47 protein-coding genes (2 of these 47 only partly in view) are annotated in these 57671 nt (G+C 68.4%); 21 read left to right on the top strand and 26 right to left on the bottom strand.

All coding sequences use genetic code 11. From position 1 onward, the window contains the following. From ACOZ4I_RS07990 to ACOZ4I_RS08000, 3 genes are all read right to left on the bottom strand, one after another. Positions 1–319, bottom strand: partial view of an ArnT family glycosyltransferase gene (locus ACOZ4I_RS07990; protein ID WP_424004643.1) — the 5' end (the start) only. It extends 1475 nt beyond the left edge of the window; only the first 319 of its 1794 coding nucleotides appear in the window; its start codon is at positions 317–319; its stop codon lies off the left edge, out of view. 63 nt (positions 320–382) lie between these two features. After that, positions 383–1069, bottom strand: coding sequence for a glycosyltransferase (locus tag ACOZ4I_RS07995; protein ID WP_424004644.1), 687 nt, complete (start codon positions 1067–1069; stop codon positions 383–385). Positions 1070–1141: 72 nt separating this feature from the next. Continuing rightward, positions 1142–1480 (bottom strand): DUF7344 domain-containing protein, encoded by a 339-nt coding sequence (locus ACOZ4I_RS08000; protein WP_424004645.1) that lies wholly within the window; start codon positions 1478–1480, stop codon positions 1142–1144. A gap of 102 nt (positions 1481–1582) precedes the next feature. Between ACOZ4I_RS08000 and ACOZ4I_RS08005 the strand changes: the two genes are divergently transcribed. After that, positions 1583–2224: a helix-turn-helix domain-containing protein gene (locus ACOZ4I_RS08005; protein WP_424004646.1), complete on the top strand. Its 642-nt coding sequence runs from the start codon at positions 1583–1585 to the stop codon at positions 2222–2224. 80 nt (positions 2225–2304) lie between these two features. On the opposite strand, the gene ACOZ4I_RS08010 is transcribed toward ACOZ4I_RS08005, so the two are convergent. The 3 genes from ACOZ4I_RS08010 to ACOZ4I_RS08020 all read right to left on the bottom strand — a co-directional run bounded on the left by ACOZ4I_RS08010 (position 2305) and on the right by ACOZ4I_RS08020 (position 5669). Continuing rightward, on the bottom strand, positions 2305–3915 hold the full coding sequence (locus tag ACOZ4I_RS08010) for a methyl-accepting chemotaxis protein (protein WP_424004647.1): 1611 nt from the start codon (positions 3913–3915) through the stop codon (positions 2305–2307). Beyond that, the gene (locus tag ACOZ4I_RS08015) at positions 3912–4265 is read right to left on the bottom strand and encodes a hypothetical protein (RefSeq protein ID WP_424004648.1); all 354 of its coding nucleotides are present in this window, start codon (positions 4263–4265) and stop codon (positions 3912–3914) included. The genes ACOZ4I_RS08010 and ACOZ4I_RS08015 overlap by 4 nt, the downstream gene beginning before the upstream one ends. 102 nt (positions 4266–4367) lie before the next feature. After that, positions 4368–5669 carry an MFS transporter gene (locus tag ACOZ4I_RS08020; RefSeq protein WP_424004649.1) on the bottom strand — a complete coding sequence of 434 codons (1302 nt, stop codon included), beginning with the start codon at positions 5667–5669 and terminating at the stop codon, positions 4368–4370. 122 nt (positions 5670–5791) lie between these two features. Between ACOZ4I_RS08020 and ACOZ4I_RS08025 the strand changes: the two genes are divergently transcribed. Beyond that, positions 5792–6022 (top strand): ribbon-helix-helix domain-containing protein, encoded by a 231-nt coding sequence (locus ACOZ4I_RS08025; RefSeq protein ID WP_424004650.1) that lies wholly within the window; start codon positions 5792–5794, stop codon positions 6020–6022. On the opposite strand, the gene ACOZ4I_RS08030 is transcribed toward ACOZ4I_RS08025, so the two are convergent. Together ACOZ4I_RS08030 and ACOZ4I_RS08035 are read right to left on the bottom strand one after the other, a co-directional pair. After that, positions 6019–6351 (bottom strand): hypothetical protein, encoded by a 333-nt coding sequence (locus tag ACOZ4I_RS08030; RefSeq protein WP_424004651.1) that lies wholly within the window; start codon positions 6349–6351, stop codon positions 6019–6021. The two genes, ACOZ4I_RS08025 and ACOZ4I_RS08030, sit on opposite strands and share 4 nt — an antisense overlap. Positions 6352–6388: 37 nt before the next feature. Beyond that, entirely contained in the window at positions 6389–6934 is a 546-nt protein-coding gene (locus tag ACOZ4I_RS08035) for a hypothetical protein (protein WP_424004652.1), read from the bottom strand. Between the two features lie 243 nt (positions 6935–7177). On the opposite strand from ACOZ4I_RS08035, the gene ACOZ4I_RS08040 reads away from it, so the two are divergent. From ACOZ4I_RS08040 to ACOZ4I_RS08070, 7 genes are all read left to right on the top strand, one after another. Beyond that, positions 7178–9283 (top strand): DUF4129 domain-containing protein, encoded by a 2106-nt coding sequence (locus ACOZ4I_RS08040; protein WP_424004653.1) that lies wholly within the window; start codon positions 7178–7180, stop codon positions 9281–9283. After that, positions 9280–10155, top strand: coding sequence for a DUF7269 family protein (locus ACOZ4I_RS08045; protein WP_424004654.1), 876 nt, complete (start codon positions 9280–9282; stop codon positions 10153–10155). Before ACOZ4I_RS08040 ends, ACOZ4I_RS08045 begins: the two co-directional genes overlap by 4 nt. After that, on the top strand, positions 10155–11492 hold the full coding sequence (locus ACOZ4I_RS08050; RefSeq protein ID WP_424004655.1) for a DUF58 domain-containing protein: 1338 nt from the start codon (positions 10155–10157) through the stop codon (positions 11490–11492). Before ACOZ4I_RS08045 ends, ACOZ4I_RS08050 begins: the two co-directional genes overlap by 1 nt. Continuing rightward, the gene (locus ACOZ4I_RS08055; protein WP_424004656.1) at positions 11493–12920 is read left to right on the top strand and encodes a DUF7519 family protein; all 1428 of its coding nucleotides are present in this window, start codon (positions 11493–11495) and stop codon (positions 12918–12920) included. Positions 12921–13365: 445 nt separating this feature from the next. Beyond that, positions 13366–14403, top strand: a complete 1038-nt coding sequence (locus ACOZ4I_RS08060; RefSeq protein ID WP_424004657.1) for an AAA family ATPase — start codon at positions 13366–13368, stop codon at positions 14401–14403. Positions 14404–14470: 67 nt separating this feature from the next. After that, positions 14471–14881: a DUF2237 family protein gene (locus tag ACOZ4I_RS08065; RefSeq protein ID WP_424004658.1), complete on the top strand. Its 411-nt coding sequence runs from the start codon at positions 14471–14473 to the stop codon at positions 14879–14881. Positions 14882–14950: 69 nt separating this feature from the next. Next, positions 14951–17695 carry an AAA domain-containing protein gene (locus ACOZ4I_RS08070; protein ID WP_424004659.1) on the top strand — a complete coding sequence of 915 codons (2745 nt, stop codon included), beginning with the start codon at positions 14951–14953 and terminating at the stop codon, positions 17693–17695. Here the strand turns inward: ACOZ4I_RS08070 and ACOZ4I_RS08075 are convergent, their stop codons facing one another. From ACOZ4I_RS08075 to ACOZ4I_RS08090, 4 genes are all read right to left on the bottom strand, one after another. Continuing rightward, entirely contained in the window at positions 17696–19447 is a 1752-nt protein-coding gene (locus tag ACOZ4I_RS08075; RefSeq protein WP_424004660.1) for a PH domain-containing protein, read from the bottom strand. Next, a complete protein-coding gene (locus ACOZ4I_RS08080; RefSeq protein WP_424004661.1) occupies positions 19444–19905 on the bottom strand; it encodes a PH domain-containing protein in 462 nt (153 codons plus the stop codon). Before ACOZ4I_RS08080 ends, ACOZ4I_RS08075 begins: the two co-directional genes overlap by 4 nt. A 93-nt stretch (positions 19906–19998) precedes the next feature. Further along, positions 19999–20637, bottom strand: a complete 639-nt coding sequence (locus tag ACOZ4I_RS08085) for a beta-class carbonic anhydrase (RefSeq protein ID WP_424004662.1) — start codon at positions 20635–20637, stop codon at positions 19999–20001. A gap of 65 nt (positions 20638–20702) precedes the next feature. Beyond that, positions 20703–23444, bottom strand: a complete 2742-nt coding sequence (locus ACOZ4I_RS08090) for an ATP-dependent helicase (RefSeq protein ID WP_424004663.1) — start codon at positions 23442–23444, stop codon at positions 20703–20705. Between the two features lie 151 nt (positions 23445–23595). Here ACOZ4I_RS08090 and ACOZ4I_RS08095 point away from each other — a divergent pair, with 151 nt between their 5' ends. Then, positions 23596–24414 carry an ArsR/SmtB family transcription factor gene (locus ACOZ4I_RS08095; protein WP_424004664.1) on the top strand — a complete coding sequence of 273 codons (819 nt, stop codon included), beginning with the start codon at positions 23596–23598 and terminating at the stop codon, positions 24412–24414. Positions 24415–24421: 7 nt separating this feature from the next. Here ACOZ4I_RS08095 and ACOZ4I_RS08100 read toward each other — a convergent pair whose 3' ends face one another. Beyond that, the gene (locus ACOZ4I_RS08100; RefSeq protein ID WP_424004665.1) at positions 24422–25030 is read right to left on the bottom strand and encodes a class I SAM-dependent methyltransferase; all 609 of its coding nucleotides are present in this window, start codon (positions 25028–25030) and stop codon (positions 24422–24424) included. A gap of 304 nt (positions 25031–25334) precedes the next feature. Between ACOZ4I_RS08100 and ACOZ4I_RS08105 the strand changes: the two genes are divergently transcribed. Further along, entirely contained in the window at positions 25335–26093 is a 759-nt protein-coding gene (locus tag ACOZ4I_RS08105; RefSeq protein ID WP_424004666.1) for an MBL fold metallo-hydrolase, read from the top strand. 24 nt (positions 26094–26117) lie between these two features. On the opposite strand, the gene ACOZ4I_RS08110 is transcribed toward ACOZ4I_RS08105, so the two are convergent. Then, complete coding sequence (locus tag ACOZ4I_RS08110) at positions 26118–27275, bottom strand: ATP-binding protein (protein ID WP_424004667.1); 1158 nt, start codon at positions 27273–27275, stop codon at positions 26118–26120. Positions 27276–27395: 120 nt separating this feature from the next. Next, a complete protein-coding gene (locus ACOZ4I_RS08115; protein ID WP_424004668.1) occupies positions 27396–28463 on the bottom strand; it encodes an mRNA surveillance protein pelota in 1068 nt (355 codons plus the stop codon). Between the two features lie 340 nt (positions 28464–28803). Here ACOZ4I_RS08115 and ACOZ4I_RS08120 point away from each other — a divergent pair, with 340 nt between their 5' ends. Continuing rightward, positions 28804–28941, top strand: coding sequence for a hypothetical protein (locus ACOZ4I_RS08120; RefSeq protein WP_162413981.1), 138 nt, complete (start codon positions 28804–28806; stop codon positions 28939–28941). An 86-nt stretch (positions 28942–29027) separates the two neighbouring features. Here ACOZ4I_RS08120 and ACOZ4I_RS08125 read toward each other — a convergent pair whose 3' ends face one another. From ACOZ4I_RS08125 to ACOZ4I_RS08135, 3 genes are all read right to left on the bottom strand, one after another. Further along, positions 29028–29390, bottom strand: a complete 363-nt coding sequence (locus ACOZ4I_RS08125; RefSeq protein WP_424004669.1) for a VOC family protein — start codon at positions 29388–29390, stop codon at positions 29028–29030. A gap of 131 nt (positions 29391–29521) precedes the next feature. Next, positions 29522–30244, bottom strand: a complete 723-nt coding sequence (locus ACOZ4I_RS08130; RefSeq protein WP_424004670.1) for a DUF4013 domain-containing protein — start codon at positions 30242–30244, stop codon at positions 29522–29524. Between the two features lie 45 nt (positions 30245–30289). Next, a complete protein-coding gene (locus tag ACOZ4I_RS08135) occupies positions 30290–30991 on the bottom strand; it encodes a DUF4013 domain-containing protein (RefSeq protein ID WP_424004671.1) in 702 nt (233 codons plus the stop codon). Between the two features lie 398 nt (positions 30992–31389). On the opposite strand from ACOZ4I_RS08135, the gene ACOZ4I_RS08140 reads away from it, so the two are divergent. Then, positions 31390–33549: a dipeptide ABC transporter ATP-binding protein gene (locus ACOZ4I_RS08140; RefSeq protein ID WP_424004672.1), complete on the top strand. Its 2160-nt coding sequence runs from the start codon at positions 31390–31392 to the stop codon at positions 33547–33549. Between the two features lie 45 nt (positions 33550–33594). Here ACOZ4I_RS08140 and ACOZ4I_RS08145 read toward each other — a convergent pair whose 3' ends face one another. Then, positions 33595–34365, bottom strand: coding sequence for a methyltransferase domain-containing protein (locus tag ACOZ4I_RS08145; RefSeq protein WP_424004673.1), 771 nt, complete (start codon positions 34363–34365; stop codon positions 33595–33597). 108 nt (positions 34366–34473) lie between these two features. Between ACOZ4I_RS08145 and ACOZ4I_RS08150 the strand changes: the two genes are divergently transcribed. The 8 genes from ACOZ4I_RS08150 to ACOZ4I_RS08185 all read left to right on the top strand — a co-directional run bounded on the left by ACOZ4I_RS08150 (position 34474) and on the right by ACOZ4I_RS08185 (position 46036). Next, positions 34474–35328: an HpcH/HpaI aldolase/citrate lyase family protein gene (locus ACOZ4I_RS08150; protein ID WP_424004674.1), complete on the top strand. Its 855-nt coding sequence runs from the start codon at positions 34474–34476 to the stop codon at positions 35326–35328. 108 nt (positions 35329–35436) lie between these two features. After that, complete coding sequence (locus ACOZ4I_RS08155) at positions 35437–37590, top strand: acetate--CoA ligase family protein (RefSeq protein WP_424004675.1); 2154 nt, start codon at positions 35437–35439, stop codon at positions 37588–37590. A gap of 339 nt (positions 37591–37929) precedes the next feature. Beyond that, entirely contained in the window at positions 37930–38478 is a 549-nt protein-coding gene (locus ACOZ4I_RS08160; RefSeq protein ID WP_424004676.1) for a helix-turn-helix domain-containing protein, read from the top strand. 200 nt (positions 38479–38678) lie between these two features. After that, complete coding sequence (locus tag ACOZ4I_RS08165; RefSeq protein WP_424004677.1) at positions 38679–40613, top strand: ABC transporter substrate-binding protein; 1935 nt, start codon at positions 38679–38681, stop codon at positions 40611–40613. 4 nt (positions 40614–40617) lie between these two features. Continuing rightward, positions 40618–41601 carry an ABC transporter permease gene (locus tag ACOZ4I_RS08170; protein ID WP_424004678.1) on the top strand — a complete coding sequence of 328 codons (984 nt, stop codon included), beginning with the start codon at positions 40618–40620 and terminating at the stop codon, positions 41599–41601. After that, complete coding sequence (locus ACOZ4I_RS08175; RefSeq protein ID WP_424004679.1) at positions 41601–42521, top strand: ABC transporter permease; 921 nt, start codon at positions 41601–41603, stop codon at positions 42519–42521. Before ACOZ4I_RS08170 ends, ACOZ4I_RS08175 begins: the two co-directional genes overlap by 1 nt. Next, entirely contained in the window at positions 42518–44638 is a 2121-nt protein-coding gene (locus tag ACOZ4I_RS08180; RefSeq protein ID WP_424004680.1) for a dipeptide ABC transporter ATP-binding protein, read from the top strand. Before ACOZ4I_RS08175 ends, ACOZ4I_RS08180 begins: the two co-directional genes overlap by 4 nt. After that, positions 44639–46036 carry a hemolysin family protein gene (locus ACOZ4I_RS08185; RefSeq protein WP_424004681.1) on the top strand — a complete coding sequence of 466 codons (1398 nt, stop codon included), beginning with the start codon at positions 44639–44641 and terminating at the stop codon, positions 46034–46036. It abuts the gene before it with no gap. A gap of 25 nt (positions 46037–46061) precedes the next feature. On the opposite strand, the gene ACOZ4I_RS08190 is transcribed toward ACOZ4I_RS08185, so the two are convergent. The 7 genes from ACOZ4I_RS08190 to ACOZ4I_RS08220 all read right to left on the bottom strand — a co-directional run. Next, the gene (locus ACOZ4I_RS08190; RefSeq protein ID WP_424004682.1) at positions 46062–47522 is read right to left on the bottom strand and encodes an SLC13 family permease; all 1461 of its coding nucleotides are present in this window, start codon (positions 47520–47522) and stop codon (positions 46062–46064) included. A 100-nt stretch (positions 47523–47622) separates the two neighbouring features. Beyond that, positions 47623–48657 carry an AIR synthase family protein gene (locus ACOZ4I_RS08195; protein WP_424004683.1) on the bottom strand — a complete coding sequence of 345 codons (1035 nt, stop codon included), beginning with the start codon at positions 48655–48657 and terminating at the stop codon, positions 47623–47625. A gap of 34 nt (positions 48658–48691) precedes the next feature. Beyond that, positions 48692–50824: a ribosome rescue protein RqcH gene (gene rqcH / locus ACOZ4I_RS08200; RefSeq protein ID WP_424004684.1), complete on the bottom strand. Its 2133-nt coding sequence runs from the start codon at positions 50822–50824 to the stop codon at positions 48692–48694. A gap of 36 nt (positions 50825–50860) precedes the next feature. After that, the gene (locus ACOZ4I_RS08205; protein ID WP_424004685.1) at positions 50861–51895 is read right to left on the bottom strand and encodes an NAD(P)/FAD-dependent oxidoreductase; all 1035 of its coding nucleotides are present in this window, start codon (positions 51893–51895) and stop codon (positions 50861–50863) included. A 60-nt stretch (positions 51896–51955) separates the two neighbouring features. Continuing rightward, positions 51956–53032, bottom strand: a complete 1077-nt coding sequence (locus tag ACOZ4I_RS08210; RefSeq protein ID WP_424004686.1) for a hypothetical protein — start codon at positions 53030–53032, stop codon at positions 51956–51958. A gap of 77 nt (positions 53033–53109) precedes the next feature. Next, a complete protein-coding gene (locus ACOZ4I_RS08215) occupies positions 53110–56688 on the bottom strand; it encodes a CARDB domain-containing protein (RefSeq protein WP_424004687.1) in 3579 nt (1192 codons plus the stop codon). A 304-nt stretch (positions 56689–56992) separates the two neighbouring features. Beyond that, positions 56993–57671 carry the end of a tRNA uridine(34) 5-carboxymethylaminomethyl modification radical SAM/GNAT enzyme Elp3 gene (locus ACOZ4I_RS08220; RefSeq protein ID WP_424004688.1) on the bottom strand. It continues 983 nt past the right edge of the window, so 679 of the gene's 1662 nt are visible here — the last part of the coding sequence; its start codon lies beyond the right edge, outside the window — the gene reads right to left on this strand; the stop codon is at positions 56993–56995.

Consider the following 57671-nt stretch of genomic DNA (forward strand, 5'->3'; position numbering starts at 1 on the left):
TGACGGCGGCGACGAGCACCACCGGCAGGATGGCCAGCGCGTAGAGGTAGAACGTCGCGCCGAAGGGGACGCGGCTCCACTCGACGCCCGCCTTCAGGCCCTCGTAGCTCGGGTTTTCGAGGACCGAGCCGTACGCGACCATCACGTCCAGCAGGCGACTGTGCTCGTCGCGCGTCGCGAAGTTCGGGATGCGGTGCCAGAACCAGAAGCCGACCATGACGACCGACAGCAAGAGGATGTAGCGGAGGTACGGGTCCGCGCGGAGGTCCGCCTTCAGCTGGTCGACGGCGTCGGTTGGCAGTGTCCGCCAGCGGCTCATCGTGTCACTGCTCCGGGGAGTGCGTTCAAAAGTCTGCCTTTCTCGTGCGGAGTGCCGTCCGTCTCAAAAGTACTCGGCGTCGAACTCCCGCCGGAAGACGTAGTGGTTCGCGTACCCGCGGACGTACTTCGCGAACAGTGAGAGGTAGCCCTCGTCCGCCTCGCGGCGGGCCGAGGTCGCCACGCGGGAGTCGGCGTCGTAGACGATGCGTCCGCGGTCTTTCATTCGCAGCGAGAGCTCCGTGTCCTCCATGAAGGGGATCTCCTCGTCGAAGCCGCCCGCCGCCTCGAACGCATCGGCCCGGAAGCTACAGTTGAAGCCCGGTTGCTGGACGAAGCCGACCGGCCAGGAGACGCGGTACCAGTAGTCAGACAGCAGTTTGAACAGGAGTCGGTGTTTGAGGTCGTCTTCGAGCGGGCGGGCCGGACCGCCGACGCCGACCACGTCCGGATCCGCGTAGTGGCGGCAGTGGAGTCGGACCCAGTCGTCGGGCACGACCGTGTCGGCGTCGGTAAAGCACAGCACCGAGTTCGTCGCCGCCTCGGCCCCGCGGTTTCGGGCGGCCCCGGCTCCTCCCTCGTCGGACCGGACGACCGCGTCGACGACCGGGGACTCCCGGGCGACGCGCTCGGTTCCGTCGTCGCCGCCGGCCACGACGACGACCTCCGCCGACTGGGATTCGAAGGGAGCCAGACAGCGCGACAGTGTCTCCGCCTCGTTGTGGGCCGGGATGATGACTGAGGCGTCCATCTGGCGCTCTCGTACACCGTACAGACACAAATACCATCCGATGCGCCGAAACGCGGTCCGCTGTCCGGCCCCTCACTCGGTGCCGAGTCCGTCGTCGACGGTTTCGGCGAGGACCGCTTCCACGGACGGCTGCTCGTGGTACCGGACGGCGTTGCTCCGCGGGTCGTACTCGACGAATCCCGCCTCCGAGAGGTGTGGCAGGACCGCGTGGTGGAACCGCACCCGGAGGCGGTCGCGTGCCACGTTGACGCCCTCGCGTTTCGCGAACGCGACGAGGTCCGCCACCGTCGCGCTGTCGGCCCCGGTCCGCAGGAAGTACCGGAAGACGACGCGCCGCTCCTCGTCGGCGAGCGCTCGATACAGGTCGTCCGCTCTGTCTGGAGCCAGCTCGCCGAGAGCGCTGCAAGTCATATGATAGCATTTATTGTGTTCAACTATTTAGCACACTGCCGTAGTTTTCCTGCAGTTTATATCGTTCCACGGCATAACGTGTCTCCTTCAACCCACTCAGCCATGATTATCGCGGAATTCACCATCGACCACCCGGTCCTCCGGGAACCACTCTCCAGCGTACCCGGGACCAAAGCGGAGTGGGAACAGACGTACGAGCGGGCCGGCGAGCCACCACAGATGACCGTCTGGATCACGACCGGCGACTTCGAGGCGTTCGAGGCCGCTCTGTCGAACGATACGGGCGTCACGAATCCGACGGTACTCGCGGATGTCGGGGACCGGCGACTCTACCGCGTCGAACTCACCGACCTCGGCCGGGCGACGAACCTGGTGCCGGAAATACTCGACGCCGGTGGCGTGTTCGAGCGAGCGATCGGATCGAGCGAGGGGTGGCGCTGTCGGGTCCAGCTACCCGACAGAGGCGGCCTCGCAGACATCGCCGAGTTCTGTCGCGACAACGGCCTCGATTTCACGTTCGAGCGCCTGTACTCGCGGGCCGACAGCGAGGTGCAGTCGGACGTCACACTGACTGCCGAGCAGCGAGAGACGCTGCTGGCGGCGGTCGAGACCGGCTATTTAGAAATCCCACGGGAGTCTTCGCTCGCCGAACTCGGCGACCGCCTCGGCGTCTCCGAGACGGCCACCTCCGAACGCTTTCGGCGCGCGGTGAAGAATCTCACCGAGCAAACGTTGATGCAGTGAGCGCACGCGAGCGACGATAGAAACAGCGTCATCGAGTCGTCCGCTTCGTCAAGAAACCGCGACAGAGAGAGCCGGCGGAATCAGTCTCCGTCGCTGGCCCCGCTCCCGTCGGTCACGGCCGTCAGATCCGGGTTCCCGTCCGTCGAGAGGCCGGCACCACCGGACGCAGCGAACTCGAAGGCGTCGAGCAGTTCCGAGAGGTCTTCGGCCTGGTCCGAGAGGTGGACCACGTCGTCGGTCACGCCTTCGATGGCGGCCGTCTGCTCCTCCGCGGCAGCGGCGGCGGTCTGGGCACCGGAACTCGTCCGTTCGGTCATCGTGTCGAACTCCTCGACCATCGCAACCACTTCCTCCGACGAAGCGGCCTGCTCGTCGGTCGCGTCGTCGACGGACTGGATGCCGGCGTTGACCTCCTCGACGTGATCGAGGATGTTTTCGAGGACGCCGATGGTCTCCTCGACCGTCTCCAGGCCGTTGTCGACGCGCTCGTCCATCTCGTGGATGCCGTCGACGGCGTCGGTCGTGGACGCCTGAATCGTCTCGATGCGGTCGCCGATGCGCTGGGTGGCCTCGCCGGTCTCCTGTGCGAGGCCCTTGATCTCGTCCGCGACGACGGCGAAGCCCTCGCCGGCCTCCCCGGCGCGGGCCGCTTCGATGGAGGCGTTGAGCGCGAGCATGTTGGTCTGCTCGGCGATGTCCTCGATGACGCTGACGATTTCGCCGACCTGCTCCATCTCGTCGTCGAGGGATTCGACGTTGTCGATGGTCGATTCAGCCTGGTGCTCGATGGCCTCCATCTCGGACTTCGCCTCGGTCACGTGTTCGCTCCCGACGGAGCCCAGTTCGGACGCCCGTGCGGACTTCTGTGCGACCTCGTCGGTCGAGGACGCGATTTCCTCGATCGTCGCCGACAGGTCGGTCATCTCGTCAGTGACCTGTCGGACGTTGTCGTGTTGCTGATCGGTGTTCGAGGCGATCTCTTCGACGTTGTCGCTGACCTCTCGGCTCGCGTTGCGGACCTCCTCGGCGCTGGCGCTGAGTTCGTCCGTCGAGTCGTCGACCTGCCCGGCGAAGCCGGTGACGGTCGTGAGCGTCTCCGAGAGCGTCTCCATCATGTCGTTGAACGCCGTCGCGATCTCGCTCATCGCCTCCGCCCGGCTCTCGGGGTCCATCCGCTGGGTGAAGTCCCCGTCGGCGGCCGCGTGCATCGCCGCGCCGAAGGACTCGGCTTTCTCCTGGAGGTGCTCGTTCAGTTCTTCGGACGCCCGTTTCGCCTGTTCGGCGTCCTGTCGGGCCTCCTCTGCCTGTTGCTTGGCCGCTTCCGCCTGCTTTCGTTGCTCATCTGCGGCCTCGCGCTGTTCCTCGGCCTCTGCGCGCCTGCTCGCCGCCTCCTTCGTGGCCGTCTTGAGGTCTTCGACGGTCGCGATCGTGCCGGTCGAGGAGATCGCGACGACGCCGACGAGGACGGCCAGCAGCGACGTGCCGAGCGCGTCCATGATCGCGCCGGCGACGCCAACCCACTCCAGGAAGACGACGCCCGTCCAGAGGAACCCGATCGCCGCGGCGAACGCGAAACTCGCCCAGAATCCCGAATCGAGGTCGGTATCACGGTACGTTTTCACGCTGAGGACGACCGTCGCGGCGAACGCGACGACCGCGACGAAATCGGCGAAGATGATCGGTGCGCTCACGTCTCTGCCCTCCCGCCGTCGGCGGCGACCTCCGGGCCGCTCGTTGCAGCGGCTTCAGGATCCTCCTCGTCGTCGTTCCCAACAACCTGCTTGCGGCGGATGTACGCCGCAAACAGGAACGCTAAGCCCGCCCCCATCAGGCCGAAGTAGTGCTCGATGTAGTTGAGAACCGTTGGGAGAAACAGGTTCTCGACGTTGGTCACGACCGTCGCCACGATCAACAGCATGTAGCCGACGACGAACAGCCGTGAGCTCCGCCGGTATCGAAGTAACACCGGGACGAGCCCTATTAGTGCGATAATGGGTAATACAGCCTTGTGTGGGTCTAACGCGGCTAGTCCTCCTTGCATGGCCTGATATCACAGGGAAGCTAATGATATACGTTACCGCCCCATTACAACTATTGAAAACGACCTAGCTGTTTTCGAACTGTCCGAATCGTCGTTAATTGATTACGAACGTCGTGCGATCGAAATTCCGGCAGTAACGGCAATGAGCGCGATCGACGCGAGTGTGAGAAACAGCGCAGTCACGTTCGCAAATTCGAGAATGCTCCCCGCGAGGACACTCCCGAGCGCGCCCACGCCGAACACGCCCAGATAGGTGAACCCGTAGGAGAGCCCGCGAGCATCGGCGGCCGTGTGCTCGGCGACGGCGGCCTGATACATCGGTTGAACGACGAACAGCGCGACGCCGAGCAGCGCGCCGACCAGCATCAGCGGTCCGAGTCCCGCGGCCGACGCCGGGACGAACAGGACGGCGAGCGCGGCGAGGACCAGAAACGCCCCGGCGATGCCGTAGGCCAGGGGGAGCCGGTCGGTGAGCTTCCCTCCGGCGTACTGCCCGACGACGCCGATCAGCAACAGGCCGGCGTAGAAGTAGTCCTGGGGGTTCAGCGGCCGGCCGGTCCCGGCCTCGACGCCGAGTGCGGAGAGCACGCTCGGCGGGAGCAGCGCGTCGACGGGAATCGGCTCGAAGCCGGGGAGACTCCGCAACAGTTCCGGGAGGAACGTGAGGACGCCCCGGTAGTACAGCCCCGAGCACATCACGACGACGAACACGAGCAGGAAGCTGCCGGCCAGCAACCGCCTGCTCTCTGCGAGGAACTCAGCGAGTGAGTCGACGCCGCTGCTGGCCTTGGACCCGCCGTCGGCCGCGGGCGTCACGGCTGCCGTCTCGTCGAAGCGCGCCCGCGAGGCGTAGACGGCGGCGAACAGCGCGGGGACGCCGAGCACCAGCGCGACCGTGCGCCACTCGGCGACGAGCAGGAGTATCGCGGCCACGAGCGGCCCCAGTCCGATGCCGAGGTTGCCGGCGACGCCGTGGTAGGCCAGCCCTGTCCCGCGCTCGCTGACGCCCTTGCTGATGAGCGAGAGGCCGGCGGGGTGGTAGACGCTGGCCGACAGGCCCCAGCAGACGAGCGCCAGCGCGACTACGACCATGTTCGGCGCGAAGCCCAGCAGGACGTACGACCCGCCCATCCCCAGGAGGCAGGCGGTGATGAGTCGCCGGGACCCGACCCGGTCGACGACGACACCGCCCGGCAGCGCGCCGGCGCCGAACAGCCCGTAGCCGAGCGTCACGATCACGCCGACCGTCGCCGTAGTCACGTCGAACTGGGCGACCCCGAGGTTGATGAGGTCGAATTCGGTGAGCCAGACGACGACGAAGATGGGAATCGTCATCTCGTAGGTGTGGACCAGCCCGTGGGCGAGCATAACCAGGGCGGTGATCGCTCGGTCGTTCCCGTTCACACCACCCTCAGCGTCGCGGCCGATGAAGTGTGTGGCGGTCTCCCCGCGCCGCCCGCACGACTGTGTCGACGCGCCGGGTATCGGAGGTGGGTTTTTATGTCCGAGCAGTATAGGCGGCAGGTGTGAGCAAGATCAAGGTTTCACTCCCGGACCAGGTGGACTCCGACATCCAGCGACTCGTCGAGCAGGGCGAGTTCCTGAACCGCGACCAGGCGGTCGAAGACCTCCTCAAGCGGGGGATCTCGGCCTACCAGACGACGACCGAATCGACCGACGAGACCCTCGACGAGGAGATCTTCGACCAGACGGCCTCGGAGCAGCAGGACCCGGCGATGCAGGACGACTTCCTCTAGTCCCGGTTCCGCGAGACCCGTCCGTCGCCGTCACTCGCGCGCCGCGAGTCGTCGGTTTCCCGACGGCGCTGCTTCGTCCGTGCCCCGGGCTTGGGGCCCCGGTCGACGGACTCGTACGGCGAGTCGGCGATGCTCGAGGGGAAGGTGTACCACGCCAGCACGCCGCCGACGGCCGTCCCGAGGAGCGCCGCGCCGGCCACCACGACGAGCGGGGCGCGACCGTACAGCGTCACCAGCCCCATCGACGCGCCGACGAGCAGCGCGAAGCCCGCCTGTAGCTTGCGGAGGAAGCGCCGGCGGTCGTCCTCGGAGAGCGACGGACCGACCATCAGCGTCCACCCGATCCGGAGCGCGTCCGTGCGACCATCAGTGGAAGCCTCGTGAGACGTCTTCCTCGATCACGTCCTCGAACTCCGCGTCGAGCAGTTCTTCGGCCTCTTCGAAGGTGTCGGTGAGGTCGCCCAGCCGGTCGGGGCGGTCGTGGTGGTCGAACTCCATCGGGCCGTACGCCGGCGAATCGACCGCGTCCATGATGTCCTCCATGAGCGCGCGCGGCGTCGTCGGCGCGTCGGCGTGGGTCTCGAGCACCGTCTCGAGGTTCTTCACCGCCTCCTCGGCCTCGTCCTCGTCTTCTGGCCCCCGCTGGACGCCGAAGATGCCCGAGCCGTCCTCGGGGAACAGCGGGTCGATGTCGTCGTCGATGCGGCGGGCCACCTGCGAGCCGACGCCCTGGACCTCGAAGGGGTTCTTGGCGTAGGTCTTGAGCTGGTAGACGCCGGCGTTCGGGTGGCCGAAGTAGATGTCCTCGCCGATTCCGTTCGCGCGGTCGCCGCCCACGGCGCGCCAGCCGCCGGGGTCGGCGTTGCTCTCCATCACGTCTTCGATGATGTCCTGCCAGTCGCGAACGCGCATTGTCAGGGCGACATTCGGGCCGCGCCTGAATGAAGCCATCGGTCCCGAGCGTCTCCGCCGCCCGGTTGGACGGCAGCCGGGGCCCACGTGCGTTCTCGACGCACCATCCGAGTTCGCTGCCGACTCAGCCACACCCCTGCCGTCGGCGGAAACCATACCGGGGATTGATTAGCTCTCACGCAAATTACGGTGAAAACAACAGCGAGTCCGGTCGGCGTGGGTGCGACCGGAGAGAGGGTACCAGTGAACACGGAATCAGCGACCGATCGAGGGGGAGACGTCGACCGGCGACAGCTGGCGCTGGTCGGGCTGAGTCTCGTCGGACTGGTCGTCGCGGCGTTTCTCGCCCCGCCGGCCGTACCGGGAGGCGCAGGGGCCACTCCGTCCGGCGACGACGTGAGACAGGGCGTTCCAACCGCCACACCTGCCGGCGAGGCCTCAGACCGAGCGACGCGACCCACTGACGGGGACGGCGGTCGGGTGACCGGCGACGGCGAACCGATACCGATTCCCGGTGACGAACCGCCGGCGGCGGAGGGCTGTGGCGTCGTCGTCGAGCGCCGTCCGACCCCGGGCGCGGACCTCACGGTGCAGGTGTATCAGGACCTCCGGCCGGCCGCGTCGACGCGCGTCTGGTTCAACGACCGCTACGTCGGCCGCACCGACGACGACGGGCGGGCGACCGGACGGGTCCCCTACCAGCGGCGACTGAACGTGACCGTCGAGACGCCGGGCGGGACTCCCTGTGAGTTCTTCCGGCGGACGGCCGCGGACGGCGATTCGAACCGGCAGTTCGAACCGCTCTCCACGTCGCTGGATGGGGCGAGCGTGGCCGGTCAGAAAGCGGTCGTCGTCAGCACGCAAGAGCATGCCGGACGGGCGACGGCCGCCGACCAGCAGCCGCCGGCCGACAACTCGACCGGACGGTACGGCGTCTACGGACGGGTCAACGTGTCCGTCGTCGGCGACCCGTATCCCGGGTCGACGGTCACCCTCGTCGCGACAGTCGAGGGCGTGCCGATGCGCCACGCGAACGTCTCCGTCGCCGGCGAGCGCGTGGGTCAGACGGATGGGGAGGGACGCTACCAGCTGGCGGTGCCCGACCGCGACGCCGTCTCTGTCGCGGTCCAGCGCGGGGCGTTCGACGGGAGCAGGCGCGTCGACGTGCTCGACCTCGGCGTGCGCGTCGACCCCGGCGAGGGACTGCCGGTCCCGGGCGAGCCCGCGTCGGTCACCGCGACGAGAGACGGGGAACCGGTCGCCGACGCGACGGTGGCTGTCGACGGGCGCAACCTCGGGGCGACCGGACCGAACGGCTCGCTCGCGTTCGTGCTCCCCGCAGACCCGTCGGCGACGGTGACGGTCGCGACGGAGCGCCAGACCGCCACCACCACGCTGTGGCCCGTCTACGCGGGGACCATCGTGGTGACGGCGGTCCTGCTCGTCCTGGCGGCGGTGACGGTGGCGGCCGCCGCGTTCCTGTACGACCGCGGCGCGGCCCGACGGCTCGGTGTCGCCTGGGCGGCGTTCGACGTGCTCTACCTCGCGTTCGTCCTCTGGGAGCACGACGGACTGGCCATCGCGCTCGGCGCAGTCGGCGTCGCCGTCCTCTACCGATACCGGACCACGGCCGCGTCGGGCGGCGAGTCGGCCGTCACGATGCTCACCCGCGTCACCGACTGGGCCCGGCGAACGGCCCTCCGCGTCGCGACGGGCCTCGAAGCGGCACTCTCGCGGCTGGGTCGCCTCGTGGCCCGCGCCGCGGCGTGGCTCCGCTCGCTTTCACTCTCGCCGTCGGCCCTGGGCGGGCGACTGTGGGGCTGGCTCCGCTCGATGTGTCGCCGAACCGCCTGCCGTCTCAGCGCCGCGCTCACCGTCCGCCGCGTCGTCGCCGTCGGCCTGTCCGGCGCGGGCGTGGCGCTCTCGGTTGTCCGCTGGGGTGTCGGCGGCGGCCTGGTGACGGCGGCGGCGCTGGCAATCGTCAGCAGTCTCGCCCTCCTCTGGCGGCGGCCCCGGGACTCGTCGCCGACCGCTTCCGAGTCCGACACGGGCGAAACCGTCGAGAGAGGCGAATCGTCGACCGAGTCTGACGACGCGCCCGCGTCATTGCGCGCCCTCTGGCGAGCGTTCGCCCGGTGGATCGCACCACGCGGCTGGCGTACCCGGACGCCCGCCGAGGTGTCGCGGGCCGCCATCGAACGCGGGCTGCCGCGCGAACCGGTTGAGGCGCTGACGCGCGCGTTCCGCGAGGTCGAGTACGGCGGCGAACCGTCCGAGAGCCACCGAGACCGCGCCCGGGACGCCTACGACGCGCTCGTCGACGCCCGCCGGCGGGAGGACGAGCGATGAGGCGGCGCGCGGTCGTCGTCGCGGGCACTGTCGGCGTCGGCCTCGTGCTGGTCGCCGGCGGCACGTTCCTGGCCCTCACCGGCGCCCCCAAACCGCCGGCCGACGGCCCGGGGGCCCTCGGCGCGCTCGTCGTCCTCCTCGGTCTCTGCGTCGCCGGCTGGAAGCTCTGGCGACGGCCGGACGGCCCGGCGGTTTCACCCGCCCCGTGGTCTGAAGCGGACGAGTTCGTCTCCGACCCGCCGGAGACGACGCCGGCCGACCAGCGGATCTCCGGGACCGCGATGGTCGAACACGTCGAGGCGGCGGCCGCGCGGGCACGCGGCGGAGCGACGGTCGCGGAGAGCCTCGAATCGGTCCGCGAACCCCTCCGGGCGGCGCTGGTCGATGCGCTGGTCCAGGGCGGTCGCGACCCCGACGACGTGCGGGACGAACTGGCCGCGGGCACGTGGACCGACGACCCGGTCGCGGCGGCGGTGCTGGACGAGACCGTCACGCCCCCGGACCGGCCGCTGCGCGCCCGGGTCCGCGACTGGCTGTTCCCGGAGCAGGCCGTCCGCCGTCGGAGCGCGCGAGCGATGGCCGCCGTCGGCGTCGCGGCCGACGAGGCGCTTCCGGCAGTCGTCGGCCAGCGCGCCCCGCGACCGGTGCCCGTCCTCACACCCACCGTCGACGACCTCCGACGCGCGGCCGACGGGAGCCTCCAGCGATCCGTCGACGGCGCGCTGGCCCGGCGCGAGTTCGCGGCGGCCGAGCACGAAGGAGGCGAAGACCACGCGCACGGCGAGGGGACCGACGAGACGGGACCGACCGACGAGACTGAACCGCCGGGCGACGCCGACTGGCGCGACGTCGGTACGGGGGTATCTGACTGATGGCCCGCAGGCGTCCGCGGTGGCGCGGAGCCGTCGCCGCCGCGGTGGCACTCGCCGGGGCCGGCCTCTGGCAGGGGAGCGGCACGCTCCTCCTGGCCGCGACGCTCCCGCTCGGATACCTCGCCTACGGGGCGGCCTCTACCGCGGCAGTCCCCGACGATCTGGTCGTCACCCGGTCTATCGACCCGTCGACGGCCCCGCCGGGCCGTCCGGTCTCCGTCTCGCTGACTGTCCGAAACGAGTCCGGCCGCCCGCTCTCCGACGTGCGCGTCGTCGACGGCGTTCCGACCGACCTGGCGGTCCTCGACGGGTCGCCCCGGGGCGGCGAGACGTTGGCGGCCGGGGAAGCGTTCACGCTCGACTACACGGTCGTCGCCCGCCGCGGTGAACACGACTTCGACTCGCCGCGGGTCCGCGTTCGCGGGACCGGGGCCGGCGCGGTCGCGACCGCGGCGCGTCCGCCCGTGGGCGACGACAGGCTCGTCTGTCGCCTCGACGCCGACGCACCGCCGCTGTCCGACCGGGGGAGCGACCGCGTCGGCCAACTGGCGACCGACGAACCCGGGGACGGTTCCGCGTTCCACTCGACCCGGGAGTACCGCCGGGGCGACGACGCCGGCCGCATCGACTGGCGGGGCTACGCCAAGCGGGGGACGCTCGCGACGGTGAACTACGAGCGGTGGGTGTCGACCGCGGTCGTGTTCGTCCTCGACGCCCGCGCCCCGTCGCGCGTCGCCGCCGGTCCCGGTCGCCCGTCGGCCGTCGAACTCGGTGGCTACGCGACGACGCGCGCCCTGGCATCGCTGCTGCGTGCCGGCCACCGGGTCGGCGTGGCGGTCGTGGGTGTCGACGGCGACGGGCCGGCGGGCCTCGCGTGGCTCGAACCCGGCGAGGGACGCGACCACCGGGCGCGTGCGCTCTCGCTCCTCGAATCGGCCGTCGACGCGGCCGCGAGCGGGAACGACAGGGAAACCGAGACGGACGAAACGGCCGACGCCGAGCGGCAGTTCCGAAAGGTGCTCGATCTCGCGGGGCCGCGGACTCAGCTCGTCGCGGTGTCACCGCTCCTCGACGACGAGCCGGTTCGCGCCGTCGAGACCTGGGCGGCGGTCGACCGGCCGCTGACAGTCCTCTCGCCGGACGTGACCGCTGCGAACACGGTCAGCGGGCAGTACGAGCAGGTCCGTCGGCGGACACGGCTCGCCCGGTGTCAGACCGGCGGCGCGCGCGCCATCGACTGGCGACGCGGGACGCCGCTGGCGCTGATTCTGGAATCCGCCTTCGCCGTCGAGGCGCGGCGACCGGACGGGCGCGTCCGGCCGGGAGGTGGCGGCTGAATGGTCCTCGGTCCGCGGCTCGACACGCCCTCGGCCGTCGGCGACGAGGGGCGTCCACGGGCGACCAGTCTCACGCTCGCGGCGCTGCTCGTCGTCGCGTTCGCGCTTGCGACGGGCGTCCTGTCCGGTGACCCGCGGCTGTTCGCCGGCCTCGCGCTGTTGACGGGCGTGGCGACAGCTGGCGTCGCGCTCCTCGACCGGGAGGCGCTCGCCCCGACCGTCGCGGGCCACCTCTGTTTCCTCCCGGCGGCGTCGGGCGTCCTCGCCCTGTTCGTCTCCCTGTCCGTCGAGACGCCGCTCCTGCTCGGCGTCACGCTGGCGCTGGTCGGCGTGACGACTGGCTGGGCCGACGTGTTCGACCGCGAGACGCTGGCGTCGGCGACGACGAGCAGCGTCATCTCGTACTTCTTCGGGGTCGTCGCGGTGATACTGCTCGCCTTCGTCGCGGCCCTGGCGTGGCTCTGCTGGACGGCGCTGACGACCGCGGCGGGCGGGGCGTCGCCGGCAGCAAGCCTCGCCGGCCTGTTCGTCCTCGCGCTCGCCGCCACGGCCTGCGTGTACTTCGCGGTCACGCAACTGCCGCTCGTCGAACTGGCGGCGCGGAGCCGCCGGGACGCGACCGCGCGCTCGGTGGCGCAGGGCAAGCGCGCGCTCCGCCTCGTGGCGCTGGTGGCCGGCGCGGCCGCGCTCACGCTCCCGCTTGCGGCCCTGTTCGCTCCGGTCCTGCGAATGCTGTCGACGCCGCCGGGGAGCGTCGTCCTCGGTCTGCTGTCCTCTCGCGTCGCCTTCGCGTCGCTCGCGGGCGTCGCGCTGCTCGCGCTCCTGTCGGGACTGGGCGCGGTCGTCGTTCGGACGCTCACCACGGAGTTCGACGCGGCGTCGACCCGGACCGTCGGCGCTGCCATCGCGGCGGTCGGCTACCTCCTGCTGCTCTCGCCGGTCGGCTTGCGTCTCGGCGTCGGCTCGACCCTCGGTCCGGTCGCAGTGACCTTCGGTGCGCTCCTGCTCCCGCTCGGGGTGTTCGCAGTCGCCGTCCTCGTGCTCGTCGCGCTCCGACTCGGTCTCGTCCCCGAACGCGCGGGACCGCCGGCACTGACAGCCGCCGGCCTCGTCTGTGCGAGCGTGGGCGCGGCGCAGGCCGGCCTCCCATCGACCCTGGTCTTCGGCGGCGTCGCGGCCGGCCTCGTCGCGTGGGACGTCGGGACCTTCGGACTGGGCCTGACGGCCGAACTGGGCCATCGCCCGGAGACGCAACGGCTCGAACTGTACCACGGCGCGTTCGCCGTCGGGGTCGGCCTCCTCGGCGTCGCCGGGGTGTCGGCGCTCGAACTGGCCAGGCAATCCGTCGGGACGGCCGTCGGGTCGCCGGAGACGATGGGCATCGCCGCCGTCGGCGTCCTCCTGTTGCTCGCGACGCTCCGCGGGTAACGCGTGCCGTGGTTCGGTGCGACGAAGGGGTGGTGTTTAGTTTAGCAATCAGCAGTGCAGAGAGCCAGAAAGCCCCGGCTGGCTGAACTCGGGGGGCTCGTTGCGCTCCTCGGCCTCCGGCCTGCGGTGCTTAGGTCGCCCGCCGTCGTTCAGCCAGCCGCCCCTTTCAGTCCCACCCGTAGCCGGTTGGGCAGCCGGCAGGGGCGGGACTGAAAGGGGCCGGTTTCTCAGCGAACCCCGACGACGCAAGCACGCTACGCGAGCGTGGTTCGAGAGACCTACGGTCTCTCGTCATCACGGAAGACCTCCGGTCTTCCGAACGACAGCGAGTCGCGGGAGCTGAGAAACCGGGGGCTTTCTGGCTGTTTGCGGTCGCTTTCTCTTACCTAAACACTGCCGACGAGAGAGTGCATAGATTCATGGTCGAAGGGTGCGAGAAAAACGCATGGCCGAGTCACCGAAGGCACTGAGCGTCGAGGCGGCGTCCGACCGCTGTCTCGACATCGTCGAGCGCGTCGAGGAAGCGGTGGTCGTCGAGCGGCGGGTCCTGTTCGAGACGCTCGCCGCGGTCTTAGCGCGGGGCCACGTCCTCGTCGAGGACGTTCCCGGCACGGGCAAGACGGTCCTCGCGCGGGTCCTCGCGGAGTCGCTCGGACTCGGATTCAATCGCCTCCAGTTCACGCCGGACCTGCTCCCGGCCGACGTGACCGGGTCGAACGTCTACAACGAACACGACCGGAGCTTCGAGTTCGCCGAGGGGCCGGTGTTCGCGAACGTCGTGCTGGCCGACGAGATCAACCGCGCGCCGCCGAAGACCCAGGCCGCCCTCCTCGAAGCGATGGAGGAGGGACAGGTCAGCGTCGATGGGACTACCCGCGACCTGCCGGAGCCCTTCGTCGTCGTGGCCACCCAGAACCCCGTCGAGCAGGAGGGGACCTTCCGACTGCCCGAGGCCCAGCGCGACCGCTTCAGCGTGAAGACGTCGCTCGGCTACCCCGACGTGGACGGCGAGATGGGGCTGCTGGAACAGCGAGCCAACCGGCGGACGATTTCGCCCTCCGTCGAACCCGCAGTCGACCCCGAGACGGTGCGCGCCCTGCGGGACCTCGTGGAAGACGTGCGCGTCGACACGAAGGTCCGGCGCTACATCGTCGACTTGGCTCGGCGGACGCGCGAGGACCGTCGGACCAAAATCGGCGTCTCACCGCGCGGCGTCCAGCGCGTGTTCGAGACGGTCCGCGCCAGCGCGGTCATCGGCGGCCGCACCTACGCCACGCCGGACGACGTGAAGCGACTGGCGACGGCGACGATGGCTCACCGGGTCGTCCTGACGACCGAGGCCACCGTCGAGGGGACCGAACCGGCCGACGTGGTCCAGTCGGCGCTGTCCGCCGTCGACGTCCCGGCGGTCTCGCCGGACGCGCCGCCGGTCGGGGAGGCCGACACAGAGGCTGGCGCGGAAGCGGCGGACGCGGAGGAGTGACGGCCATCGGAGCGGTCGCGTCTCCGACAGTCGAACGCCTTTACCCGCCGGAACGGCGAGGGGTGGCATGGAGAGCGAACGGAACGTCCTCGGCGGGGAACTGAGCCCCTGTTCGACGGACCCGATGACGGGGTTCATGCGCGACGGCTACTGCTACCCCCTGCAGCGCGACCCCGGTCGCCACGAGATCTGCGCGGTGATGACCGCGGAGTTCTTGGAGTACAGCAAGGCCCAGGGAAACGACCTGGTGACGCCGCGCCCGGACCTGAACTTCCCGGGGCTTGAGCCAGGCGACAGCTGGTGCGTCTGCGTCCCTCGCTGGGTCGAGGCCAACGAGGCGGGACGCGCGCCCCCGGTGAACCTGGACGCCACGAGCGAGGACGTACTCGAAGACGTGGCCCTGGAGACGCTCGAAGCAAACGCCGTCGGCCCCGACACCAACCTCGGGCGCGAGTCGGCCGACGATGACGGCGAGTGAGCGCGAGCGCGAACGACTTTTGAGGCTCCGCCGCCTCGGTGCGGCCGTGCAACTGGGGAGGGCCGAGCGATGAGCGAGGAGCGCGTCCGCGGCGTTGTCGTCGACGCGGCGGACCCGAAGACCGTGAACACGCAGTACGGCGAGAGCGAACTCTGTGAACTGACGATTCGGCCGGAGCGCGGGGCCGGCGAGCCGACGACGGTGACGCTCTGGGGCAAGTGGACCGAGACCGCCGAGGTCATCGAACCCGGCATGGAAGTCGCCGTCTACAACCCCGACGAGCGGGAGTACCGGGGCGAACAGCAGTACTCCGTCGGCGGCGACGCCACCCTCGTCGTGGAGCCGGACTTCCTCGTCGACGTGACCGACATCCGGTCGTGGGTGCAGTGCCCACGGATGTACTACCTCAACAAGCTCGACGGCGCTGACCACGCCTACCCGCTGGTGAAGGGGACCGTCGTCCACGAGGTGTTCGGTGACCTCCTGCGGGGCCGGGACATGGACGAGGCCATCGCGGAGCAGGTCGAGGCGGCAGGGCTGTCGATCGGCCTGCTGGGCCGCGAGGCCGACGAGGTGGCCGGCGACGTGCGCGACCACGCCGCGGCCATCCAGGGCTGGCTCCAGCAGGGGACGCTCACGGAAGCGGATAGAGCGGCGACAGCCGCTGACAACTCGGAGCGGGACTTCAGTCCCGCGGAGAGCGAGTGGCGCTCCGAGATGACGCTCATCTCCGAGCGCTTCGGCATGAAGGGGCGGGCCGACGCCGTCCGCCGGGGGATGCCGGTCGAACTCAAGACCGGCAAGAACACGAAGCGCGAACCGCGCTTTCAGGACAAGATCCAGGCGACAGCGTATGCCCTGATGCTCGGCGAGCGCGCGGCGGGAGACGGTGAGAGCGCCGTCGAGGCAGCGCCGAACACGGGGACGCTCCTGTACACGAAGAACGCCGCCGTGGACCGAAACGAAGAGAGCGGCGATCTCTCGCCCGCAAAGGAGTTCTCCATCGGCAGCGGCCTGCTGAACTACGTCGTCCGCGCTCGCAACGAGATCGCGGCGATGGAGTACGACGCGGGCGTGCCGACGGGCTACGAGGCCAACGCCAAGTGCGAGTATTGCTTCGAGCAGGACACCTGCATGGCCGTCTCGGGCCGCCTCGGCCAGGAGTCCAAGGCCGGCCAGGTCGGGCGGGCGATCCCGGACGCGGAGCGCGAGTACTTCGAGCGGTTCTACGAGGCCATCGAGGCAGAGCGCCGCGCCGTCCACCGCGAGTACGCGAAGCTCTGGGAGCAGACGCCCGAGGAACGGGCCGACGACGACCGCGCGCTCGTCGACCTCGAACCCGCCGGTCGCCGCGAACTCGACGGCGGCCGCTGGGAACTCCGCGCGACGGCGACGGGGGCCGTCTCGAAGATCCGCGAGGGGAACCTCGTGCTCGCCAGCGACGGCGACCCGGTGACGGGGAACGCAGAACTGGCGCGGGTCGAACGCCTCGACGACGAGGTGGTCGTCACCGCAGACGAGCCCCTCGACCTTCGACGGCTCGACGTGTACCCCTCGGAGTTGACGACCGACCGCCTCCAGAACGCGCTCCACGACGCGCTGTTGCTCCAGTCGGCCGAGGACAAGGACGTGCTGTTCGGCCGGCGCGATCCCGAGTTCGACGCCGTCGACGAGACGTTCATCGACAACAACGACGCCCAGAACGAGGCGGTCGGGCTGGCCGTCGGGGCCGAGGACTTCGCGCTCGTCCACGGCCCGCCCGGAACGGGCAAAACCTACACGCTGGCCCGGATGGTGCGGGCCTTAGTTGCTCGCGGCGACCGCGTCCTCCTCTCGGCGTTCACGAACCGCGCCGTCGACAACCTCATCGAGGCGCTGGAAGACCAGGGCTTCACCGACATCGTCCGCGTGGGGACCGAGAGCGGCGTCCGCGAGGACATGCAACAGTACCGCCTGGAGACCAGCGGGGACCCGGGGGAGTGCGCAGGCCGCCTCCAGAACGCGCAGGTGGTCGCGGCGACGACCGCCACCTGCGGCGGGACGACGCTCCAGACCCAGGCATTCGACGTGGCCGTCGTCGACGAGGCGGGCCAGCTGACCGAACCGGGGACGCTCGCCGCGACGACGCTGGCCGATCGCTTCGTCCTCGTCGGCGACCACCAGCAACTGCCCCCGGTGGTCCAGTCCGAGGACGAGACGCTGTCGACCTCGCTGTTCGAGCGCCTGATCGACGCCCACCCCGAGGCCGGCGTCATGCTGGACCGCCAGTACCGCATGGCCCAGCACATCCAGGCGTTCGCCTCCCGCGAGTTCTACGACGGGCAGTTGCGGCCCGCGACGGGCGAGGTAGCCGCCCAGCGCATCGACCACCTCGACGGCGTCTCGCTGGACGCGCTGCCGGCCCACCTCCGCGACCGTGTCTCCTTTGTCGACCCCGACGGGAGCCAGCGGGGGAACACGAACCCCGCCGAGGCCGACGCCGTCGCCGAGGTCGTGGCAGCCTACCGCGAGGCCGGCGTGCCCGCGGACGACATCGGCGTCATCGCGCCGTACCGCGCGCAGGTCGCAGAGATTACCAGGCGGCTCCCGGACGTGGCCGTCGACACGGTGGACCGCTTCCAGGGGTCGAGCAAGGAGGTCATCGTCGTCTCCTTCGTCGCGACGGGCGCGCTCGACGGCCCCATCTTCGAGGACTACCGCCGCATCAACGTCGCGCTGACGCGGGCGAAGAAGGCGCTCGTCCTCGTCGGCGACGCCGACGCGCTGGCGACCGACGAGGTGTACGGCCGGATGGTCGAGTGGGCGCGGGGCTGACTACTCGTCGTCGGTCGCCGCTCCGTCGTCGGTCGACATCCTGTCGTCGGTCGACATCCCGTCGTCGTCTGTCGCCCCCTTTTCGCTCGCCACTGATTCGTCCGTATCCAAGCGGTCACCGGCCTCCGCTCCCTCGTCGTCCGCCGCGTCGCCCCGCCGTCGCGCCGCGATGTGCGCGGTGAGGCGGCGCCGGAGTTCTTCTCTGAGTTCGACCGCCACGCTCTCGTCGAGGTCGTACGCTCGTGCGACCCCGCCGAGCAGGCTCGACGAACTGGCCGTGTCGGCCCCGACCGTCGCCAGGTCGCGGCGGCGCTGGAACGGCGACCGGGTGACGAACACCGTCTGGAGCCGGTAGTACGGGACGATGCGGGTGGTCCGCCGCCAGAAGCCGCTTCGCGTCGCCAGCACGTGGTCGTCGAGGTCGAAGCCGCGGTGTCGCCAGCGGAGGTGCGCGGCCGGCAGGACCGGCAGGAAGAGCGCGAGGGCGACCCACCAGTACCCCGTTTCGAAGACCAGCGAATCTGCCGCGTACGCAACGGCGGTCAGCCCGGCGGCGGCCAGTGAGAACCTGGCGGCGTAGCGCCGCCGGGCGCGCTCGGGCGGGCGCTCGAAGTCGAGGTCGCCGAACGGCTCGATGTCGCGGGCCAGTTCGGACACCTCGTCGCGGGCGGCGAGCGGGACCGCGACGCCCTGGGTGGACTGCTGGTCGCCGCCGCTGTAGCCCGCCGTCTCGACGACGAGCGAGGCGTAGCCGAACCGCCGCATCAGGACGTTCTCGCGGACGGTGAGCGTCTGGACCTTCTCCAGTGGGATGTTCCCGCTGTAGCGCCGGAGGAGGCCGCGCTCGTAGCGGAGGTCGCCGTTCGCTCGCGTCAGCCGGAAGCCGTGGTACTCCACGACGGTCAGGACGACGCTGACCACGAGCGCGACCAGGAGGAACTGCGCGACCGTCACGGCAGCGAAGACGAGCAGTTGGGTGCCTTCGGGCGACCCGAACAGCCACGGGAGCACGGACTCGGTCACGCCGACGAGGTCGGCGTTGAACCCCAGTACGACCCGGACGATATCCATTCCGAGCGGCAGGCCGGCGAGCGTCAGCACGGGCGCGGCGGGGCGCACCGAGACGACGGCGTAGGTGAGCAGTTCGCGCCAGCCGAACTCGAACAGGAGTTCGCCGTCCGGTTCCGAGTCGGTGGAAGTGCCGGCAAACGAACCGGTCGGCTCTCCGCGGTCCTCACCTGCGAGTGCGTCGTCCGTCGGCTCGCTTGCGTCCGGCCGGGCCGCCTCCGTCTCGGATCCCGATTCGGCCGCCGTCTCGCGGTCGCGCCGACGGACGTAGTTCCGGAGTCGTTCGACCTCAGACTCCTCGACGGCGTCGAGCGTGGCCTCGGTCGCGCTGCCGCCGGCCGTCTCGAATCGCACGACTGAGAGTCCGAGGAGCCGGTTGACGACGTTCTGCTCCACGTCGACGTTCTGGACGCGGCCGAGCGGAATCTGGCGGGACTGCCGGGCGAACACGCCGGACTCGACGCTGAGCGTGTCGCCGTCGAGTTCGTAGCGAAAGCGGAGATAGCGCGCCAGCGCGTAGCCGCCGCCGAGCAGCGCGCCGAACACCGCGACGAGCGGGACCGAGAGTGCCGGGAGGAACGCCGTGCCCGCGCCGACGGAGCCTGCGAAGAACCCGAAGAACGCGCCCTGGAGCGCGCCGCGGGCGACGCGGACGACGGCGCTGCGGGGATGCAGCCGCGTCATACCGCGTCGGTGGCCTCGCTCTCGATGGCGAGGTCGCGGAGCCGTTCGCGCAGTTCTGTCGCTCGCTCGGGGCGGAGGCCGGGAATGGTGATGTCAGCGCCGCGAGAGCCGGCCGTGTAGACGACGACGCTCGCCAGGCCGACCGAGCGCTCGATGGGGCCGCGCGTGGTGTCTACGTGCTGGACCCGGACGTACGGGACCGACGTGTCGGTCCGGGTCACCACCCCGCGTATCAGAAAGAGCGCGTCGTCCTGTAACTCGAAGCGCCAGATGCGGTGGGCGAGCAGCGCGCGGCCGACGCCCGCGGCGGCGAGAACGAGCCACCCGGCGGCGATGGCCGTCTGCGGGAGCGCGACGAAGAACCGGTCGACGGCCAGCGCGATGGCCGCGAGCACGGTGGTCCGAAGGACGGACGACAGCGCCCACAGGAGTCGCACGCGGGGGTGGAGCCTCTCCATACCCGGTTCGAGGGGGCGGGCGGGGATTAACGGTTGGGCTTCGGCCGCGGGAGCGGGTCGGCGCGACAGGCGGATTTCCCAGATACGGGCGTCTCAGGCGCGCTCATTTACGTTCTCGCTGATCCGCTCGCCGGGCCGTCTGAGGTGGCCGCTCTCGACCTCGTACACGTAGCCGCTGACGGTGACGTTTTCGGGAATCAGGTCGTGGTTCTCTAAGTACTCCACCTGGGCGGCGCAGGCCACGTCGATGTCGTCGGTCATCCGGACCCACTCAGCGATGGACGCGTCGCCGATGTTCAGTTCGGGGAGCGACGGGTCGAGCGTGAGGTCCGAGAGGTCGCCGTTTACCGCGGCCTGGAACCCGTCGACGATGGCCTCGTCGGACGCGCTCATCATCCCGCAGTCGGTGTGGTTGAGGACGATGATCTCCGTCGTGTCGAAGAACTGCGTCGTCAGCGCGGCCGACCGGATCACGTCGTCTGTCACCTTCCCGCCGGCGTTCCGGAATATCTGTGCGTCCCCCAGCGAGAGACCGAGTACGTCTTCGACGGGAATCCGCTCGTCCATGCACGCGACGACGAGCAGTTGCTTGTCGGTCGGGATTCCCTTTCGGCGGCGACACGCCCAGTCGTCCCGGGCGTCGATACCCGATTCGACCGTCTCGTGGACGCGTCCGGCCTCCGGCGCTGTCCGGTCGTGGGCCTCGTCGCTCTCGTGTGTGTGGTGTGCCATTGCGTATCAGGCTTGGTGAGCACGGCCCATTACTATTCCCACGGTAGCTGAACCGCGCGACGGGGTCAGTCGTCCGTGACCACTGCCGCATCCCCGTCGTCGATTTCGTCGAGGACGCGGCGGTGGAATTCCTGGAGGACCGCGGACTCGTCCTCGGCCAGCACCACGTCGCTGGCCATCAGCGTCGCGAGGCCGAAGGCTCGCGGAGATGGGGAGTCGACGCGCGTCTTGACCACGTCCACCTCGCCGTCGCGCACGCTCGAGAGGACCGCCACGACGCCGTCGACGTGGAGCTTGTCTTCCAGAATCTCGCGATAGGTCTCCTCGACGACGGCGAACTCGCCGAGATCCTGTGCGAACCCGAGCAGCATCTCCGAGGAGACCTGCTGCTCGCTGGCGGACTTCTCGTAGCCCTTGTAGCGCTTGAGGATCATCAGCGAGCGCGTGGCGTTGATGCGGAAGTACCGCTGGAGCAGGTCCGTCCCGTCGAGGCTGGCCCGGAGGTCCTCGCGGACCACCGCGGGGTCGATGTCGGTGAGGATGCGCTCGACGTCGACCTTGCGGTTCAGCGGCATCGAGAGGGTGAAGCCGTTGTCGGCGACGGCGACCTGGACGTTCGCGCTGGCCGCCTGCGCGATGCGGTAGGCGAGCAGGCGCGAGAGCCCGTCGTTGAACCGCCGGCCGTAGTTCGAGTGGACGTAGTAGTGGCGCTCGTACTCGTCGTGGTCCAGCGCCTCCTCGATGACCAGTCGGTCCGACGTGGCGACGCTGTCGGCCCCGGCGTAGGCGACCTGCTCGCGGAACATCCGCGCGATGGCCCGCACGCTGTTCTCGTCGACGGGGAAGGTCCTGAGCCAGTTGCGGACCTCGGACATCCCGCCGGCTTCGAGGCGGTCGAGCAGGTCCCGCTGGAAGTCAAGTATCTCGCGGCCGAGGTCGTACGACAGCGGCAGGCGCTCTGAGAACCACGAGGGGACCGTCGGCCGCGCGGCCGTCCGGTCGACGTACACCTTCGACCCGCGCCGGTAGCGGTACTCGAAGTTGTCGCCGCCGAGGACGAACACGTCGCCCGTCTCCAGCGTGTCGAGGTAGGACTCGTCCAGTTGGCCGACCCAGTCGTCGCCGCTGCGGGTGATCACGTCGCAGGTAAAGGAGTCCGGAATCGTGCCGATGTTGGTCATGTAGATGACGCGAGCGAGGCGGCCGCGCTTGCCCAGCAGCGGTTCGCCCACGTCGAACGCCTCGTAGTGGTACTCCCCATCGGGCGGGTCATTCTCGTCGCGCCACACCTTGGCGTAGACGTTCTTGTCCTCCAGCCCCGGGTAGTCCGCCGTCAGGTACCGCATGAGCTGTTCCCACTCGTCGTCCGTGTAGTTCCGATAGGGGTAGGCCCGCCGCAGGACGCCCTTGACCTCTCGCTCGGGCCGGACGCGATTGATGGCCATGCCGTAGACGTGCTGGGTCGCCACGTCCTGTGCGTTCTCGGGGACGAACACCCGGTCGACGAACCCCGACTCGGCCTTCTGGAGCATCACAGCGCACTCCACGAGTTCGTCGCGGTCCAGCGCGACGACGCGGCCCTCGACGGTCTCGCCGAGCTGGTGGCCCGCCCGCCCGATGCGCTGGAGGAGCGCGGCGACCGACTTGGGCGAGCCGACCTGGACGACGAGGTCGATGTGGGGCATGTCGATGCCGAGTTCGAGGCTGGTCGAGGTCGTCACCACGTCGAGCGTGCCGGCCTTCAGCGACTCCTCGACGTCGCGGCGCTTCTCCTTCGAGAGCGAGCCGTGGTGACACCCGGAGTTCGACTCGTCGTAGGCGTCGAACTTCTCCCGGAGGTTGTGGAGCACCCGCTCGGCCCCCGACCGGGTGTTCGTGAACACCAGCGTGTTCGTGTGGGACTGAACGTGCTCGTGGAGTTGCTTGTAGAACCGCTCGGTTACGATGTCCCGCGGCGTGTTGATGAGGTCGTCGGCCGGACACGACAGTTCGACGTCGAAGTCCCGCGCGAAGCGCGTGTCCACGATCTCGTAGTCGCGGGGGTCGCCACCCGGCGTCTCGCGACCGACGAGGAACTCCGCGACGGTGTCGAGCGGCTCGACGGTGGCCGAACAGCCGATGCGCGTGGGCGACTGCTCGACCATCTCCTCTAAGCGCTCCAGCGACACCGAGAGGTGCGTCCCGCGCTTGTTCTCCGCGAGGCTGTGGATCTCGTCGACGATGACGTACTCGACGGTCTCCAGTTTCTCCTTGAACTTGGGGGAGTTGAGGAGGATGGCGAGCGTCTCCGGCGTCGTGTTGAGGATGTGGGGCGTGGTTTCGAGCATCGCCTGACGCTCGCTGTCGCTGGTGTCGCCGTGGCGGATGGCGTGGCGGATGTCCACGTCCTCCCCGCGGTCGTCGAGCTTTGCCGTGATGTCGTCTAGCGGCCGTTCGAGGTTCCGGTGGATATCGTTGGCCAGCGACTTCAGCGGTGAGACGTACAGGCAGTACACCGAGTTCTCCAGGTCGTCCGCACGGGCCTTCGCGAACAGTTCGTTGATGATGCCGGTAAAGGAGGCGAGCGTCTTGCCGCTCCCCGTCGGCGCGCAGATCAAGGCGTTCTCCCCCTCGTGAATCAGCGGGATCGCTTCCTTCTGGGGCGGCGTGAAGAAGCCGCCGTTGCCGGGGACGAACTCGCCGAACTGCTCGACCCACCACTCTCTGACGACGGGCGCGAGCAGGTCTAGCACGTCGCCGTCGTCGATGTCGACCGCGTCCGGGTCGAACTCCGGGTCAATCGCTGCCAGGCGCTCGCGTCCTCCCATCGTCGGCTCTTGTCGGGCAGTAGGGCCGACACGGCAAGTGGGTTCCGCTGTCTCGGGGCCGGCACGCGCCGCTCGCGGCCGGCGGGGCGTGACTCAAACGGCGCTGTGAGGTTCCACGAGATTCATTACGCTGGGCGGCACTGAAACGGATATGTCCTTGCTGCCCTCTCGCGGTCCCGACGCGAGCACCTCTCAGGACGGGGAGCTCCAGGTCGTCGGGGTCGACGAAGACGTCTCCGCCGTTCTGGACGCCCTCTCCTCCGAGACCGCCCGGGAGATCCTCAACGCGGTCTACGACGACCCGGGCACGCCCTCTGAACTGGCCGACCGCCTCGGCATGTCGATCCAGAAGGTGTCCTACCACCTTGAGAAACTGGAAGACGAGGAACTCATCGCCGTCGCCGGGACCCAGTACTCCGAGAAAGGCCAGGAGATGAAGGTGTACGAACCCCCCGACGACCCGCTCGTCCTGTTCGTTGGGACGCGAGAGCGAAAGCGCTCGCTGCGTTCGCTGGTCCAGCGGGTGCTCCCCGTCGTCGGAGTCCTCACGGCGGCCAGCGTGATGATGCAGGTACTCCTCGGTCGCGTGCCGTTCCAGTTCGACTCCAGCGGCGCGGGCGGCGGCGACGCCGGGACGAGCGGTGCGGGATCGGAGAGCGACGTGCAGGCTGGCGGCGGGCCGACGAACGAGACGGTGGCGGCCCAGGGAACGCCAACACCCGACGGCGGCGACGGCGGTGACGGCGGTTTCCAGATTGCCGAGGCGACGGAGACGCCAGCACCCGCGACAGAAGCGCCGGCGACGCCGGCACCGACGCCGGCCGAAGCGATGACCGAGCAGGCGCGGCAGGTGACCACGGAAGCGGCTGGCGGCGGGTTCGGCCTCGAACCCGGCGTCGCGTTCTTCCTCGGCGGCCTGCTGGTGGTCTCGCTGTACGTCGCGTACTGGGCCTACGCGGAGTACCGCTGAGCGCCCGTTAGACCGACCGCTCGGCCACCAGGACGCCCGCCTGCTCGGTGACCATCTCGACGGCCGTCAGCGCGTAGCCCGCGTCGGTGAACGCGTCGGCGAGCAGGCCGAACGTCGCCGGGTCGTCGACCGCCGGGTCGTAGAACGGGGCGTCCGCCTCGTCGTCGCCGAACAGCATCACGTCCCCGAGCACGATTCGACGCGGCTCCAGCGCGGCGAGCGCGTCGATAGCGTCGCGCTTCTCGTCGTCGCCGAGATGGTGCATCGCGAAGTTCGACGTGACGACGTCGACCGGCCCGTCGACGTTCGGGTCGCGGAACCGCCCCTCGGCGAACGAGACGTTGTCGACGCCGCGTTCGGCGGCTTTCTCGCGGGCCTGCTCCAGCATTCCCTCGCTGATGTCGCGGCCGATCACTTCGCCGGCGTCCGGCGCGAGGGCGAACGCGATCGCGCCCGTCCCCGTCCCGACGTCGAGAACCACGTCGTCCTCCGCGGGTGCAGCGTGTTTCACGACGAAGTCGACGCAGGCGCGGTACGCGTCGGAGTCCTGACTCTCGTCGTAGTCGGCGGCGTGTTCGGAGAACCGTTCCGCGTGCTCGTCGAGTGACTTCTTCATAGCCGGCCTTCGTCGCGGTCGTACAAGTGGGCTGGCATCCGACCGTCGAACGCCCGTTTCGGCCGGAGCGGCTATCGCTAAAAATCGATTTTGAGCCACGAGTGGACTTTTGCTATCCCCCGTCGAAGGACGAAGTGCGCCGTCGACGGGTGACTTGCCCCGACCGAGTCCGCCCTGGTGTCGTCCCCGCCGACGGCCATCCCCGCCCTCTCCGCTGACGCACCCTGAATGGGTTCCCCCGTTCGGGTATCCCCTGACGCTCCCTTCCACCAACGCCTTTGTCCTCCGCCCGCAGTCCTCCGGTATGCGCCTCACGTTCCTCGGCACCGGCAGCGCCATGCCGACCGGCACCCGGATGCAGTCCGGCTACCTCCTCCAGAGCGGCGATAACCGCCTGCTCGTCGACTGCGGCAGCGGCGTCTTGCACGCGCTCGCCCGGACTGAAGCCGGGTACGAGGGCGTCGATACCGTCTTGCTGTCCCATCACCACCTCGACCACGTCTCGGACCTCGACGTGCTCATGAAAGCGCGGTGGCTGGCCGGCGAGACTGACCTGACGGTGGCCGGGCCGCCCGGCACGAGCCAGTTGGTCCACGACCTGCTGTCGGTCCACGACTACATGGAGGACCGACTGGATCTGACGCTCAGGGACCTCGACGAGGGTCCGTTCGACCTCGCCGGCTTCGACGGCGCGGCGTTCGAAACGCGCCACTCGATGCAGTGTTTCGCCTATCGCCTCGCCGTCGGCGACGGGCCGACGATCACGCTGGGGGGAGACTCCGAGGCGTTCACCGACCTGGTCGAGTTCGCCGACGGGTCGGCTGTGCTGGTCCACGACTGCTCCTTCCCCGACGACGTGGACGTGTCGAACCACCCGACGCCGATGGCACTCGGCCAAGCGCTGACCGAGGCGGACGCCGAGGTCGGACGGGTGTACCTGACGCACCTGTACCCCCATACCGAGGGCCGACACGAGGAGATGCTCGACTCGCTGGGCGAGCACTACGACGGCGACGTGCGCTTCGCCGATGACGGCGTGACGATCACCGTCGGCGCACGGTAGCCGTTGCAAAACGCCGTCCGAGGCTTAGACTCGTTCGAGCGTGACGCGGAACTCCGCGCCGCCGTACTCGCTGTCGGTGACGCCGACGCTGCCGCCGTAGGACTCGGTGAGCGCCCGGACGAATCCGAGGCCGAACCCGGTCCCCGAACTCTCCCGGCCCTTGACGCCCATCTCGAAGATCTGTTCGCGGAGGGCCGGCGGGACGCCGCTCCCGTCGTCCGCGAACCGGACCGTGACCTCGTCGGGTCCGGTCGCCTCAGGGAGCACCCTAACGTGGACCTCGCCTTCGTTGTGGACGGCGGCGTTGGACATGACGTTGGTGAACACGGAGTCGAGCAGGTCGCCGCCGAACACCTGGTACTCGACGGCCGACTCGTCGAATTCGACGGTCAGCGACTCGTAGTTCTGCTCGACCTCGCGAACGGTCTGACCGAGGACGGCGGCGAGGTCGCGGGGTTCGGGGTTGTCCTGTGCTTCGAGCGTCGAGACGAGGTCGCCGACGCGCTGGATCAGGTCCGCAGCGCTCTCGGCCGCGCGCTGTATCTTGCCGGCGTACTCCGCGGGCTGGCCGTCGACTTCTCCGGCGACTACGTCGGCGAAGCCCGCGATGATCTGGAGGTCGTTGCCCAGGTCGTGGCGCAGGAGGCGGTCGTACATCTCGATCATCTCCTTTCTGGTCTCCAGGTCCCGGTGGGCGCGCTCCAGTCGTTCGCGCGAACGGATGTTACTGATGGCCGTCGCCGCGTGGGAGGCGAGTATCTCCAGCGGCCGGACGACTTCGTCGCCGAACGCTTCGACCGACCGCGAGCGGGTGACGAGTACCGCCGTCACCTCGTCGCCCATCTGTGCCGGCACCGCGAGTGCGCCGATCACCGCCGAGTCCGGGTCGACCCGAGCGAGGTCTCCCTGCTCGGCGACCGTCTCGCTGGCCTCCGTGGCCCGACGGGCGAGCTCGCTCGGCGCGTCGCCAGGGACGAAGTTCGGGTTCGTGCTGTGGACGACGCGGAGGTCGCCGTCACGGACCTCGACGAACGTGGAGTACGAGAACTCGAACAGCAGGGACATCGCCTCCAGCGTGAGTGAGACGACCTCGTCGACAGAGTCACAGCGATTGAGCGCCTGTCCGTACTTGTTGAGGTCGGCGACCTGCCGAGCGAAGTCTTGTTTGTCCTCGAATGACATGGCGAACTCCCGCGAGCGTGTGGGTTATCAGCCAATAGATACCGGTGCAAAAAACGGTTTCGGGGAACTCAACTCAGGTGCCGGTGTCTGCCGACCGAAAACGGCCGCTGGCGTCCCAGTTCAGTCGAGCCGATACCGGAGCAACGCGGCGATACCGCCCAGGTTCGCGAGCTGCTGGCCGGGAGCGAATTCGGCGGAGAAGACGGTCACGTCGCCGCCCTTCTGTTCGGTCGTCTCGATGAGCCGGTCCACGTCGACGTCCCAGTCCCCCTCGCCGGCACGCTCTTTCCTGAGCCGGTCGTCCAGGACCAGTAGCGTCTCGATAGCGCCGTAATCGGCCGCCTTCGCGACTTCTTCGGGACCGTATGCGACCTCCGCGCCCTCGCCGATTCGGGCCATCAGTTCGTCGATGTAGTCCGCCTCCTCGGCGATACGGGTCTGCTGTTGCACGTCCTCGACCGCGCCGCGCTTGAGGACCTCGTGGACGCCGCGGTCCCCCACGCCCGCGGTGTCGACGACCGTGATCTGCGCCGCTATCTCGGGGATCTCATCTTCGAAGTAGTCGAGGGCGTCCTGCTTGGTGAAGCCGGGGCCAGCGAGGATGTAGGCGTCAACGTCCTGGCGCTTCAGCACGTCGGCCAGTTCGGCGAACAGCTCCTTTCGCGGGCGGGCGTACTCACCCTTGCCCGTGGTCGAGGTGATGCTCGCACGCTCCTCGGTCCCGTACTGGGCGACGGTGTGGACGTGGGCCTCGCCCTCCTCGACGGTGGCGATGGCCACGTCGGGGTTCTCCGTGGCCTCGACGGCCTCCTCCAGGCGGTCGGCCTGATCGGGCTTCAGGTGCTTTTCGACGGTGATCTCGGTGTGCTCCTCGACGTTGATGGTGTGGTGAAAGCCCAGCTGATCCTCCCGCGAGCAGTCGACGATCTCGCCGCCAACGCGCAGGCGGTTGGCGAACTTCGCGAACTCGACGTCGGTGACCTCGATCTGGAGCCACATGTGCTCGCGCTCGCCGCCGCTGTCCCGAAGGTTGTCGTCGTTGCGCTGGATCCGCCGGGTGGTGTCGCCCGAGACGAGATCACCCGGTTCGACGACGTGGGAGAGGTGCCAGAGGTCGTCGAGCGTCTCGGGGACCACCTCGATGCGCTCGCGGCCCTCGGCGGTGGTCTCCCGGCTCTTGATCTGCATACCGGACGGTCCGCCGTACGGACACAAGTGCCCTGCTATTCGATTCGGAACGCGGCCGGCCCGCAGGTGTGGGGTACCCCCGCTCGGGCAGCAGTGCTGTCGATCGACCAGCGGCCCCTAACCCCCTCGGTTCGTCTAGAGACCGCCGGACGACCCAGTGATCAGGCAGTGAAAAGTGCCAGTCGAACCGCACCCCAATAGCCTATATGGAGCTATTGAATATGATTACCGCTCGAATCGCTACAATTATTACGGATACCGAACCATGATGTGACGAGTTCTCAGGGAGGGGGACTGGACGATGGAACAGATTTTCAAACTTGAATATCACCCTGTCGGCATGAACCCGCGCCGTATCCGATTTCTCCTCCTGCCGAACGCCGAAACTATCAAGCAAGTAACTGAAGAACGAGTCGAAGGGGACTGGCGGGAGCTCCGCGTCGAAGTGATTGACTACTTCGAATACTCCGACGAATGACGGCGGCGCTCACGGTCGCCCGCCGTATCCGTCGGACTATGACCGTGAACGCGGCAGTGAACCGACACTCGGCTCCAGACCGTTTCTCACTGGTATTCGCTCACGCAGAAGCCGTTGCCTTCGGGGTCTTCCAGAACCGTCCAGGTGGCCGTGTGCGTTTCGTACGTTTCGGTCTTGGTCTCGCGGACCGATGCCCCGAGTGACCGCAGTTCGTCGACCGTCGATTCCCGATCCGTCGTCGACAGATCGAGATGGATCGGCAGGTTCCGCTCTGTCCCTTTCGGTTGCTCTTTGAACAGTAAGTCGGGACCGTCGCCGGGTCGGTCGACGATTTCGGGGTCGAGCGCGGCCGGTAATTCTCGGCGCTCGCCGTCGAGGGCTGCAGCCCAGAAGGCCGCCAGTTCGTCCGCGCTCGCACAGGCGAAGGTAATGAATTCGATCTCGGGCATGCATGAGAAGCATCATTCGTAGCCTGAATATAACTGTGGGTCGTCGGAAAGAACTGCCGTGATCGCGCGGATACGACCGACACATCGACCGACCGGACGCGAATAGCCGCCGGACTGGCAGGCACCGCCTCCTACCGAGTCGATCCGCCAGAAGCGGACTCGCGGGCGCCCGCGAGCGCCGGCAGGTCGCCGGCCGCCGTCCCGATGGCGTAGGCCCCGGCCATGTTTCCGTAGAACGAGATAACGGGGACGAGGAGGACGCCGATCACCGTTGCAGCGGCGACGCCGGCGACCGCCTGTGCCACGACGGCGATGACGACGGCGACCAGCCAGGCGACGGCGTACGTCCGGGAGCCGCCGATTTCGCGGAGCGTTCCGGGGGAGAACGCCGCGCTCGCGCGTCCCGTGACCGCGTAGGCCGCGATGGCCGCGGGAAAGAGGTACGCCGCGGCGACGACGATGGCGACGGTCACGAGTATCACGGCCAGCGCGAGGAGCAAGCCGCCGATAGCGAGGTTCGACGCCGGTGGCTCGCCGCCCGGCGACGACACGACCGTGACTGGGAGGACGAGCGACGCGATCGCGAGGCCGAGCACCACAAGCGGCACCACCCCGTAGACGACTCCGATGAGGAAGCCGACGAGGCCTTCGACGAGGAGATCCGTCCACTCGTCGAACACCGGCAGCGACTCGTCGTCGCCCGCGGCGACCGCTCGGATGACTCTGATGAGGTAGCCGTACACCAGCAACGCGGGGACGATGAAGACGCCGAGCACGCTCAACAGGCCGCCGATGACCAGCGTCTCGACGTTCTTCTCTCCGGCCCAGGGGTATCGAATGGCTTCTTCGAGCATGATAGCTGAAGGGATGTCTGAAAACAGGGTGATTGTTCGGGTCGCTCAGGCGGCCGGTCGGCCGGCGGGCATCTCGTCGCCGTCGTCGACCGACGGCATCTCGTTGACGGCGGTCCCGATGGCGTAGGCCCCGGCGACGTTCGCGTAGAACGTCAGGAAGGGGGCGAGCAGCGCGCCGATGAGGACGGCGTTCAGGACGCCGATGACGACGCCGCTGAGGAGGCTAATCGCGAAGGCGACCAGCCAACCAGTGGCGTAGGTCCGGCTGAAGGCCATCCGGCGGATTTCACCGGGCGAGAACGCCGCGGCGATGCTGTCGGTTCGGACGAACGCGACGACGGCGGCCGGGAGCACGTACGCCATAGCCAGCGAGACGATGGCCACGGCGAGGGCCGCGACGACCACGATGAAGCCGACGGCCAGCCCGCTTCCCGCTCCGTTCCCGCCGAGACCGGCCGTCACGCCGCTCGCGAGCAGCGCGACGACGGCGATGGCCGCCGGGACGAGCGAGTAGACGAACCCGATGACGAACACCTTCAGGCCGTCCATCCCGAGGTCGCCCCAGTCGTCGAACTCCGGCGGTTCGGTCTCGCCGTTCAGTACCCCCCGGAGCGTGCGGACGACGTAGCCGATGACGAAGAACGTCGGGACGACCAGGAAGCTGAAGAACAGCAGGAGACCGCCGATGACGATGGTCTTCACTGCGCTGTCGCTCTCTCGCGGATAGTTGAGTGCGTCTTGGAACATTGTGTGACTCCTCCGTGACACGCGCCTGGCCGGCGTGGCGACTGCCACGTCAGTCACGACGAGCTATCACATCAACATATAATACGACTTACAAGTATATATAAGCGACTGTGAATCGTGCTGGTCGGTACCGTGTGTGAAGATGTCACGCGATCGGCAGTGGGTGGGGGACATCGGTAGACAGCCAGGGTAGCCTGCACCGCCGTCCACCTCCAGACCTGCGGCGAAGTGGGATGCCAGCCCTCCCTCGATTGGGACCCGAGGATTCATAATGATTTGACGTTAGGATATAGTAGCAACATGGTCCGCCACGAGGGCAGCCACGCACGCGCGACGGGTACTCAGCGCCGCTGGTGTGGTGTGGCCGACCCCCATCCGTCCTCACGAGGAGGACGACGATGACGCTCCTCGACGTGGACGACCTGACGGTGCGGTACAACGTGCGGGACGGCCCACTCCACAGCGTCAACGGCGTCTCGTTCACCATCGACGACGGCGTCAACTACGCGCTCTCCGGGGAGTCGGCGTCGGGGAAGTCGACGACCGCGAAGGCGATTCTCGGCCTCCTCCCCGACGAGGCCACGATCGAGTCGGGCACGGTCGAGTTCGAGGGCCGGGACCTGCGGTCGCTGACGCCCGCGGAACGGCAAGACCTCCTCTGGGAGGAAATCGCGTTCATCCCGCAGACGGCCATCGACGCGCTCGACCCGGTGATGACCGTCGGGGCGCAGATACGGCAGGCCGTCCAGACCCACAGGGAGGTCTCCGACCGGAACGCGGGCCGCCGCGCCCGGGAGCTGTTCGAGACCGTCGGTCTCGACCCCGACCGGGTCGAGGACTACCCCCACCAGTTCTCCGACGGAATGCGCCAGCGCGTCGTCATCGCGATGGCGCTCGCGCTCGACCCGAAGCTCATCATCGCCGACGAGCCGACGACCGGGCTGGACGTCATCGTCCAGGACAAGATTATCGACAACATCCTCCAGATACAGGAGGAGACCGACAGTTCGCTGCTGCTCATCACGCACGACCTGAGCGTCATCGCGGAGACCTGCGACGAACTGTCCATCCTCTATGGCGGGTCGGTCATGGAGCAAGGCAGCGTCAAGAGCGTCCTGCTCAATCCCTCGAACCCCTACACGATGGCGCTGAAGAACGCCTACCCGTCCCTCACAGACGGCGACGACGCGCTCGTCTCGATTCCGGGGAAACCGCCGACTCCGGACTCGAATCCGGTCGGCTGCGTCTTCGAACCGCGCTGTCCGTTCGCCACTGAGGCGTGCGAGACGACGACCCCGACGCTCGAACCGCTCCCCTACCGGAATCAGCGAGTCGCCTGTCACCACGCCGAGCGAGCGACGCGGATGCGCGACGAGGCCGACGACGCCTCGACGTGGGGCGGCGCGGTCGGGGGCGAGCGGATGGAAGACGGTGAGACGCTCCTCGAGGTGACGGACCTGAAGAAGTGGTACGAGCGAGAGGAGTCGCTGCTCGGGCGGGTTCCCATCGACGGCGTCTCGCCGACCGTCACCGGGTTCACGAACAGTCTCCGCAACTGGTACGACCGACGCGGCGACGTCCTGCGGGAGGTGCTCGGGAGCGACGACTCGCACGTCAAAGCCGTCGACGGCGTCTCGCTGTCGGTTTCGCGCGGGGAGATACTCGGCGTGGTCGGCGAATCGGGCTGTGGCAAGTCGACGCTCGGGGAGACGCTCGCGCTCCTCGAAGAGCCGACCGCCGGCAAACTCAGGTTCGACGGGCGACCGTACGAACACTACCGGAACGAGGACACACAGGCGTTCCGACAGAACCTCCAGATCATCTTCCAGAACCCCTACGACTCGCTGAACCCACGGATGACGGTCAAACAGCTGGTCAAGGAGCCGCTCACGATCCACGGCTACCGGACCGACGACAAAGAAGCGGCCGTTCGGGACACGCTGGAACGGGTGGGACTGGCCCCGGCCGAGCGGTACTTCGACGCGTACCCGAACGAGCTCTCGGGCGGGCAGCGCCAGCGCGTCGCCATCGCCCGGGCGCTGGTCATCGACCCGGACCTGCTCATCTGCGACGAACCGGCGTCGATGCTCGACGTGTCCCTCCAGGCGGAGGTGCTGAACCTCCTCCGCGAGCTTGCGAACACCGAAGGAATCGGCGTCCTGTACATCTCACACGACCTCGCTAGCCTCACGCAGATCGCAGACCGCCTGGCGATCATGTACCTCGGTCGGTTCGTCGAGCGGGGCCGGACGGACCGGATCATCTCCGAGCCGAAGCACCCGTACACTGAGGCCCTGCTCGCGGCGGTCCCGAAGACCGACCCGCGGGGCAGACGCGACCGGGTTCACCTCAGTGGCGATCCGGCCGACACCACCGGCCCCGACGTCGGCTGCCGGTTCGCCCCGCGATGTCCGCGGGCGAGTGACCGCTGTCGGACCGAGGAGCCGGAACTCGGCGCGTGGACGGACGACCGCCACGATGCGGCGTGTTTCCACCCGGCCGACGACCGGGACAGCGCCGATCTGACGCCGATCGACGAGGCGCTCGAGGCCGAGTGAACGCCCGTCGAGCGACCTATTTTCGGATGTCCCCAGCGGGGTGAATCACCGCGTCGCCCGAAGCAGGACCTTCTGGTTCGCGAACGACTCCATCTCGCCGTTCCTACGGGTCACGTCGAACGCCTCGACCGCACCAGCCGGCGGGTCGGCGAAGGTCGCTTCCAGGCGCTCGCGGCGCTCGGCTGGCGTCTCGACGGTTTCCACCCAGTCGTCGTAGACGAGGGTCTTGTCGATCACTCGGGCGGTTTCGACGGTGAAGCCCGCGGCTTCGAGCCACTTGACCCAGTCGTCGACGCGGTGAGAACGGACGTGCGTCGGGTCCCGCAACCGCTCGACCGTGTTGAGGAAGTCGTCGAGCGCGTCGTCGGCCGGCGCGACGTTGTCCTCGAAGGCGAAGGTCCCGCCGGGTTCGAGGACCCGTGCCACCGCCTCGACGAACGCGACCGGGTCCGGGAAGTGGTGCGCGGCGATGCGGCAGGTCACGGCGTCGAAGGCGTCCGCGCCGAACGGGAGCGTCTCGGCGTCGCAGACGACGCCCTCGACGGCCGGGTACGCGGTCGTCGCGGTCCGAACCATGTCCGACGCGACGTCTGTCGCGACGACCCGGTCGACGCCGGCGTCGACCAGCGCGCCCGCCGTGTGGCCCGCGCCGGTGGCCACGTCGAGGCCGCGCCGCGCCGATTCGCACCACGCCGCCAGCTGGTCGAGGTCGGCACCGGAGCGGTGGACGTCGCTGTCGAGGTACTCGTCGGCGTGGGAGCCGAAATGTGCCGCCGTCGATCGCTTCCGGTCGTTCGCGTCGCTCCCCTGTTCCATACCGCGCCCGTCCGACGGCTGGGTGAAAGTGATTTCGGCGGGTCGGGGGGACTGGTCGATCCGCGTTCGACCCAGGGTTTTTCGACCGCGCCGGACGCGGCGTTGCGTATGGTCCGTCGATCACTGCTGTACACGCCCGGAGACGACCGGGAGATGCTGGAGAAGGCGGTCGCGACGGCCGCCGATGCGGTCATCTTCGACCTCGAAGACGCCGTGGCCCTCGACGAGAAGGCGGCCGCCCGGAGCACGGTCGTTGACGCCCTCGACGCCCTCGACGATCCGAGTCCCGCCGTCAGCGTCCGCATCAACCCGTACGAGTACTCCGGCCGGGACGACGTGGCGGCGGTCGTGGGCGACGCGTCGACATCGCCCGAGTTCCTCGTGCTTCCGATGGCGGAAGGAGCCGACGACGTCGCGACGCTTCGGGACCACCTCGCCGAACTCGGAGCCCAGGGCGTTGGTATCGTCCCGCTCGTCGAGACGGCGGCGGGCGTCCGGGCGGCCGACGAGATCGCGGCGGCGGACGGCGTGACCGCGATCGCTTTCGGCGACCAGGACTTCACCGCGGACATCGGTGCCACCGTGACCGACGACAAGACCGAGTCGCTATACGCGCGCCAGCGGATCGTCGTCGCGGCGGCCGCGGCGGGCGTCGACGCGTTCGACACCGTCTATACCGACATCGCGGACACCGAGGGGCTTCGCGAACAGGTCGAAACGGTCGCCGAGTTCGGCTTCGACGGCAAACTCGCCATCCACCCCGACCAGGTCCCGATCATCAACGAGGCGTTCACACCGGACTCCGAGGAGATCGAGTGGGCCGAGCGCGTGATCGAAGGCGAGCGGGCGGCAGCGGCGACCGGCGACGGCGTGTTCACCGTCGACGGGCAGATGATCGACCCGCCGCTGGTCGAGCGCGCGAGGACGATTCTCGACCGAGCGGCCGCCGCGGGAAAGCGGTAACTGAGGCCAGATTCGCGGCCGCCCACCGTCTTTGCTTATAAAAGATGATTATTACCGGCCACCATCGGAAGTAGGTTCAGGCGGTCGCCACGAGAACTGTCCCGCGTCATGACAGCGAATCGCGACGCGAACGCGGAGACAGACGGACCTGGGACGCCGGAGCTGGAGCGACTGTTCGACCCCGACTCGGTCGCGGTCGTCGGGGCCAGTCCGGACTCCTTTTACTCGGGGAACCTCGTCGAGAACCTCCTCGAATACGGCTTCGACGGTGACCTCTACCCGGTCAATCCGAGTCGGGACGAGGTGTGGGGCCGGCGGTGTTACGACGACGTGGACGACGTGCCGGAGACCGTCGACCTCGTCGTCGTGAGCGTTCCGCGGGAGTACGTCGTCGACGTGGTCCGCGCGGCTGGCGACCGGGGCGTCCCCGTCGCTCTGGTCCTCACCGCTGGGTTCTCGGAGGCCGACGAAGCGGGTGCAGCAGTCGAAGCGGACCTCGCCGCGGCAGCCGACGACGCCGGCATCCGCGTCGTCGGGCCGAACTGCATCGGCGTGATGTCGTCCGCGGGCGCGACGCTCACCTCGACGTGCTCGCGCGAGCCCGAACCCGGCGGTATCGGCCTCGTCAGCCAGTCTGGCGCGCTCGCGTTCACGACGTTCTTCGAGCGGGCGGCCGACCAGGACCTGCACTTCAGTCACATCGTCTCGACGGGCAACGAGACCGATCTGACGCTCACGGACTACGTCGCCTATCTCGCCGAGCAGGACGGCGTCGACGTGATCTGTACCTACGTCGAGGGCGTCGAGGACCCCGAGCGGTTCATGCGCGTCGCCGAGCGCGCCGTCCGAAACGGAACGCCCGTTCTGACGGTCAAGATCGGCCAGTCGGACCAGGCCGAGGCGGCCACCCTCTCGCACACCGGGTCGCTCACCGGCGACGACGACGCCTGGGCGGCCGCCTTCGACCAGTCCGGCGTCCAGCGGGTCCCCGACATTCCCGACCTCCTCGGTCGCGCGAACGCACACACCTCGGGTCGGCCGCCCGACGGCGACCGCGTCTGCATCGCCTCGACCAGCGGCGGCCTCGCGAGCCTGCTCGCCGACATGGCCGCCGAGCGGGGCCTCGCGCTCCCCGATATCGACGGCGAGACTGAGCAGGCGCTCCTCGACCTGGACGACCTCCTGACCTACGGTGAACTGCGAAACCCGGCCGACATCCGGGGCTACGGCGCGGACGTGCTCCCGGAGATCGCCGACGCGCTCCTCGCCGACGACGGGTTCGACGCCTACGTCTTCGCGATCGGCCTGTCTGGGGTCGACGACCGCGCCGTGGACATCGCTGCCGACCTGGAAGCCATCGCGGCACGGGCCGAAGACCCGGTGTACGTCCTCTGGACCGGTCGGAAGGAGCCCGAGAACCCGACCGAGACGGCCCCCTACGCCAGACTCCGCGAGGCCGTGCCGTTCTACGAGGACCCGAGCCGGTGTCTCGACGCCGTCGCGTCGACCGTCGAGTTTGCCGCCGCCCGCGACCGTCTCGCCGACCACGCCCCGCGGAGCGCCCTCGGCGAGGACCGCGAGGCGTCGGCGGACCTCGACCTGCCACCCGGTCGCGTCCTGACCTGGCAGGAGGCCGAGTCGCTGCTCGCTGCGTTCGACGTCCCGACCGTCGAGACGAGCGTGGCGACCAGCGCCGACGAAGCGGCGGACACGGTGGCCTCGATGGAGGGGGCGGCTGTCCTCAAGATCGACTCGCCCGAACTGCCCCACCGGACCGACGCCGGAGCCGTCAGACTCGGCGTCGAGTCTCCTGAGGAGGCGCGAGAGGCCTACAACGACGTGTACGCCGCCGCACGGACTCGCGTGGCCGACGACGAAATCGCGGGGGTCCTAATCCAGCCGATGGTCGACGGCGGCGTCGAGGCGATGCTCGGCGTCGCGCCCGGCGACGTGTTCGGCTCGCTCGTCACCGTCGGGCCCGGCGGGGTGCTCGTGGAGGTGCTCGACGAGAGCGCGACCCTCGTCCCGCCGTTCTCCCGGGCCGACGCGCGTCGGGCCGTCGAGGAGACGGCTCTCGCCGACGTACTGAAGGACCGGCGAGACGGAGAACCGCTGCCCGTCGACCCCGTCGTCGATCTCCTGGTCCGCGTGGGCGACCTCGCCGCCTCGGTCGAGGCCGTGGCCGAACTCGATCTGAATCCCGTCGTGATCACCGCCGACGGCCCCGTCGCCGTCGACGCGCTCGTTCGAACGAGCGAATAAACGGCGCGCGCATCGATTCCAGTTTCCCGCGGGCCGGTAGGAACGAACTACTGCCTGAAATCGACGGCTTGACGGGCCATCGGCTGTGTTCTCGCACACCATCCATGGCTAACAAAGGTTAAATGTGGGTCCGAGTAACTGGATGTATACGGATACCCAGGGTGATCTGAAATTCTCCGTGTCGACTTTCAGACAGTTCCATCGGGAGTCGTTAGCGACTTCCAGACGCAGTTCTCGGACATCTACTGCATCGAGTTCGAGAACGCGTTCTACGCCGACGAGGGCGACTGGATCGAGTCGCTGCTGGTCACCGCAGAGACCGAACTCGATCCCGAGGCGATGGTCGACGCCATCGACCGCGCCGAACTGTTCTACCACGAGCGCGTCTCGGTTGACGCCTCGGAGAAGCCCACTTACCGGCTGACCATCGTCGCGCACGAACCGTACCCGTTCCTCCTGGGCGTGCTCCTTCGAGGGAGAGCGATCCCGAACCGGCTGAAGCTCTACGACGGCCGTTTCGACGGCGTCATCACGGTCAAAGAGTGGGACGACTTCAGGACGCTCGCCGACCAGATCGACGAGCGCTTCGGGAAGTTCGAACTCCAGAGCGTGAATCAGGTCGAGACGACCGGTGAACCGCTCGGGAGCGGCCAACTCGGCCGCGTGTTGCGCAACGAGCTCTCACAGGAGCAGCTGTCGGTTCTCCGAACGGCTCACTCGATGGGGTACTTCGACGTTCCACGCGGGGCAACGGCGGACGACCTCGCGACCGAACTCGACATCGCCCAGTCGACCCTCAGCGAACGCCTCCGACTGGCCGAGAAACAACTCTTCGAACTCGTCTTCTCCGGGGGGCCGTCGCCGAGCGCCGAAGCCGACGCCGAGTGACCGGCGGGCCGTCGACGGCGAACGTATCGGCTGCGAGAGAGGTTATCATACGTATTTTGATAGGATCGGGCGCGGTCGGTCTCGGGGGCAGAATTCGGGGTCGATCCCTCCTTCGAAGGGAGCCGCACATAAAGGACGATGATGATTGAGGGGTATCGGGAACATCTCCAAGTCGGTATGGTGGAAACGCTGGAGGTGTAATGTCCCGTGATAAACCATTAGAAATCGAGACAGGTACCACGTCGCGGCGTCGGTTCATCAAGATCGCAAGCGCGGCCGGACTGGCCGGCATGGCCGGCTGTTCGGGCGGCGACGGCGGTGACGGCGGTGACGGTGGCACAGATGGGTCTGGCGGCGACGGTCGATCAATCGAGACGAAGTTCTGGGAAGAGTGGCCCGTGGAGACGAAGGGGTCCTCGGTCAACGACGAAGCCGTCCAGTTCGAGTACACCGCGGTCGAGGGCCAGTCGCTGTCCGCGCTCGACGTGCACTTCGCCCAGTCGGAGACGCCGTGGATGCGCGAACACGCGCTGATGATCCAGGAGTCGTTCAGTTCCATCGGCGTCCCCACCAATCTCGTCAACGTCCAGCCGAGCACCCGGTACGGTGAGTTCTGGCGCGCGGACATCGGTCACCCGGTTCCCGTGGTGATGAACCTCCACGGTCCCGACCCCCAGCGCGGCCTCGATCCGAACCCGTTCCTGATGCGTGCGCACCCGGAGACCGGCGGGAACTACTACAACTACAAGAACGACGAGATCACCGAACTGCTCGACGAGCAGGCCCAGACCATCGGCGACCAGCAAAAGCGCGCCGAGATCTGCCAGGAGATCCAGACGAAGCTCAGCGAGGACGCCTACGTCATCGCTTCGAACTTCCCCAACGTCATCACGGTCGCGAACACGGCCGACTGGGAAGGGTACGTGCCCACGCCGGGCAACGGCACGACCCGCGACTCGTTCATCTGGACGCAGGTGAACCTCCAGCCCACGGGCGACTCGACCACGTGGGTGAAAGGCGTCACCGCCGGGATGCAGGGGACGAACCTCCCCTGGTCGACCGGCGGCCTCGAAGAGAAGCGGCTGTTGAACGTCTACGACGGCCTCTACGACGCCTCGCCGCAGCTCGAAATCGTCCCCGGCCTGGCGACCGGTCACGAGGTCATCGACGACACCACCGTCGAGATGGACCTCCGCGAGGGCGTCACCTGGCACGACGGCGAGTCGTTCACGCCCGAGGACGTGAAGTTCAGCGTCGAGATGTACAAGCAACACACCGCGCCCCAGCAGGGCCCGTTCTACCGGACCATCGACAGCGTCGAAGTGGTCTCGAACCAGGGCGGCGGCCGCGTTCGGTTCAACCTCACCGAACCCGACGCCGCGTTCCTCACCCAGCGCGCGGTCCGGAGCGCGATCATCCCCAAGCACCGCTGGCAGGACGTCGACAGCCCCGGACAGTACAACCCGGACAACCCGGTCGGGACCGGGCCCTTTAGCTTCGTCAACTGGGAGCAGGGGTCCGAACTCCGCCTGGAGAAGTACGAGGACCACTGGCTGTGGGACGACGACACCCGCCGGGAGATCATGGGCGAGCAGTACTTCGTCCCCGGCGACGGTATCGACGAGATGGTCGAGTCCAACGTCGGAAACGTCTCGACGCTCATCGGCGCGATGCAGTCCGGCGACATCGACGCCATCGGTGCGACGGTCTCGAACCAGCAGGCGGAGCGCGCCGCGAACGCCAGCGGCGTCGAGAAACAGACCGCGCGCAACTACGTCCCGACGGACGTTCACCTCAACCACATCGTCCCGCTGTTCCGCGACAAGACGGTCCGCGTCGCGCTCAGCCACGCCGTGGACAAGCAGGGCTTCGTCGACGGCGTCCTCGGCGGTCGTGGCGAGGCCATCGACGGCCAGAACCTCATCACGCCGCTGCTGACGCCGTTCTACGGCGAGACCGAGGCCTACGAGTACAACGTCGACAAAGCGCGGTCGATGCTCCAGCAGGCCGGGTACACCTTCGACGGCGACGACATGCTCGTCTGGCCGACGGGTGACGCCTGGGACGCCTTCGCCGAACGGGTCGAGAATGGTCACGCGACGCGGTCCGAACTCGACCAGCAGGACTTCTCCTGACACAATGAGCTTCCAGCGATTCCTCATCAAACGGACCGCCATCGCGGCGATGCTGACGCTCATCTCGGTCAGCGTCATCTTCGCCTCGCTGCGACTCCTCCCGAGTGACCCGTTCAGCGGGCTGGTCGCGTCGGGAGCGCTGACCGCCGAGCAGGTCACCCAGCTCCGCGAGATGTACGGCCTCGACGAGCCGATCTACGTGCAGTACCTGAAGTACGTCAGGAACCTGTTCACGCTGCAGTTCGGCATCTCGCTGACCCAGCAGCGGCCGGTCGGAGAGATCATCATCCCCGCGCTGATGAACACGCTCGTCCTGCTCCTGCCGGCGCTGGTCGTGACCGCGGTCGTCAGTTCCATCGCCGGGATGTACGCCGGCTGGAATCGCGGGTCGAAGTTCGAGCAGGCTGGTATCGTGGTCACCACGTTCTTCCGCGCGTCCCCGATCTTCGTGACGGGGATCCTCCTGCTCATCATCTTCTCGTACGGGCTGAACTGGCTGCCCGCGTTCGGGATGCGAAGTCCGATGGCGAACCCGCAGGGGTACGCACAGACGTACCTCTCGGTGGACTTCCTCAAGCACTACATCCTCCCCTTTACCGCGACGGTGCTGTTCTACAGCGGCGACTTCCTGATGCTCGCGCGGAACTCCGTCGTCGAGCGCAAGGGCTCCGAGTTCCTGATGCTCCACCGTGCGAAGGGGCTCTCGGAGATGAAACAGCTCGCCCGTGCGGGGCGGAACTCGCTGCTCCCGCTGGTGACGTACTTCGCGCTCCGAACGGGGATGCTGTTCCAGGGCGTCATCACGCTGGAAGTGGTCTTCGCGTGGCCGGGAATCGGCCGCGCGCTCGTCCAGGCCATCCTCAATCAGGACTACCCGACGGTTCAGGCCGCCGTGTTCATCATGGCGCTCGCGGTCATCGTGATGAACCTCACTGCCGACATAGCGTACGCGAAACTCGACCCGACGATCAAGGCAGGTGACGTCTGATGTCCGGGTACACACTCGACGCAGAGACCGCACGCGATCGGCTCAGCTCGGAGTTCGGTCGCGCGAAGGAGACCATGGCCGTCGTCTGGCAGGACACCGGGGCGAAGTTCGGCCTCGTCATCCTCGCCAGCTTCGTGTTCATCGGGCTCTTCGGTCCGTACATCGCGCCGTACCACCCCATCGAGGACACGCTCCGCCGGCAGGGCGCGATGATGCGACTGACCGCGCCCAGCGGGAAGGCGCTGCTCGGAACGACCTCCTTCGGGAAGGACGTGCTAAGCCAGTTCCTCGCCGGCGCGCGGCCGACGCTCATCATCGGGCTGTTCGGCGGCATCGGCACCGGCATCCTGGGCTTCCTCGTGGGTCTCACGAGCGGATACTTCGGCGGTCGCATCGACGAATTCCTGATGCGGTTGACCGACCTCACGTTCGCGCTCCCGCTCCTGCCGATGGCGCTGCTCATCCTGTCGTTCGTGTCGCCGAACGTCTGGCTCATCACCGTCGTGCTGGTGATCTTCCTCTGGAAGATGCCGGCACGGGTCATCCGCTCGGAGGTCATGACTGTCAAGGAGCGAACGTTCGTGAAGTCCGCCCGCGCGAGGGGCGCGGGCCACCTGCGGACGATGTTCCTCCACGTCGCGCCGAACGTGCTGGGCATCGGCTTCCTCTACACCGCATACGCCGTGGGCTGGTCGATCGTCGCGGGGGCGTCGCTCGCGTTCCTCGGGTTCGGTGACCCGACGACGACCTCCTGGGGCCGGATGCTCCAGCAGGTGTTCCGCTCGGGCGCGATCCGAGTCGCCTGGTGGTGGGTGCTCCCGCCCGCGCTCGGTATCGCCGCCGTGACGACCTCGGTCTTCCTCGTCGGCCGCGCCTTCGAGGAGATCGTCAACCCCGAACTGCAGACGGAGGAACAATGAGCCTGCTCGAAGTCGACGACGTGAAGATCACGTATCGAACGCCCGACAAGGACGTCCACGCGGTCAACAACGTCTCGTTCTCCATCGAGGAGGGGGACAACTACGGACTGGTCGGCGAGTCCGGGTCCGGGAAGTCGACCCTCGCCAAGTCCGTGCTCGGACTGCTCGACGACAACGGCGAGATCCGCTCCGGGAGCATCACATTCAACGGCCGCGAACTGACGAACCTCTCCGAGCGGGAGTGGCGCGACGTCCGCTGGGAGGAGATCGCCTACATCCCACAGAGCGCGATGGACTCGCTCGACCCGGTAATGACCGTCGGCGAGCAGATCCGGGAGGCGATCCACACGCACAAGGACGTCTCGGACGCCGCCGCCAACGAGCGGGTCGAAGAGGTCTTCGACATCGTCGGGCTCGACCCGGGACGGACCGAGGACTACCCCCACGAGTTCTCGGGCGGGATGCGCCAGCGCGTCACCATCGCGATGGCGCTGGTCCTGGACCCCGACCTCATCATCGCCGACGAGCCGACGACCGGCCTGGACGTCATCGTCCAGGACAAGATCGTCCAGAAGCTCATGGAGATCCAGGAGGAGATCGACAGCTCGCTGTTGCTCATCACCCACGAGGTCGGCGTCGTCGCGGAGACCTGCGACGAGGTGTCGGTGCTCTACGGCGGGAAGGTGATGGAGCAGGGCAAGACCTTCGACGTGTTCAACGATCCGCACAACCCCTACACGATGGGGCTGAAAAACGCCTTCCCGGAGGTCGACGAGTTCGACGAGAACGCCATCTCCATCCCGGGATCCTTACCTGACCTCGTCGAGGAGCCGACCGGTTGCGTCTTCCGGAACCGGTGTCCGTTCGCGACGGAAGAGTGCGAGAGCGACCACCCGCCGCTGGTCGGCGACGAGCGGCAGGCCTCGGCCTGTTACTACAACGACCGGGCCGACGAGATGCAGAAACAGGCTGCCGATCCCGAGACGTGGGGCATCGACGTGCCTGAGGACGACGACGGCCGCGACGCGGGCGAGGTCATCGTCGAGACTGACGGACTGGAGAAGTGGTTCCAGCAGTCCCAGTCGATCGTCGCCGATCTGCTCGGCAACGAGCCCAACTACGTCAAGGCCGTCAACGGCGTCGACCTCGACATCCGTGAGGGGGAGATCCTCGGCATCGCCGGCGAGTCCGGCTGTGGGAAGTCCACGCTCGCGGAGGTCGTCTCCGCGCTGCAATCACAGACCGGCGGCGACATCCTCTTCGAGGGCCGGCCGGTCGACGACCTGCTCGCCGAGGACACCAAGCAGTTCCGTTCGAAGGTGCAGTTCATCTTCCAGGACCCCTTCGACTCGCTCAACCCGCGCCAGCGCGTGCGGGCCGCGGTCGCCGAACCGCTGAAAGTCCAGGGCGTCGAGCCCGAGGAGATCGAGCGGCGGGTCCGCCAGACGGTGTCCGACGTGGGCCTCAATCCGCCCGAGAAGTACCTCGATAAGCACCCCGACCAGCTCTCTGGCGGGGAGCGCCAGCGCGTCGCCATCGCCCAGGCGCTCGTGCTCGACCCGCGCCTGCTCATCTGCGACGAGCCGGCGTCGATGCTCGACGTGTCGCTGAAGGCCAACATCCTCAACATCCTCCGGGAGATGGCCGACGAGCGCGACATCGGCATCGCCTACATCTCACACGACCTCGCCAGCCTCTCGCAGATCGCCGACCGCCTGGCGGTGATGTATCTCGGACGCGTCGTCGAGATCGGGCCGACCGAGGATGTCGTCGAGAACCCCAAGCACCCCTACGCGGCCTCGCTGCTCGAGGCGTCGCCGCGGGCCGACCCAAGCATCGACCGACAGCGGGTCCTCCTCCCGGGGGAGCCGCCGAACCCGGTCGACCTCCCGGGCGGCTGTAACTTCGCGCCGCGCTGTCCGAAGGCGACGGACAAGTGCCGACAGGAGGACCCCGCCCGCTCCGAGTTCGCCGACGGCGACCACGAGGCGGCGTGTTTCTACCCCGTCGAGGACATCGAGAGCGAACTGCTCGCTCGTTACGCCCGCGAGCGAGAGCAGGCGGACCGCGAGTCGGCCGCGAACATCGCGGAACACGAACCGGCCACGGAGACGTAGATGACAGCGGGCACCCCGTTCGGAGCGGCGACGCTCGACGCCGTGGTCCCGGCCTTCCAGGTCGGTGGCGCGGTGATCCCGGACAGCGCCATCGCCGTCGGCGGGGCGGCCCTCATCGCCGTGCTGATCGGCATCTCCGCGTTCTTCTCGTCGTCAGAGATCGCGATGTTCTCGCTGCCGGCCCACCGCGTCGAGGCGCTGGTCGAGGACGGTGTCGGGGGCTCGGAGACGCTGGCGGCGCTCAAGAGCGACCCGCACCGGCTGCTCGTGACGATTCTGGTCGGAAACAACCTCGTCAACATCGCGATGTCGTCGCTCGCGACGGGCCTGCTGGTCGTGCTCGGCTTCGGACAGGGACAGGCCGTCACGGTGGCGACGCTCGGCATCACCGCGCTGGTGTTGCTGTTCGGCGAGAGCGCCCCCAAGAGCTACGCGGTCGAGAACACCGAGTCCTGGGCGCTCACGATAGCGAAACCGCTCAAGCTCGCCGAGTACGTCCTGCTGCCGCTCGTCCTGCTGTTCGACTACCTCACTCGCGTCGTCAACAAGATCACGGGCGGTCGCTCGGCCATCGAGACCTCCTACGTCACCCGCGAGGAGATACAGAACATCATCGAGACCGGCGAGCGAGAGGGCGTGCTTGACGAAGAGGAGCGCGAGATGCTCCAGCGAACCCTGCGGTTCAACGACACCATCGCCAAGGAGGTGATGACCCCGCGACTGGACATGACTGCGGTCCCGAAGACGGCGTCCGTCGAGGAGGCCCTGGAGACCTGCATCCAGAGCGGCCACACCCACCTGCCGGTCTACGAGCGGAGCCTCGACAACGTCGTCGGCGTCGTCCACGTCCACGACCTCGTCCGGGAGCGCGCAGATGAGGACGGTGAGCGAGAGAGCCAAGCGGCGCTGTCTGACCTCGTCGAGCCGGTGCTCCACGTCCCCGAGTCGAAGAACGTCGACGACCTTCTGTCGGAGATGCGCAAGGAACGCATCCACGTCGTCATCGTCATCGACGAGTTCGGGACGACCGAGGGCCTGCTCACCATCGAGGACCTGACCGAGGAGATCGTCGGCGAGATACTCGAGGGCGAGGAGCGAGAGCCCATCGAGTTCGTCGACGACGACACCGTCGTCGTGAAGGGCGAGGTCAACGTCAACGAGGTCAACGAGGCGCTCGACATCGACCTGCCCGAGGGCGAGGAGTTCGAGACCGTCGCCGGGTCCGTGTTCAACCGCGCCGGCCGCCTCGTCGAGGAGGGCGAGACCTTCGCGTTCGACGGCGTCGAAATCGGCGTCGAGCGCGTCGAGAACACGCGCATCACGCGGGCGCGCCTCCAGCGCGTGGACGGCGACGACGGGGACGCTCCCGAGGTCGGTTCGGAGTCGAACGCGACGTAAGCCTTCTCGAAATCTTCTCCCGGATTCACAACACGAGCGGCCAGTAGAGCAGCCACGACGCCGCGACCACGACCAGCGACAGCGCCATCGTCACCAGCCCGAACGACACCACGTCGCGGTGTGAGAGTGGGCCGCGGTCCATCGAGACGAGTACCGCAGACGTGTTGAACGGCAATATCGTGGTCGCCCCGACGACGAGCAGGACGGAGAGCGCGAGTGGGACGCGGGCCACGCCGAACGCGTCGGCGAACTCCAGGACGATGGGGAGCGTGACGACGATGGCCGCCGACGCGGTCGAGAACAGCACGCGAATGCCGACCGCGAGCGCCAGCAGCACGGCGACGACCTGCCAGTGGGCGAGCGCGGCGAACGGGACCGCGCGCGTGAGCGTCTCGACCACGTAGTCGAGCGTGCCGGTCGACTCCATCACGTCGAGGATCGACAGCATCGCACCGATGAGGAAGACGACGCCCCAGCTCACGTCCCGAACGTCCTCCGTTCCGATGACGCCGACGCCGGGCAGCGACAGCGCGAACACCGCCACAGCGGCGGGGACGACCGTCGGGATGCCGACGAACGAGCCGACGATCCACGCCAGAACGGTCGCGGCCATGACGACGGCGACGATGCGCTGTTCACGGGTCGATCCCGCCGCCTCGGCGGCGGGGTCGCCGAGCGGGGACGACTCGCCGGTCGGCGCGCCGCTCCCGTCGGCCGTCGCGACCGTCGTCTCGCCGTCGACCGAACTGAACGCCGCCGCGGCGACGGTCCCCAGCCCGAACAGCGCGAGCGTCGGGGGAATCATCAGCACGGCCCACTCGACCCAGGTGACCGGCCGGACGCTGGCGGTGACGATTTCGGAGGTGACGAGCGCCATCCCGCCGCCGGTCATCAGCGCCATCGACGCGATGGGGTTGACGTGGCCCAGCAGGAGGAACGAGCCGCGCTCGAAGCCGCTGCCCTCGCCCAGCCCGTAGGCGTCGACGAGGCGCTCGACGATGGGGATGAACGTCACCGCGCGCGCCATCGCGGAGGGGACGAACGCCGCCAGCATGAGGACGTGGGCCGCCAGCGACCGGTAGGTCTGTCGCGGCGTCTGCTCGCCCGCGAGCAGGCGCTGTGCCACGCGGCGGTCCAGGCCGACGCTCGAGATGGAGTTACTGAGCAGGAGCAAGAGCAGGAGGAAGAAGACGAGCGAGGAGGCGTAGCCGGTGGCCGCCGCGGCGAAGGTGTCGGCGACGCCAAGCGCGTACAGCAGCGTCACGCTGAGCGCGCTGGAGACGACGTACGGGACCGGCTCGGTCAGCCACAGGACCAGCGCGAGCAGAAAGACCGAGAGGACCCGACGGATCGCTGGCGACATCCCGGCTGGGGTCGGCCCGACGAGGCCGTAGCCGAGCAGCGCCGCCGCCGCGACCAGTCCGCCGACCGCCCGCACGGAGAGGTCGCCCGGCATCGCCACCCGATCGGTGAGGCCGTCGCCCATTACCGGAGTGTCGCCTGTCGATCCAAAGTACCTGATGGAACCGACAACCGACGCCGCCCGCGACGGCGAACCCGTCCGGGGCGAGTCCCGTCCAGGGCGGTCACTCCGTGCGGTCCTCGTCGGCGTCGGCGGCCGCCTGCAACCGCGCGTAGGCCTCCCACGACGGGTCCGCACCGGGGTGGGACTGTCGCGTCCCGTCGACGTACAGCCCATCGCCAGCGCGCACCTCGCCGACGACGGCCGCTGGGGTCCCGCGGGCTTCGAGCGCCGCGACCGCGTCGTCGGCGTCGGCGGGGTCGACCGCGGCCAGCAGGGTCCCGCAACTGGAGACGTGCCAGGGATCGACGCCGACGGCATCACAGACGTCGGCGACGCCGTCCGCCATCGGAACCGCGTCGCCGTCCACGTCGAACCGGACGCCCGCGCCGTCTGCCATCTCGACGAGCGCGCCGGTGATGCCGCCCTCGGTCGCGTCGTGCATCGCCGTCACGTCGCCCGCACTCGCGACGGCCGCCGCGTCCTCGACGACGGCGGTGTCGGCCAGGCGCTCCTGCGCGACGGCGACGCGCTCCGGCGGCAGGTCGAGCGCCGCGGGAAAGAGGCGGGCGAACAGGCCGGCCACTTCGGCGGCCGGACCGGTCCCCACGATCAGTCTGTCGCCGGGTCGCGCCCCGTCCGGCCGGACGACCTCGTCGTGAGACCCGACGCCCAGCGCCGTCGCGCCGCCGACCCAGGAGTAGTCGACCCCGTCGTACCGCGCGGTGTGTCCGGTCACGACGCTCACGCCCAGTTCCTCGGCCCTGCCGGCCATCCCGCTCCACATCGCCGCGAGTTCGTCGTCGGTCATCTCCGGGGGGAGCGTGAACGTCACCGAGAGGTGTGACGGTGGGACGCCCGAGACCGCCACGTCGGCCAGGACCACGTCCATCGCGAAGCGCCCGGCCGTCTCGAAGCCGAGGTCGGGCAGCACCGACAGCGGGTCTGTGGCCGTGACGAGCGCCTCGCCGCCCACGTCGATCACGCCGAAGTCGACGCCGTGGGTCGGCCCGAGCACCACGTCGTCGCGCTCCGCGCCGAGTTCCGGGTAGATGACCCGATCGAACACCTCGCGGTCGATCTTGCCCAGATCACTCACGGCTCGGCCCACTCCAAGCTCTGCGGCCCGCGCATCACTCGTCCACCATCCGACTGCCGCCCGGCGGCAGGAACTCCTGTATCTGGTCCGGGCTGGCGACCTTGCGGACGAACGACTCGTCGGCGAACCGGGACCTGAACTCCCGGTAGAGCCGCTTTGCGATGTCGTTCTGGGCGTACTGGCCCGGTTCGACGACGACGGTCGTCGCCGCCTGACCCTCGATAGCCGCCGGTGGACCGCCGATGACCCGCGTCTCGTCCTCGCAGGTGATGCCGACGCCGACGCCGACGGGCGTGTCCTCGAAGTAGGTCCGGTCGCCGCGAACCGCGAAGCCGCCCTTCTCCAAGTACTCGCCGCTCTCGGGCGTCTTCGACACCTGATCGGGGTCGACCATGTAGACGTCGCCGGCGAAGCGCCCGTCCTTCCAGACGGAGGAGTACGAGACGGCGAACTGCGCGGCCTGGTCGAGCGACGACTGCGGGAAGTCGACCTCCTTCGCCGGCTCGCTCGGGCCGGTCGCTTTCAGCACCGTGACCGGGCCGCCGTGGGCCTGCGCGTGGAAGAACTTGTCACCGCGTTCGAGGTACTTCTGGACGAGTTCCTCGTTGTCGTCGGCGTCGCGGCCGCCGATGACGAGGAAGCCGTCGGAGGTGTGGAACCAGCGGAACTGCTCGAACCAGTGCTCGGTCGAGCGCGTGGGGATCGACGCCTCGGCGAGCCAGTCGGTCGGTTCGTCCTCGTCGGCCTCGTTCGCAGACTCGTCCTCGCCGTCGTCCCGTTCCCACTCCTCGCGTCGTCGCTTGACCGCTTCGAGGTCCTCGCGGGTGTCCTCGATGGCCGCGAGCGCGCCCTCTTTCTTCTCTTCGATGCGCTTTGCCTCCTTGTACAGTTCGTCGGCGTTCACCTCGACCCCCTCGTTTGCGTCGACCGTGACGCGCGTGCCGTCGATATCGAGCGTGACGGTCCCCTCGCTCCCGTCGAGTGAGACGACCGCTTCGGCGGCGGGGATGCCCCGCTCTGCGCCCTCGTCGAACTTCGCTTCGATGTCGTCCCACGCCACGTCGTCGTCGCGGGCGGCCTGCACGGTCGAGAGCACCTCGTCGACGAGGTCGTAGTGCGCGTACAGGAGTTCGGCCTTCTCGCGCTCCGCTTCGGCGTCGTCCTCGAAGTCCCCGATGGCCTGTTCTTGCTGCTGGATGATGCGCTTCTGTTTCTCGATTTCGGCCTCGAAGTCCGGGCGCTGGGTCTCGCCGCCCTCGACCGCCTCCTCGCGCTCAACGTTGTAGAAGTAGTCGTCCAGTGCGGTGTTGAATTCGGTGAACGTCTCGCTGTAGAGGTCCTCGTACTCCTCCAGCGGAATCGGCGTCACGTCCACGCGCCGGCGGTCCGGGTCGTCGGCCTCCTCGTCCCCGACCGTCTCGTAGTACACCCGCGGGTCGACGTTGCCTTCGCGAAGGCGGGTGCCGAGTTCGTCGACGATGTCGTAGAGGCGCTGGAACTGCTCGTCGGTGACCTCGCCGACGGCGACGTTGTAGTCGATACCGGCGCGGGTACACAGCTCCTCGCCGTAGAGGCCGCCGAAGTTCAGTTGCGTCGCGAGCGTGCGCACGAGGTCGGAATCCGACTCCTCGATGCGAGCGACGAATCCCTCGTAGCCGACGGTCAGCGGATTGAACCGCGCCGACGGGAACTCGTAGGGGGTCCCCGGCGCGACGGTCCGCGACTTGAGCCGGACGGTCTCCAGACAGTCGATTACCTCGCCGTGCTCGTCGAGGACGGCGACGTTGCCGTCGCCGAACAGCTCCGCGACGATGGTAGTCGAACCGTCCTCGCGGTCGAACTCCAGTTCGATGATGCGGTCGAACTCGAACTGCTCGACGCGGACGAGGTCGGCCCCGGAGAGTCTGTTCCGGAGCATCATCGCGAAGTCGGGCGGCCGGCCCGGCGCGTCCGGGACGTGAGCCGCGTCGGCGACGTGGGCGCGTTTCACGTCGCCGACCTCGATGACGAACTCCACCCGGCCGCGGTCGAAGTCCCGGAGCTTCAGCCTGACGAGGTCGTCCTCGGGGTAGAGGTACGCCTTGTCGAGCTTCGCGCCCTCGTAGCCGGCGAGTTCGCCCTCCAGAGCGGCGAGGTCGACGCTCGTCAGTTCCCGCTTGTGGTCCATATCGGTGGCTGTCGGCGGGGACCCAAAGGGGTTCCGTTAGGCGTCGTCGGCGATGGCCTCGCCCGCCTCCAGCCCGTTCCTGACGGCCGCGTGGACGCGGCCTTCGCCGGCCACCCAGTCGCCGGCGAAGTAGAGGTCGTGCTCGCTGGCGCGGGCGAGCAGGTCGCGGTCGACCTCGCCCTCGGGCTGGGAGTAGCGCCAGTGCTGGTGGTCGGTCCAGTCGGGGTCGGCGAGTCGGTCGTCGTCGAGCAGTCGCGCCGTCCGCTCGGCGATGGCATCGACGAGTCGGTCGGGGTGCTCGTCGTAGTTCGCGACCGACCAGGGCTCGTTCATCTGGACGATCAGGAGCGACTCGTCGTCGGGGACGTGGCCGTCCTTGCACTCCTCGCGGGAGACCCAGCCGACGTCGTGGTCCTTGTCGGCGTTGACCGCGCCGTACCACGGCACGTCGAGTTCGTAGGGATAGTGGAGGACGCCGGCGACGACGGTCCGATACGGGACGGCGGCGATCTCCTGCCGGAGCGCTCGGCGGTCGTCGTGCCCCCACCGGGCCTGGCCCAGCAGGTCCGCGGTCTGGGGGGCCGGTGGCGTCAGCAGGACCGCGTCGTAGCGCCCGAGATCGGTCCCCTCCGAATCGAGCAGGGTCCAGCCGTCCTCGTGGCAGTCGAGCGTCTCGATGCGGACTTCGGTTTCGACCGTGGCGTCGGTCTCGGCGAACAGCCGCTTCGCGAGCTGGGTGAGGCCCGCCTCGTAGGTCCACTTGTGCTCGTCGGCGTCTCGGCCGGGCTCGACGTCGCCGTCGGCGTCGAAGGCGTAGATCGGTTCCTCGACGTCGACAAGCCCGTCGGTCGGGAGCGCCTCGGTGACCAGTTCCGTCACGCGGTCGTCGTCGGCTTTGAGGTAGTTCGCGCCGTACTCGTAGGTGCAATCGCCCTTCCGGCGGGTGGCCGCGCGCCCGCAGACGCCGCGGCTCTTCTCGAACACAGTCACGTCGACCGGCTCGTCACGGAGCGCGTACGTCGCCGCCGCGCCGGCAGCGCCAGCACCGACGACCGCGAGGTCACGAGTCATACGCAGGGTGTCGGACGGTGCGAGTAAAAACCCACCACACGACAGCGTCGCGTCTGTAACTCAGCGGTCACGCAGGCCCTGAGCAGTCCGGCCGGCGACGGCCAGCAGCGCCACCAGCAGGCCGACCTGCCGGACGGAAAAGCCCGGTCCAGACGACCCGGTCGTGGACTCGCCAGTCACGCTGTCGTCCTCACCGGTCGTGACCGACTGGTTCGCGACCCGCAGGTCGCCCGCCTCCACGCCGTCGACTCTGACCGTCCCCTCGACGGCTTCGAACTCGGCCCGAACCCTGGTCTCGGCGCCCGGAGACAGTTCGACCGTTCGCGTCGTGATCCGGTCCCCGTCGACGGTCACGACGAAGGTCTCGGTGACAGCCCTCGAGCGCGTGTTCGTCACCTGCGCCCGCACGGTGGTGTTGAACCCCGAACGCACCCAGTCGGCCGTCAGCGACGCCGATTCGATTCGCACGCCGTTCTCGTTCACCGTGGATGCCTCGGTGGTCGCGGCCGGGGTTGCCGTCGCAGTCTCGACCGGGGTCGGCGTCGCAGTTTCGGTGGACACGGTTTCGCCGCCGCTCTCGTCGTCGTTTTCGTCCGGTTCGAACGCGCCACCACCGTCGTCACCGCTGTCATCGTCGTCCGAACCATCATCGTCGTCCGAACCATCATCGTCGTCGGAGCCGCTACCGCCGTCCGAACCGTCTCCATCGTCGGAATCCCCACCGTCGTCCTGACTGCCGGCGGTCTCGGTTTCCGTCGGTTCCTCGGTCGCCGTCTCCGTCGGTTCCTCGGTCTCGGTTTCGGTCGGTTCTTCTGTCACGGTCTCGGTTTCGGTCGGCTCTTCGGTCGCCGTCTCCGTCGGTTCTGGAGTCGCAGTTTCGGTCGGCTCCGCGGTTGCCGTCTCCGTTGGTTCTGCAGTTGCCGTCTCGGTCGGCTCCGCGGTTGCCGTCTCCGTTGGTTCCGCAGTCGCCGTCTCGGTCTGCGTGTCCGTCGTCTCGTTCACCAACGAGTCCGTGTCCGTGTTCGCGAGCGACGCGGCCGCGGTCCCGCCCGCGTCGCCGGCGATCGGGAACGACCAGAGGGTAACGCCGAGGAGAGCCACAGACATCGCGAGAGAGAGCGCGCTGAGCTTCTTCATACCCGGACGTTCGTGAGTACAGGATTAGTTACGGAGGTGCAAAACCGGGATTAGGTGGTCCCTTAGACCGCAGGGCGTCAGCGACGGCGACGCGCGTGGACGACGAGCGCCACGAGCGCGAGCGCAACGGCCACGTGCGGGACCGTGAAGCCTGGGCCGGATGCAGTCGCGGGGTCGTCCGTCGTCTGTTCCTGACCGGCGCTCTCGCCGGTCGCGCCCTGACTCTCCTCGACGCCGGTCCCGTCAGTCCCGACACGGAGGTCGCCCGCCGCCACGCCGTTGACCGAGACGGTCCCTTCCGTGGCTTCGAACTCGATCTGCGTCGTGGATTCGCCCGGTTCCAGCCGGACGGTCTTCGTGGCGACCGTTTCACCGTCGACGGTGACCGTCAGCGTCCGTTCGACTGCCGTCTCGGTCGGGTTCTGGAACGTCGCCGAGACAGACGTGTTCAGTCCCGCCCGGACCCAGTCGGCCGTCAGCGCCGCGTTCGTGACCGTCGGTTCCACGGGCGTCGACGAGTTCGGGACCGCTGCCCCACCCGCCGCGCCGGTTCCCGGCGTCACGACAGCGAGGGTCGCCAGCCGTGGCGCGTCTACCTGCACCGTCTGGTCGGTGGCGTTTGCGGTTGCGTTCAGTTCGCTCCAGGTCCCGTTGTGGTACTGGAACACCTGGACGCTGTCGACAGTGGTCCTCTCGGGGAGTGCCGTCTCGTTCACCGCCACGGTGTAGGTCACACCACGCACGTCGGTGGCGTTGCCGTCGTCTGCGACGGTCACGTAGCCGAGCACGCCGTCGTCGCGAACGGCGGTCGTGTTGTCCGGCACCGCGTGGGGACCCGACAGCGTCGCGTTGAACGGACCGCTTCCGTTGGTGAGCGACAGCGACAGCGACGAGAGCGTGAACGACGGAGCCGAGGCGTCCGGGCCGGTGAGGTTCAGCGACCGGTCGATCGTCGCGTTCGAGGCGTTCGCCGCGACGCTGATCGTCACAGTGTCTCCGGTCTGCGACTGCGTGACGGCCGGCGGCTCCGCGCCGCCACCGTCGGACGAGGTCGCGTCGTCGGAGTCATCGCTGTCACCGTCGTCAGAGCCGCCACCGCCACCGCCTCCGCCTCCGCCACCGCCACCGCCTCCGCCACCACCGCCGCCACCGCCACCGCCGCCACTGTTACTGCTGGTCGCGGCTTCGACGGTCAGCGTCCCGGCGGAGACGCCGTTGACCGCGAGCGACCGATCCCCGCTGCTGTCGAACGGGGCGCTGAGCGTGACGGTCTCCGTCTCGCCGGGGGCAAGCGGTCCCACGGAACTGGAGTCGACGGTCGCTCCGTCGGCGGTCAGCGTCGCGTCGAAGGTCCCTGCTTCGGACCCGACGTTCTCGACGGTCGCTGTCACGTCGACCGATTCGCCTTCGGTGATCGACTGGCTTCCGAGGGTCGCGTCCCGGACCTCGAACTCGGCGGGCGTCTGCTCGACCGTGATCTCGGTCCGGTCGTTCAGCGTCCCGAACTCGTAGGTCCCGGCCTCCTCGAAGGTGTGGACGTATCGGTCCGTCCCAGTCTCGCCGGGCCCCAGTCGCAGAATCACGCCGCCGACGTTCGTGTCGTCGACGTAGACGAGCGCATCGCGCTGGCCGGAGATGACGCCCGTGTTCTCGCCAGTCACGGCCAGTTCCACGGACTCGCCCTCGCTCACGGTTGTCCGGTTCGCCTCGACGGCAGTGATGCCGATATCGGAGGATCCAACGATGACCGTCCCGGCGGCTTCGCCGTTGACCGTCACCGCGTGCTCGCCGTCCTCGACGTAGCCGCCGGTAGCAGTTTCGAGGACGTACGTCACCGTCACGTTCTCTGTCGCGCCGGGCGCGACCGTCGGCTCCTGTCCGGCGGTGACGGTGACCTCCTCACCGCCCACCTCGACCGTCACCGGGACGGTCGCCGTCTGCTGGCCCGTGTTCGTCAGCTCGACCCACAGTTCCGGCTGCGGCGTCGACATCTGTCCCGAGTCGATCCGCGTGTCGAGCAGGCCTGCGTTACTGACCCCGACTGCGTCGTCCGAGAAGACCTCCACGGTGCCAGCGGACTCCCCGTCGACAGCGACGTCGTAGGTCCCCGGCCGGTCGAACGTCCGCGTGTACGACACGTCGGTCGACTCGCCGGGATCGAGCGTCACCTCCCGCGTCTCCTCCTGATCGCCGTCCACGGCGAACGTGACCTCGGCCGTCCCGCGCTGGTCGCCGTTGTTCGTGACGGTGGCGGAAATGTCGACGCTGTCGCCCGCCGAGATGACCTCGGGGCTGAGCGAGCGGTCGCTCACCGTCATCGACGGCGGTTCGGCCCCGCCGCCCGAGTCGTCGGATTCGACGGTGATCACTCGAGTCTCGCTCGCAGTCCCGAATTCGTAGGTCCCGGCTTCTTCGAAGGTGTGAACGTAGGTCTCGGTAGCAGTTTCGCCGGAATCGAGGTCCAGCGTCACCGCGGTCACGGTGTCACCGTCGACGGACGCCTCGACAACTCGATCGCCGGCCACCGTGCCCTCGTTCGTCCCGGTCACGGCGAGTTCGACTGCCCCGCCCTCGCTTACCGTGGTTCGGTTCCAGGCCACGTCCGTGACCGAGATATCGGGTCCATCGTGGACCAGTGTCCCGGCCGGTTCGCCGTTGACCGTCACCTCGTGTTCACCCACGTCGACGTAGCCGTCGTCCGTCTCCAGCACGTACGTCACCGTTTTGTTCACCGTCTCTCCGGCCGGGACGGAGGCCTCCTGCCCGGAGATGACGGTGACTTCCTCACCGCCGACTTCCACCGTCAGGTCAAGAGAACCCGATTGCCCGCCCGTGTTCTCTACTTCGACCCACAGGTCTAGCTGTGGCGTCGCCATCTGTTCGCTGTCTGCCCGCTTGTCGATGAGTCCGGCATCGTTGACGGCCACCGACGGCGGCCCGGCCCCGCCGCCGGAGTCGTCGGACTCGACGGTGATCTCGCGGGTTTCACTCACAATACCGAATCCGTAATTTCCGGCCTCATCGAAGGTGTGCACGTACGTCTCGGTTCCAGTCTCACCGGGTTCCAACTCCAGTTCTACCGCGCTGACGGCACTCCCATCGACAAATGTCTCTACCACACGTTCACCGGCCAGCGAGCCCTCGTTCGTCCCGGTAACGGAGAGCTCGACTGCTCCGCCCTCGCTGACCGTCGTCGTGTTCACTTCAACGTCCGTGATCTGGATGTCGGTCTGGCCGACGACGAGCGTGCCGGCCGGTTCGCCGTTGACCGTCACCTCGTGTTCGCCGTTCTCGACGTATCCGTCGTCTGTCTCAAGCACGTACGTGACAGTCTTGTTCACCGTCTCTCCGGCCGGGATGGAAGCGTCTTGCCCGGAAGTGACGGTGACTTCTTCGCCGCCAACTTCGACCGTCAGCGGCAGGCTTCCTGCTTCACCGCCCGTGTTCTCTAGTTTGACCCACAGTTCTGGCTGCGGCGTCGACATTCCCCCGCTGTCGACCTGCGAGTCGATGAGACCCGCGTCCCTTACATCGATGTTGCTCGTGTCGTGGTTCGTCGCGGCCGCGACGCCCGACGCCGCCAGCGGTGTCGTGACCATCGCCACCACCGAGAGCGCCATCATCGCTGCCAACCACAGGCCCGTTAGCTTACCCATGACTGGGCCGATGCCATTGTGGTAATTAGTTAGCGGGCGGCAATCGGGAGGTAATCTCAGATTATCCGTTTTCTCGACCGCTACCCGGCGTTTTCAGCTAATAAACCCATCAACCCTACCTGATGAGTAAGGGTCCTCTGAGAGGGTGAACAGCGGGCCGGGTCCTGGTGGCTATACGTATAGTGGCTGAAAATAGCGCCACGCTTTCGGTAACGTCGGCCACTCGGCGCGCGCGGTCGCGCAATTGCCGCTCGAACACGCTATCCCCCCGTCGAAAATACGTCGCTTGTCCCCGAACGCACGGCTAGAGGCGTTTGCTCACGTACGGGCCGTCCTGCCGATAGCCGAGTTTCTCCCGGTAGTACTGCCGGACGCCGATACCGGAGATGACGGCGATCTTCGGGAAGCCGGCGTCCCGCGCCAGTTCCTCGGCTCGTTCGAGCAGTTTCCGGCCGTAGCCCTTGTGCTGGTGGTCCTCGTCGCCACCTTGCTGCCCGACGCCGACCGCGTTGCCGTAGACGTGGAGTTCCCGGACGAGCGCAGCGTCTTGCAGTTCGCGGCGGACGGGCTCGTTCGGGAACCGGAGCCGGCAGAAGCCGACCAGCACGTCGTTATCGAAGTCCTCCACGGAGATGAAGTGCTCCGTGCCGCCGCAGGCCTCGTATGTCAGGACGTCGAACTCGACGTTCTCGGCTACCTCGTCGCTGTGGCCGGCCTCGCGACAGCGGATACAGTCACAGGTCCAGCCGTGCTCGTCCATCCGCTTGCGGGCGAGCTGGCGGAGGTTCGACTTCCAGACACCGCCCTCGATGAAGTCCGCGGGGATGTCCCGCTGGACGCGCTGGAGACGGGTGTACCGCGGGATCATGTCCTTGATCTCCGCGACGAGTTCGGCCGCCTCGTCGTTCGAGAGCGGCTCGAACTCGTCCTTGCGCCACCAGTCGTAGGTGACCGTTCCCTCGACGACGAGCGTGGGATAGATC

Source organism: Haloarcula salina, from assembly GCF_049603855.1.
Lineage (GTDB): Archaea > Halobacteriota > Halobacteria > Halobacteriales > Haloarculaceae > Haloarcula > Haloarcula salina_A.

Bases quoted from the DNA above. Each gene is read 5' to 3' on its own strand.
- ACOZ4I_RS07995 (WP_424004644.1), bottom strand. From the start codon at position 1,069: ATGGACGCCTCAGTCATCATCCCGGCCCACAACGAGGCGGAGACACTG.
- ACOZ4I_RS08000 (WP_424004645.1), bottom strand. From the start codon at position 1,480: ATGACTTGCAGCGCTCTCGGCGAGCTGGCTCCAGACAGAGCGGACGAC.
- ACOZ4I_RS08005 (WP_424004646.1), top strand. From the start codon at position 1,583: ATGATTATCGCGGAATTCACCATCGACCACCCGGTCCTCCGGGAACCA.
- ACOZ4I_RS08015 (WP_424004648.1), bottom strand. From the start codon at position 4,265: ATGCAAGGAGGACTAGCCGCGTTAGACCCACACAAGGCTGTATTACCC.
- ACOZ4I_RS08030 (WP_424004651.1), bottom strand. From the start codon at position 6,351: ATGGTCGGTCCGTCGCTCTCCGAGGACGACCGCCGGCGCTTCCTCCGC.
- ACOZ4I_RS08035 (WP_424004652.1), bottom strand. From the start codon at position 6,934: ATGCGCGTTCGCGACTGGCAGGACATCATCGAAGACGTGATGGAGAGC.
- ACOZ4I_RS08045 (WP_424004654.1), top strand. From the start codon at position 9,280: ATGAGGCGGCGCGCGGTCGTCGTCGCGGGCACTGTCGGCGTCGGCCTC.
- ACOZ4I_RS08050 (WP_424004655.1), top strand. From the start codon at position 10,155: ATGGCCCGCAGGCGTCCGCGGTGGCGCGGAGCCGTCGCCGCCGCGGTG.
- ACOZ4I_RS08055 (WP_424004656.1), top strand. From the start codon at position 11,493: ATGGTCCTCGGTCCGCGGCTCGACACGCCCTCGGCCGTCGGCGACGAG.
- ACOZ4I_RS08060 (WP_424004657.1), top strand. From the start codon at position 13,366: ATGGCCGAGTCACCGAAGGCACTGAGCGTCGAGGCGGCGTCCGACCGC.
- ACOZ4I_RS08065 (WP_424004658.1), top strand. From the start codon at position 14,471: ATGGAGAGCGAACGGAACGTCCTCGGCGGGGAACTGAGCCCCTGTTCG.
- ACOZ4I_RS08070 (WP_424004659.1), top strand. From the start codon at position 14,951: ATGAGCGAGGAGCGCGTCCGCGGCGTTGTCGTCGACGCGGCGGACCCG.
- ACOZ4I_RS08075 (WP_424004660.1), bottom strand. From the start codon at position 19,447: ATGACGCGGCTGCATCCCCGCAGCGCCGTCGTCCGCGTCGCCCGCGGC.
- ACOZ4I_RS08080 (WP_424004661.1), bottom strand. From the start codon at position 19,905: ATGGAGAGGCTCCACCCCCGCGTGCGACTCCTGTGGGCGCTGTCGTCC.
- ACOZ4I_RS08085 (WP_424004662.1), bottom strand. From the start codon at position 20,637: ATGGCACACCACACACACGAGAGCGACGAGGCCCACGACCGGACAGCG.
- ACOZ4I_RS08090 (WP_424004663.1), bottom strand. From the start codon at position 23,444: ATGGGAGGACGCGAGCGCCTGGCAGCGATTGACCCGGAGTTCGACCCG.
- ACOZ4I_RS08095 (WP_424004664.1), top strand. From the start codon at position 23,596: ATGTCCTTGCTGCCCTCTCGCGGTCCCGACGCGAGCACCTCTCAGGAC.
- ACOZ4I_RS08100 (WP_424004665.1), bottom strand. From the start codon at position 25,030: ATGAAGAAGTCACTCGACGAGCACGCGGAACGGTTCTCCGAACACGCC.
- ACOZ4I_RS08105 (WP_424004666.1), top strand. From the start codon at position 25,335: ATGCGCCTCACGTTCCTCGGCACCGGCAGCGCCATGCCGACCGGCACC.
- ACOZ4I_RS08110 (WP_424004667.1), bottom strand. From the start codon at position 27,275: ATGTCATTCGAGGACAAACAAGACTTCGCTCGGCAGGTCGCCGACCTC.
- ACOZ4I_RS08115 (WP_424004668.1), bottom strand. From the start codon at position 28,463: ATGCAGATCAAGAGCCGGGAGACCACCGCCGAGGGCCGCGAGCGCATC.
- ACOZ4I_RS08120 (WP_162413981.1), top strand. From the start codon at position 28,804: ATGAACCCGCGCCGTATCCGATTTCTCCTCCTGCCGAACGCCGAAACT.
- ACOZ4I_RS08125 (WP_424004669.1), bottom strand. From the start codon at position 29,390: ATGCCCGAGATCGAATTCATTACCTTCGCCTGTGCGAGCGCGGACGAA.
- ACOZ4I_RS08130 (WP_424004670.1), bottom strand. From the start codon at position 30,244: ATGCTCGAAGAAGCCATTCGATACCCCTGGGCCGGAGAGAAGAACGTC.
- ACOZ4I_RS08135 (WP_424004671.1), bottom strand. From the start codon at position 30,991: ATGTTCCAAGACGCACTCAACTATCCGCGAGAGAGCGACAGCGCAGTG.
- ACOZ4I_RS08140 (WP_424004672.1), top strand. From the start codon at position 31,390: ATGACGCTCCTCGACGTGGACGACCTGACGGTGCGGTACAACGTGCGG.
- ACOZ4I_RS08145 (WP_424004673.1), bottom strand. From the start codon at position 34,365: ATGGAACAGGGGAGCGACGCGAACGACCGGAAGCGATCGACGGCGGCA.
- ACOZ4I_RS08150 (WP_424004674.1), top strand. From the start codon at position 34,474: ATGGTCCGTCGATCACTGCTGTACACGCCCGGAGACGACCGGGAGATG.
- ACOZ4I_RS08155 (WP_424004675.1), top strand. From the start codon at position 35,437: ATGACAGCGAATCGCGACGCGAACGCGGAGACAGACGGACCTGGGACG.
- ACOZ4I_RS08160 (WP_424004676.1), top strand. From the start codon at position 37,930: ATGGTCGACGCCATCGACCGCGCCGAACTGTTCTACCACGAGCGCGTC.
- ACOZ4I_RS08165 (WP_424004677.1), top strand. From the start codon at position 38,679: ATGTCCCGTGATAAACCATTAGAAATCGAGACAGGTACCACGTCGCGG.
- ACOZ4I_RS08170 (WP_424004678.1), top strand. From the start codon at position 40,618: ATGAGCTTCCAGCGATTCCTCATCAAACGGACCGCCATCGCGGCGATG.
- ACOZ4I_RS08175 (WP_424004679.1), top strand. From the start codon at position 41,601: ATGTCCGGGTACACACTCGACGCAGAGACCGCACGCGATCGGCTCAGC.
- ACOZ4I_RS08180 (WP_424004680.1), top strand. From the start codon at position 42,518: ATGAGCCTGCTCGAAGTCGACGACGTGAAGATCACGTATCGAACGCCC.
- ACOZ4I_RS08185 (WP_424004681.1), top strand. From the start codon at position 44,639: ATGACAGCGGGCACCCCGTTCGGAGCGGCGACGCTCGACGCCGTGGTC.
- ACOZ4I_RS08190 (WP_424004682.1), bottom strand. From the start codon at position 47,522: ATGGGCGACGGCCTCACCGATCGGGTGGCGATGCCGGGCGACCTCTCC.
- rqcH (WP_424004684.1), bottom strand. From the start codon at position 50,824: ATGGACCACAAGCGGGAACTGACGAGCGTCGACCTCGCCGCTCTGGAG.
- ACOZ4I_RS08205 (WP_424004685.1), bottom strand. From the start codon at position 51,895: ATGACTCGTGACCTCGCGGTCGTCGGTGCTGGCGCTGCCGGCGCGGCG.
- ACOZ4I_RS08210 (WP_424004686.1), bottom strand. From the start codon at position 53,032: ATGAAGAAGCTCAGCGCGCTCTCTCTCGCGATGTCTGTGGCTCTCCTC.
- ACOZ4I_RS08215 (WP_424004687.1), bottom strand. From the start codon at position 56,688: ATGGGTAAGCTAACGGGCCTGTGGTTGGCAGCGATGATGGCGCTCTCG.